Source organism: Terrabacter sp. R4-6 (genome assembly GCF_057529065.1).
Genome location: NZ_CP197224.1, coordinates 1249438 through 1306359, shown reverse-complemented (window position 1 = coordinate 1306359; position 56922 = coordinate 1249438). Strand labels below are relative to the sequence as shown.

Here is a 56922-nt window from a genome sequence, read left to right as displayed (position 1 = left end):
GGCCCGTCGGGGTCGGGCAAGACGACCCTGCTGCGGCTCATCGCCGGCTTCGAGCGCGCCGACGCGGGCTCGGTCACCCTGAGCGGGCGCGTCCTCGCGAGCGATGACGCCTGGGTGCCCGCCCACCACCGCGACGTCGGCTACGTCGCCCAGGACGGCGCCCTCTTCCCGCACCTGACGGTCGGCCAGAACATCTCCTTCGGCATCGACGCCTCGGAGCTGACCGGCGGCCGCAAGGCGGTGCGGGCTCGCGTCGCCGAGCTGCTCGAGATGGTCTCGCTCGACAGCGCGCTCGCGGCGCGGCGACCGCACGAGATCTCGGGCGGGCAGCAGCAGCGGGTGGCGCTCGCGCGGGCCCTCGCCCGCGAGCCCGAGCTCATGCTCCTCGACGAGTCCTTCTCGGCCCTCGATGCGGGGCTGCGGGTCGCGACCCGGCGCACGGTGGCCAAGGTGCTCCACGACGCCGGCATCACGACGGTCCTCGTCACCCACGACCAGGCCGAGGCGCTGAGCTTCGCCGACCAGGTCGCCGTGATGCGCGACGGTCTGCTCGCGCAGGTCGATCGTCCGCTCGAGGTCTACACGCGACCGGTCGACCGCGCCACGGCCGAGTTCCTCGGTGACGCGGTCATGCTCGAGGCGTGGGTGGACGGCGACACCGCCACCTGCTCCCTCGGCGCCGTCCCGCTCGCGCCGACGTCGCTGCGCGGTCGGGTCCAGCTCATGCTGCGGCCGGAGCAGATCCGCGTCGACGAGCACGGCCCGATCCGTGGCGTCGTCGTCGACACCGACTACTTCGGTCCCGAGAGCACCGTTCGTCTCGAGCTGACCTCGGGCCGCGAACCGGGTTGCGAGACCTCGGCGCTCGCGCGCGAGGGCGAGATCATCAGCATCCGCCACTCCAACGCGTTCATCGCCGCCAAGGGCACCGAGCTGCGCCTGCGCATCGAGGGAGAGGCCATCGCCTTCCCCCCGGACGCCTGAGCCCGGGACGGCCCCGGAGGTCCGAGCCGTCAGGGCATCGGCACTGGGACGTCGGTGCCGCCCTGCGGGGTGATGCGTCCACGGACCTGCACCACGCTCGGCATCGGCACGAACCCGCCCGCCAGCAGCGCCTCGCCCTGCCGGAAGCGGGCTGCCTGGGCGAGCAGGCCGCGGGGCACGAAGCCGAAGACCGAGGCGAGCTGGTCGAGGTCGTCCCGCGAGTTCATCCGCATCAGCGTCAGGTTGTCGCACTGCGACACGATGCCGGGGTGCACCTTCGAGGGGCGCTGGGTCGACAGGAGCAGCCAGAGGCCGTACTTGCGGCCCTCCGCCGCGATCTGGATGAGCCGGTCGCGCACCGCCACGCCGAGCGGCGTCTCCGGGTCGGGCGGGCAGAGGTTGTGCGCCTCGTCGACGACGATGAGCAGCGGGCGCCGCTCGGCCCGGCGCGCCCACAGGTCGTCGAGCACGGCCAGCGCGACGGTGAGCTGCTCCTCGTGCCGGTCGTAGCCGCCGAGGTCGACCACCGTCGCGGCCGGTCGCCGGGCGATGACCTCGGTGACGGCCGTCGCGCCGAACGCCCAGGTCCGCGTCCACTCGGTGAGGCCGAGGTTCTCCAGGCGCTGGGCCAGCGCCTCGGCGTCCGGATCCCCGAGAGAACGCATGTAGGGGACGATCTGCCCCGCGTCCACGGTCTGGAAGTCGCCGCCGAAGAGGCGCAGCAGCGCGTTGTACTCGGCTCGGTCGATGACCGGGTCGAGGCGCAGGACGGCGGCCTTGGCCCGCGACGTCAGCTCGGTGAAGCGCACCCGCAGCGGGTTCTCCTCGTCGTCGGGCCGCAGCACGACGACCTCGCGGTCCCGGAGCGCCTGCGCCTGCTCGGCATCCGCGGCGTCGGCCTGGACGGCCCGTTCGTGCAGGCGCACGAAGTCGCTGTTGGGGTCGAAGACGACCATGGGGAGACGGGTCGTCAGTAGGATGCGCTCGAGCAGGACGCCGAGGGCGTACGTCTTGCCCGACCCGCTCTGCCCGCACCAGAACGTGTGCCGGTTGAGGCGGTTGGGCACGAGCGCGACGCCCACCGAGTCCTGGCCGGCGAGGTGTCCGAGGTGCAGGACGGGATCCGCGCCCGAGAGCAGCCGCTGCACGGTGTCGGGTCGGGTCGGCCGGACCGGGACGTCGTGCCAGGGGGAGTCGGTTGCTCGCCCCGAGCCGCCCGAGCCGCCCGAGCCGCCCCCGACGTGGACCAGGGTCCCCGTGGCGGCGAAGCCGGAGCCCGACGCCTCGCCGGCGACCTCCTCGACGAAGGCGAGGATGCCGTCCTCGCCCTCGAGCTCGAGGTAGTCACCCGGCAGCGGGCGTTCGCCCGCGGGCCCGCGCGCGACGAAGGACCGGCCGTCCGCGGACTCGAGATGGGTCAGCGCCGACGACGGCGCGGAGGTCGGAGCGGTGGGCGGGTCGACCTCGACGTTCGCAGTCATGGATCCATGATGCTCACGCCTGACGCCCGGTGGGCACCCTTGCGGGCCGACGGCCTCGCGCTGCGCCCGAAGATCACCCTGGAGGGGTGAGCGCACGGCGTCCCGAGGTGACCATGCTCGAAGGTGGGGCGGGTGTGACGTCGGGTCCACCCCCAGCCGGTCCAGCGCCGGGGAGGGCTCATGGAGCAGTCGGACTTCGTCCACACCGGGCAGAAGGTCGGCCTCGTCATGGCCTCCTTCGTCACACCGTCGACGCTCGCGCCGTCGTTGTCGAAACGCTCCTGGCAGGACCAGGGGATCATCACCGGACTGTCGGCGGGAGCCCACTACCTCATCGCCATCTCCTCGCAGGACGTCATCGACGTCGTGGCGAACGCCGCAGCGACGTGGCCCGTCTTCCCGGACGGCTGGTCCGACGAGCGCCGCCGGTCGGCGGCCGCCCTGGGGTGCGAGCTCGTCATGGCGCCGCTGGGGCTGGGTCTCGCCGCCTACCTCGACCGGCGTGGCGTCGCGACGGCGAAGGACGGGGTCCTGCGCCAGGGAGCGTGGCGGATGGGCGCCACGGGCCTGTCCGGGTCGGTGCTCATCGGGGCGACGGCCGGGGTGCGCCGGCTCGACCGCGCGGTCGGTGCGGACGGACGTCTCGCCGCCCTGCCGCTGTCGATCCCCGTGGGTCTGGCCACGTCGGCGCTCATCGAGCGGGCCCGGCGCGAGTCCGGCTCGGAGGCAGGGCTCGACACCGTCGACGACGTGCCCACCCTCCGTGGGCTCGCCGCCGGTGGCGCGGTCCTCGCCGTGCTCTACGGCGCCGGCTGGGCCGAGCGATGGACCGCCGAGCAGGTGCGCCGGCTCGCTCCTGGACAGGCGCCCGGCTCCGGGCTCGCCTGGCAGCTGGCCTCGCACGCGGCCTTCATGGCCGGCGCGGGCTTCGCCGTCAACGCGCTCTGGACCCGGGTCATGCAGCGCATCGAGGCCGTGACGACGACCGTGGACCCGTGGATGCGGGCTGCACCCGGCGTGTGGACCGACCCGATGACGAGCGGCGACCCCGCCAGCCTCGTCTCCTGGGACTCCCTCGGACGGGAGGGCCGGCGGCACGCCGTCACCTACGTGCGCCCGGCACCCGTCCCGAACCCCCTACCGCTGCCCGACGGCAGGACCCCGCCGGACCTGTCGATCGCGACGGTCATGGGCGAGCCCGCCCGCGCCCACCCCGTGCAGGTCTTCGTCGGCCTCGACAGTGCACCGAGCCCCACCGAGCGCGTCGAGCTCGCGATCGCCGAGATGGACCGCACCGACGCGTGGTCGCGCTCGCTGCTCATGCTCGTGTCGCCCACCGGGACGGGCTACGTCAACTACGTCGCGATCGCCGCCGCGCAGTACCTCACCCGCGGCGACGTCGCGAGCGTCACGATGCAGTACTCCAAGCGCCCGTCGCCGCTGTCGCTCGGCAAGGTCCGCGACGCCCGCGAGCAGAACCGGCTGCTGTGGCTGCGCATCCTCCAGCGGGTGCGTGCCATGGCGCCGGACGAGCGGCCCGAGGTCGTGCTCTTCGGGGAGTCGCTCGGGGCGCACACGAGCCAGGACGTGCTGCTCGGCTGGGGAACCCTCGGCCCGCAGGCGCTCGGCATCGACCGGGCCCTGTGGATCGGAACCCCCGGCGGCAGCAAGTGGATGCACGAGGTGACCGGCGCGCCGCGTCCCGACGTCGACGCGAGCCTCGTCACGGTCGTCAACGACCACGAGCAGCTCGTCGCCCTGGGCCAGGACGTCCGGGACCGGCTGCGCTACGTGCTGCTCAGCCACGACAACGACGGCGTGACGAAGTTCGGCCTCGACCTGCTCAACCGCAGGCCCGCCTGGCTGGGACCCGACCGGCCACGCCGCGAGGACGTGCCGCTGCGGTCACCACGCGGCATACCCGCGGGGATGCGGTGGCGACCCGTCACGACGTTCTTCCAGACGCTCATCGACATGAAGAACGCGCAGCTGCCGGGCGAGTTCAGGGCCTGGGCCCACGACTACCGCGCCGACCTGCCCGAGTTCATCCGCGACGTCTACGACCTGACGTGCACCGACGAGCAGATGCACGCCATCCAGGACGCGGTGCGGGTGCGCGAGGAGTTCCGCGAGGGGGTCTTCGCCTGAGCGACCAGCAGCACCAGCACCATCCGATCCATCCCTGACAGCCAGAACCACCTGAACGGAGGCCGCCATGGCCGGAGCCAGCCCCACCGCCCCCACCCACCGCGCACGCACGCTCTGGGCCGCCGGGGCGAGCACGTTCGCCGCGACGATCATGCTCGTCGTCGGCGTGTTCCAGTTCGTCGAGGGACTCATCGCCGTCGTCAACGGCCCCGAGTTCTACGTCACCACGCCGAGCTACGTCTTCACCTTCAACGCGACCGCCTGGGGGTGGTTCCACATGGTCATCGGCCTGGCGGCGGCGGTCGCGGGCGGCTTCATCTTCACCGGCAACCTGCTGGCCCGGTCGGTCGGTGTCGCCCTCGCCGTGCTGTCGGCGCTCGCGAACTTCCTGTGGCTGCCGTACTACCCGCTCTGGGGGATCATCATCATCGCCCTCGACGTGCTCGTCATCTGGGGCCTGACCTCGGTCGACCTCAGCGACCTCTGACCCGCTCTCTGACGCGACCTCAGTCGCGCGGGAGCATCGCGGGTCCGAGCCGGAGCAGCTCGGCGCGCAGCGTCTCGTCGTCGACGTCGGCGAGCATCGGGTCGATGCCGGCCTGGGCGACGCCAGCGCCGACGACGGAGACGGCGATGCGCCGGCGCAGGTCCGGCGCGGGGCCGAGGAGCAGCGCGGTCAGCCGGCCGATGAGCGAGTTGAGGTCGTCGTGGCCGGCCATGATGCGCTCGACCGCGGGGTCGCGCATGAGGGCGGCGACGACCTGGCGGTGACCGATCACGAGGTCGACGAGTCCCCGGAGCGCGGCCGTCGCGGCTGCGTCGGGGGTCGCCTCCGCCTCCGCGGCCGTCACGAAGGCCGTCATGTCGACGAGGGCCTCCTCGAGGACGGCGAGGACGATGTCCTCCTTGGCGTGGAACTGGTAGTAGACGGCCGCCTTGGTGACCCCGAGGTGGTCGGCGATCATCTGCAGCGACGTCCCGGTGACGCCGTGCTCGGCGAAGAGCTCGACGGCGGCGTCGATGACGCGTCGGCGGCCGTGGCCCCGCGGGGCCTGGGGTCGTGCCACGGTCGCCTCCTCGTCGGTCGTCCACGCGGTGTCCGTATGCCGTGTGCCGCGGTTCGCGGGTCGACGTCCCGTCGGCGGGTGGCGTGGTGGCCGTCACCCTAGCGGAGTTAGCCGATCGGCTTGTCTTCGACTTAGCCGCTCGGTTAACTTGAGAGGCGCTGGTCAGCGACGCCCGGCCCACCGAACCCTTGCCTCGAGCCCCCTGGAGTCACCTGATGGCCACTCTGCTCTACCGGATCGGACGCTTCGCGTTCGGTCGCCGCGGCGTCGTCACGTCCGCCTGGTTCGTCCTGCTCGCCGTGCTCGCTGGCGTGCTGCTGACCCTGGGCAGCGCCCCGACCTCGAGCGTCACGATCCCCGGCACGGAGTCCCAGAGGGCCCTCGAGGCGCTGGCCAAGGAGTTCCCGCAGGCGAGCGGGGCGTCGGGCACCGTCGTCGTCCGCGCCCCGCAGGGCCAGACCGTCGTCGCCCCGGCCGGCAAGGCCGTCGTCGACGACGTCGTCGCGCGGGCCGCGAAGGTCCCGGGTGTCGTCGGCGCGCTCAGCCCCTTCGACACCAAGGCCCTGAGCCCGGACGGCCGCTACGGCCTCGTCACCGTGCAGTTCGACCGCACGGCCGACGAGCTGACCGCCGACCAGCGCTCTGCCTACGAGGCGCTCGGCGACGATGCCCCCAGCGGGTGGGCCGTGGCCGCGGGTGGCGAGCCCCTGCTCGCGACCCCGGAGATCGGCTCGACCGAGGGCCTCGGCGTGCTCGTCGCGCTCGTCGTCCTCGTCATCACGTTCGGCTCGCTCGTCGCGGCCGGCATGACGATGGTCAACGCGCTCATCGGCGTCGGCGTCGGCATGATCGGCCTGCTCATCGTCGGGCACGCCGTCGAGCTCTCCAGCGTGACACCGGTCCTCGCGCTCATGCTGGGCCTGGCCGTCGGCATCGACTACTCGCTCTTCATCACCTCGCGCTACCGGCACAACCTCGCCCTCGGCCTCGACCACCAGGAGGCCGCCGGGCGGGCCGTGGGCACGGCGGGCACCGCCGTCGTCTTCGCCGGCCTGACGGTGATCATCGCCCTCGCTGGCCTGTCGGTCGTCGGCATCCCGTTCCTGACGGCGATGGGTCTCGCCGCCGCCGGGACCGTCCTCGTCGCCGTCCTCGTGGCGGTGACGCTGCTCCCGGCCCTGCTCGGCTTCGCCGGCGACCGGGTCCTCTCGCGCCGCCAGCGTCAGGCCGACGGGACCGGCACCGACCTCGACGAGCAGGCCGGCAACCGCGGGTTCGCCTGGGGGCGCTTCACGGTCCGCCACCGGGTGCCGGTGCTCCTCACCGGCATCGTCGTCCTCGGCGCGGTCGCCCTGCCCGCCGCCGACATGCGTCTCGCCCTGCCGGACGACGGCACCGCGCCGGCCACGAGCAGCAAGCGCATCGCGTACGACCTCATCTCGGAGGGCTTCGGCGAGGGGTTCAACGGCCGGCTCGTCATGGTCGTCCACGGCGACACCGAGCAGCAGGCGCAGCAGGCGACCGCCGGTGCCGCGAAGGCGGCCACCGGTCTGTCCGACGTGCTCGCCGTCGCACCCGGGCAGACGAGCGCCGACGGGCGCACGACGATCCTCGCCGTCATCCCGAAGTCGGGACCGACGGACGAGGCCACCTTCGACCTCGTCCGCGACCTGCGCTCGGCGCTCGCGGCGACGTCCGGTGCGACCGGGGCGGAGATCTCGGTCACCGGTGTCACGGCCGTCGGAGTCGACGTGTCCGACAAGCTCTCCGCGGCACTGCCCGTCTACCTGCTCGTCGTCGTCGGGCTCGGATTCGTGCTGCTCATGCTGATGTTCCGGTCGCTGCTCGTGCCCCTCACGGCGACGCTCGGCTTCCTCCTGACGATCGGCGCCGCGTTCGGGGCGACCGTCGCGATCTTCCAGTGGGGCTGGCTGTCCTCGCTCGTCGGGCTCGACACCGCCGGGCCGCTCGTCAGCTTCCTGCCGATCCTGCTCATCGGCATCCTCTTCGGCCTGGCCATGGACTACGAGGTCTTCCTCGTCTCCCGGATGCGCGAGGACTTCGTCCACGGCGAGACCGCGCGCGAGGCGGTCGTCGCGGGTGTCGGCCACGGCGCGCGGGTCGTCGTCGCCGCGGCGCTCATCATGATGTCGGTCTTCGCCGGCTTCGTCCTCGTCGAGGACCCGATCATCAAGTCGATGGGCTTCGCCCTCGCATTCGGTGTCGCGGTCGACGCCTTCGTCGTACGCCTGTCGCTCGTCCCGGCCGTCATGTCGTTCCTCGGCGACAGGGCGTGGTGGCTGCCCCGGTGGCTCGACCGCGCGATGCCCAACGTCGACATCGAGGGTGAGAAGCTCCGTCCCACAGGCGGATCCGGTGACCGCGAGGTCGCCGGGCGGCCGGCGGTCCAGACCGCTCCCTGACGTCGCCGACCCCGTATGTCGTGTGTCGGAGGGGACACTGCATGCGGGGTCGTCGCCGTCAGCGGCTCGCGATGACGACGACGAGGACGAGGGCCACGACCGCGAGGACCCCGGCGGCCAGTGCCGTCCTCGCGAGCGCGGACGCGGCCACCGCACGACCGTCGAGGTCGTCACGGGTGCGCACGAGGTGGCTCGCGTCGCGGTAGCGGCGTCGCGCCGTCAGTGCGAGGTCGAGGCTCCAGAGCAGGCCGAGCACGGCGAGGGCATACCCGAGTGGTCCGAGCTGCGGGGGGAGCACCCGCAGCGCGATGAGCGAGCCGACCGCCACCGAGAGTGCCGTGCGGCGCCAGGCGAGCGAGGTGCGCTCGGCCTGCAGCCCGGGGTCGGCCGGCGGGTTCACAGCAGCAGGCCGACCACGACGGCGAGGGCGACGAGCCCGAGCAGCAGCGCGATGGGCAGCTTGAGACCAGACGACGGCAGCGGGGCGAGGCGCCGCATGGCGCGCTCGGTGCGCACCCACGAGAGCCAGGCCTGCGCCGTGGCGGCGATCCCGGCGAGGACGAGCAGGAGCGAGATCGTCACGCGGAGCCACTCGGTCAGCGGCACCTGGAGGGCCTCGACGGCGAGCCCAGCCGCGACGAAGGCCAGTCCGGTCCGGATCCAGGCGAGGAACGTGCGCTCGTTGGCGAGACTGAAGCGGGGGTCCGGGTCCTCGCCGTGGTCGAAGACGGAGCGTGGGAAGCGTCCGCGGTCCTGCGCCATGGGTGGGTCGCCCTCCTCGTCGTCGACGTCCCCGCGCGGTCACCGGGGTCGCTCCCGATCATCCCCCAGAGGCGACCGGCCCGCGTCCGGGGCGCGCACGAACCCGCTCGCGGGGCGGCTGAGCGGGCCGGACCCGACCGGCTCGACCCTCGGCCGGCTCTCGCACCCGGCCCGCCGAGTGCCTAGGTTGGGACCCATGACCCAGGTTCCGACACGCACCCTCGGCGACGGCACGACGCTCCCCGCCATCGGCTTCGGCACGTACCCCCTCACGGGAGAGGACGGCATACGCGCCATCGTGTCGGCGCTCGAGGCCGGCTACCGGCTGCTCGACACGGCAGTGAACTACGGCAACGAGGCGGAGGTCGGCGAGGCGATCCGCCGGTCCGGTGTGTCCCGCGACGAGATCGTCGTCCAGACGAAGGTGCCGGGCCGCGACCACGCCCACGACCGTGCCATCGCCTCGGTCGAGGGCTCGCTCGAGCGCCTCGGTCTCGATCAGGTGGACGTCGCCGTCATCCACTGGCCCAACCCGAGCGTGGGGCTCTACGTCGAGGCCTACCGGGCGCTCGTCGAGTGCCGCGAGCGCGGGCTCGTGCGGTCCGTCGGCGTCAGCAACTTCACCGAGCAGCACCTCGCCGACGTCATCGAGGCGACGGGCGTCGCGCCGGTGCTCAACCAGGTCGAGCTGCACCCGCTCTTCCCGCAGGAGCGTCTGCGCGCGGTCCACGAGCGGCTCGGGATCGTCACCGAGGCGTGGAGCCCGCTCGGCAAGCGCAACGCCCCCTTCGGCGCCGACCCGGTGGCCGCCGCCGCGGAGGCGCACGGCGTCACGCCGGCCCAGGCGATCCTGCGCTGGCACGTGCAGCTCGGGGTCGTGCCGCTGCCGAAGTCGTCGGACCCCGAGCGGCAGCGCGCCAACCTCGACGTCTTCGGTTTCGACCTGAGCCCGGACGAGGTCAGTGCGATCTCGGCGCTGGCGCGCCACGACGGGCGGCTCTTCGGCGGTGACCCCGACACACACGAGGAGATGTGAGGGGCGGTCGGCCGCGCTAGTCGAGGAAGCCGCGCACGGCGGCGAGCTGCTCGTCGTCGAGCCGGAACCAGGCCCAGCTGCCCCGCCGCTCGCGGGTGAGGATGCCCGCGTCGACGAGGGTCTTGAGGTGGTGGCTCACGGTCGGCTGAGACACCTGCACGGCCTCGGTCATGTCGCACACGCACGCCTCGCGGCCGGGAGAGGCGCCGATGATGCTGAGCAGCTGGAGGCGCACGGGGTCGGCGAGGGCCTTGAGCAGGGCGGCCCGGCGGTCGGCCTCCGCGCGGTCGAGGACGTCGACGGGGGCGGTGCCGCACGCGGACACCTGCTGCGGGGTCGTGCCCAGCGTGGTCACGCTCACGGGTTCACCCTCCGTTCACCGGCATCGACAGTGATCCATATTGACACATGCTGATGTGACTGCCAACGTTGGAATATCGACCACTGTCGATGCAGCTGAGCTGCGACCGCCCCAGCGTTCGAAGGACACCGGTGACCAACCGAACCAGCCCCTCCGTCACGGAGACTCCGTCACGCCACGACCCGGTGGCGGCGAAGCTCTCGACGCTCGACCGCTTCCTGCCGGTGTGGATCGGTCTCGCGATGCTGGCCGGCCTGCTCCTCGGGCGCCTCGTCCCCGGGCTCGGCGACGGGCTCGCGCGGGTCGAGGTCGACGGGGTCTCGCTCCCGATCGCGCTCGGCCTGCTCGTCATGATGTACCCCGTCCTCGCCAAGGTCCGCTACGACCGGCTCGACTCGGTGACCGGTGACAAGCGGCTCCTGCTGAGCTCCCTGTTCCTCAACTGGGTCCTCGGGCCGGCCCTGATGTTCGCCCTGGCCTGGATCTTCCTGCCGGACCTGCCGGCCTACCGCACCGGCCTCATCGTCGTCGGTCTCGCGCGCTGCATCGCGATGGTCATCATCTGGAACGACCTCGCGTGCGGTGACCGTGAGGCCGCCGCGGTGCTCGTCGCGCTCAACTCCGTCTTCCAGGTCGTCGCCTTCGCCGGCCTCGGCTGGTTCTACCTCTCGGTCCTGCCCGGGTGGCTCGGCCTCGAGCAGACCGGCATCGACGCGTCGACGTGGGACATCGCCCGCTCGGTGCTCATCTTCCTCGGCGTGCCGCTCCTGGCCGGCTACCTGTCACGGCGCATCGGCGAGAAGCGCCGCGGACGTGTCTGGTACGAGACGACGTTCATCCCACGGGTTGCTCCCTTGGCGCTCTACGGGCTGCTCTTCACCATCGTCATCCTCTTCGCCCTGCAGGGTGAGGCGATCACCTCGCGGCCGCTCGACGTCGCGCGCATCGCGCTTCCGCTGCTCGTGTACTTCACCGTCATGTGGGGCGGCGGGTTCGGGCTCGGAGCGAGCCTCGGGCTCGGGTACGAGCGCACCGCGACCCTGGCCTTCACCGCGGCGGGCAACAACTTCGAGCTCGCGATCGCCGTCGCGATCGCGACCTTCGGCGCCACCTCGGGGCAGGCCCTCGCCGGCGTCGTCGGCCCGCTCATCGAGGTGCCGGCGCTCGTCGCGCTCGTCTACCTCAGCCTGGCGCTGCGGCGCCGCTTCACCCATCACGACGACGGGCCTGCCGTCGCCACGCCGACCCGAGAGGTCCTGCCATGACCGAGCGTCCCAGCGTCCTGTTCGTCTGCGTCCACAACGCGGGTCGCTCCCAGATGGCGGCGGCCTACCTCGCCCACCTCGCTGGTGGAGCGGTCGAGGTGCGCTCGGCCGGCTCGGCCCCGGCCGACAGCGTCAACCCGTCGGCCGTCTCCGCCATGGCAGAGGCGGGCATCGACATCACCGCCGAGACCCCCAAGATCCTCACGACCGACGCGGTCCGGGAGTCCGACGTCGTCATCACCATGGGGTGTGGCGACACGTGCCCGATCTTCCCCGGCAAGCGTTACGAGGACTGGGACCTGGACGACCCCGCGGGGCAGGGTCTCGAGTCGGTGCGGCCGATCCGCGACGAGATCCGCCGCCGCGTCGTCGACCTGCTGCGGTCGCTCGATGTCGAGCCCATCGGCGCCTGACCAGCGGTCACCGAGCGAGCAGGTCGCGTCGGTCGAGCAGGCCGACGATCTCGCGCACCGCGTCCCTGGCCGTGCGCCCGACGCCGATGAGGGTGGCCGACGCAAGCCCGGTCCAGTCGCCGTAGCCCACGAGGTGGAGCCGGGGATCACCGACGGCCCGCGTGCCCGAGACCGACGGATGCCGGCCCTCCCTCGGGAGGCGCAGCGGCGAGAGGTGCGCCAGGTCGGGGCGGAAGCCGGTGCACCACAGCACGACGTCGGCCTCGCTGCTGCTGCCGTCCGGCCACTCGACCCCCGTGCGGGTGAAGCGCCGGAACATCGGCCGGGCCACGAGGTCGCCGCGGTCACGGGCCGCGCGGACGGACTCGACCATGACGACGTCGCCGAGGCCGGCGACGCCGCCCGGGTCTGTGAGGCCGTCGTCGAGCGCCTCTCGACGAGCCGTCGCGACCCTAAAGAGCACCCGGCCGTCCACATCGTCGGGCAGGAAGCGCGGCGGTCGGAGGGTGACCCACGTGGTGTCGGCCACGAGCGAGACCTCGGCGAGCAGCTGGGCCCCCGTGTTGCCGCCCCCCACGACGACGACCCGCCTGCCGGCATACGGCTCGGCAGTGCGGAACTCCGCGCTGTGCAGCTGTTTGCCGCCGAAGAGGTCGGCGCCCGGGTAGTGCGGCACGAACGGGCGACCCCAGGTGCCCGTGGCGCTGACGACGACCCGGGCCCGCCACGTCTGCATGCTTTCGTCTCCAGCCGGACGGCTCGTGACGACGAGTCGCCCTGTGGCGCAGTCGTCCTCGCGCTCGACCGAGATGACGCTCGTGCCGTGGTGGACGGGGAGGCCATAGCGCCTCTCGTAGCGCTCGAGGTAGTCGACGACGTGCGCGGCGGGCGGGTAGTCCTCGGCTGCGGGGGGGCATGAGCCAGCCGGGGAGGGAGGAGAACCCAGGTGGTGAGAAGAGCCTGAGCGAAGGCCAGACGTGCTGCCAGGCCCCGCCCGGCGACTCGCCTGCATCGAGGACCACGTAGTCGGTCTCCGCCACGAGTCCGGCGCGGCGCAGGTGGAAGCCCGTGGCGAGTCCGGCCTGCCCCCCACCGACGACGACGACCTCGACGTCCCGGGGGCTCGTCACGCCTTCGTGGCCAGCATCTGAGCCATGGCCGTCAGCACACCGGGAGCGACGCGGTAGTAGACCCAGCTCCCGCGCCGGTCGGACTCGAGCAGACCGGCCTCGCGCAGCTTCTTGAGGTGGTGCGACACGGTCGGCTGCGAGACCCCCACGTCCTGGATGTCGCAGACGCAGGCCTCGCCGCCCGCGGACGAGGCGACGTTGGAGAAGAGGCGGAGGCGTACGGGGTCGCCGAGGGCCTTGAACATGCCGGCCATGACCTCGGCGTCGGACTGGCTGAGGGCGGCGCGGGTGACCGGCGGGCAGCACGGCACCGCCAGCAGGGGGAGTGGCGCGGGTGCGGTCTGCTGATTCGACATGTGTCTATCTTGACATTGGTCGAACCCGCGGGCAAGGATGCGATATCGACAATGATCGAATCAATGCTCGAGACCGCGGAGGTCCCCATGAACCACGACGCCCCACAGCCACCCACCGTCGTCATCGGCGCCGGCCCGATCGGTCTGGCCGCCGCGGCGCACCTTCTCGAGCGGGGGCTCGAGCCGATGGTGCTCGAGCGCGGCGACCACGCGGGCGCCTCCGTGGCTTCATGGGGCCACGTGCGGCTCTTCTCCCGTTGGTCCGAGCTCGTCGACCCGGCCGCCCGGCGGCTGCTCTCCGGCCAGGGCTGGGTCGAGCCCGACGCGAGTCACTACCCGACCGGCGCCGAGTGGGTGGATGAGTACCTCCGACCACTGGCCGACGCTCTCGGCGAACACGTCCACTACGGGGCCACCGTCACCGGGGTCGCCCGGCAGGGGCGAGACCGCGTCGTCGACTCCGGTCGGGAGGACCAGCCGTTCACCGTCCACGTGAGGGACGCCGACGGTCGCGCCCGCCGCATCACGGCCGGTGCCGTCGTGGACGCCTCCGGCACGTGGACGCTCCCGAACCCGCTCGGCAGCGACGGCTATGCGGCAGACGGCGAGCGCGAGCCCGACGTGGCAGCCCACGTCGCCTACCGCGTCCCCGACGTCAGCACCGCCGACGACGTGGCCCGTTTCGGCGGCAAGCGGACAGCCGTCGTCGGCTCGGGCCACTCCGCCTTGACGGCCCTGGTCGCCTTGGCCTCGCTCGCCGAGAAGGTGCCGGGCACGAAGGCCGTCTGGGTCCTGCGCCGGGGTGCGGTCGGCAACGCCTTCGGCGGCGGCGGCGCGGACCAGCTCCCGGCCCGCGGCGCTCTCGGCCTGCGCGCCCGCGACGCCGTCACGGCGGGACACATCGAGGTGGTCACCGGGTTCCGGACGCAGGCTGTCGAGTGCACGGGCAGTGGCACGTTGGCGCTGGTGGGCGAGGACGGGCGTCGTGTCGACGGGCTGGACGAGGTCGTCGGCCTCACGGGGTTCCGTCCGGACCACACGATCATGTCGGAGCTGCGCCTACGCCTCGACGACCGGCTCGAGGCGCCCATCGGGCTCGCGCCGCTCATCGATCCCAACGTCCACTCGTGCGGCACCGTCTACCCGCACGGCGCCGGCGAGCTCGCACATGACGAGCAGGGCGTCTACGTCGTCGGGATGAAGGCCTACGGCCGCGCGCCGACCTTCCTGGCGCTCACCGGTTACGAGCAGGTCCGCTCCGTGGCGGCCGCGCTGGCCGGTGACCACGAGTCCGCCTCTCGGGTCGAGCTCACGCTTCCCGAGACCGGGGTCTGTGGCGGGGCGGGCCTGTTCGACGACCCGGACTCCACCACGAGGGGCGCCGACGGCGAGGCAGTCGGCGGGTGTTGCGTACCCGCCGTACCGCAGCTCGTCCAGATCGGTGCCCCGTCCAGCAGCGGGGGAGCGTGCGGACCCACCGGGTGCTGACCCCACGCGCCGGCGACGTCGGCCCGGTGAGCCCGGTGACCACGGAGACGTCGGGGTCCAGTGCTGGCGTCGGCGTCGCCGTGCGGTCCGGCGTCCCCCACCGTCCCACCTGGGCACTCCCCGCCCTGTGCGTCACCCAGGTCGTCGGCTGGGGCGTGCTCTACTACGCCTTCCCCGTCATGCTGCCCGCCCTCACCCGGGACACCGGATGGTCCGCGACGACCACCACCGCGGCCTTCTCCGCCGCACTCGTGGTCTCCGCGCTCGTCGGCCTCCCGGTCGGACGGCTGGTCGACACGTCAGGACCACGTCGGGTCATGACGGCAGGCTCGCTGATCGGTGCGGCAGCGTTGGTGATCATCGCCACCGCCGCCGACGTCGCCGTCTTCACGGTCGGCTGGGTACTGGCCGGTGCCGCCATGGCAGCGACCTTCTACCAGCCCGCCTTCGCCGCACTCACGCGCTGGTACGGCCGTGACCGGGTCCGCGCTCTGACCGTCCTCACCCTTGCCGGCGGCCTCGCCAGCACCGTTTTCGCCCCGATCACGGCGACCCTCACCGAGCACCTCGGCTGGCGTGAGGCCACTCTGGTGCTCGCGTGCATCGTCCTGCTCACGGCTGTACCCCTGCACGCCGTGGGTCTCCGGGGCCCCTGGCCACCGCACGACCCCGACGCGGCGGCGGGGCCGGTCGACGCCGTGCCTGACGCTCACGCGATCACCAGGAGCAGGCCCTTCCTCCAGCTCGCGGTCGCCCTCGCGCTGTCCGGGTTCGCCATGTACGCCGTCGTGTTCGGGCTGATTCCGCTGCTCACCGAACGCGGAGCCTCCACCGCCCAGGCTGCGTGGGCGCTCGGGCTCGGGGGTCTGGGCCAGACCCTGGGCCGCATGCTCTACAGGTCTCTGGCGGCGCGCACCACAGTCCGTGCGCGGACCGCCGTGCTCATCCTCGCCGGGGCCGTGACGACGGCGCTCCTCGCGTCGCTGGCCGGTCCGCTCTGGCTCGTCACCCTCGTGGCCGTGGGCGCCGGAACGGTCCGTGGCAACCTCACCCTGCTGCAGGCGACCGCCGTCACGGACCGCTGGGGCACCTCCGCCTACGGACGACTGACCGCGATCCTGGCCGCCCCCGTCACCATCGCCGGAGCGCTGGCGCCGTGGGTCGGAGCCGCCCTCGCGGGACCGCTCGGAGGCCACGCGGCCCTCTTCTGGCTGGTCGCTGCGGTCTCGGCCGTGGCGGCGGGGATTGCCGTGACGGCCTGAGGGACGCCTCGCCAGGGACCGGGGCGGGTCAGTCGCGTGGCTCGTCGTCGTCGTCCCAGTGGCACGCGCACGAACACGTGTGGTCCACCCTCCCGTTCGCCGGGCACCTCTTGTGCCAGCCGTTCTCGCACTCCGCGCTCATGGACATCGGCTCACCCCCTGATGAGGTCTTTACTCTCGCACCACCCGGCCGTCCGCGGGCGGTTGCGGTGTCCGAGGACGTGCGTCCCGGCTGCTCGGCCCGGCAAACCGGTCCTCACCCTCTGGGTACTCCCACGAGGAAACGCCTGAATCCTGAACGGCGGCTGTGGGCAGGGGTACGGTGAGACCGGGCCGAGAGGCCGGTCACCGCGGTGGCCGGCGATCGAGCGGTCGGCCCGGATGTGTCGCCGGCGTACCCCTCACGAAAGTGCACCGTGATGCCCCTCCCAGCACGGACCTCCTTCCACGGACAGACCACCGACCCCGCGGATCCCCCGGATCCCCCGGATTCCCCGGTCCCGTCCGGGCGGCCGGACACGTCCTCCGGCGAGAGCTGACGCCGTGCACTCGGGGACGGCGCGGACGACCGACGACCACAGCACGGGTCGCGGTTCCGCCGCCCCCCGCTCGCCCAAACACCGACCGCCGGGCCTCACGGTCCGGACCGTGAGGCGTGCCGGGATCCCGGCTCCCGTGCCGCTGGCCTCGGCGACCGAGCGAGCGTGCGGCACGACCGTGCTCGTCGCGGGCTCCGTCGGCACGGGCAAGACCACGCTGCTGGCGGACTGGTCGGAGGCGCTCGAGCAGCGCGGCGACCTCGTCGGCTGGGCCTCTCTCGACCGTGAGGACAACGACCCCCAGGTCATGGGGGAGACCCTGCTCGGCGCCGTCCGGGCGGCGATCGGGGCGCAGGTCCCCGCGATCGTCGCGGAGAAGGTCCCGAGCCGGGTCGGGCACGCGTTCGTGTCCCGTCTCGTCGAGCTCGCCGGCGAGGCGCCGGCGGACACGTGGCTCGTCCTCGACGACCTGCACCTCGTTCGCGACCCACGGTGCGTCGAGCTCGTCGAGCTGATCGTGCGCTGGGCTCCGGCGCACCTGCACGTCGTCGTCGGCACGCGTGCCGACCCGGGTCTGCACCTGGCACGCCTGCGTCTCGAGGAGCGACTCGTCGAGGTGCGCGAGCACCAGCTCCGCTTCTCCATCGACGACACTCGCGAGCTGTTGTCCCGGCACGACCTCGCCCTCGACGACGGGCAGGTGCGCCACCTGCAGGAGCTCACGGAGGGGTGGGCGGCCGGGGTCGCGCTCGCGGCCGTCTCGCTGTCGCGGGGTCGCGACGCCGACGCCTTCCTGCGCGAGTTCGCGCAGAGCCACCGGGCGATGTCGGGCTACCTCGTCGAGGAGGTGCTCGCGAGCCTCGACGAGGAGGTGCGCGACTTCCTCGTCTCCACCTCGGTCCTCGAGGATCTCACGCCCGACCTCGCGGCCGCCGTGACCGGCCGCGACGACGCGGGTGCGCTGCTCGAGGCACTCTCGGCGGACAACGCCATGGTCACCGTCGACCGGGAGGGCCCACCGACCTACCGCTACCACGTGCTCCTGCGCAGCTACCTCGGCGCGATGCTCGAGTCCCGCAGCCTCCGTGGTGCGCGTGAGGTCCACGCGCGCGCTGCGCAGTGGTATGCCGCCCACGACGTCCCCGGCCAGGCGCTGCGTCACGCCGAGGCGGCGGGCGACCTCGACCTCATGAGCGATGTCATCCACCACCACGCGCTCCACCTGCTGCTCGACGGACGGGCCGCGGACATCGACGCCGCGGTCCGCACGGTCCCGTTCGGCGATCCCGTCATGACGGCGGTCGCCGCGCTCGCGAGCCTCGACCTGTCGGACCCGGAGGCCGCACGTGTGCAGCTGGCCTCCCTCGCGTCGCAGCCGGGCCCGTGGCTCGGGGCCGAGGCGGACGGAGGCCGCGCGGACGGCGACCCCGCGGACGGAGACGCGGGCGGGCTGCCTCTCGAGCGGCTGCTGGCAGTCGGCCTGCGCTGGCTCTCGTTCGTCGGGGACGACGTCGGGCGGCGATCGGTCGGGGAACCGACCGTGCGCGCCGACGGTGAGCCGAGCGGCGACGCGTGGGTGACCGACGGGCTGACGGCGGAGCTCTCCTCGACGTTCCGGACCTGGTCGGGCAGCCAGCCCGCGCGCCGGGCCGACGTGTCGCCCGCCGACGTCCCCACGAGCTCCGTTGCGGCAGTGAGGCTCTCGGGGTCGAGCCGGCCGGTCGGCCGGGTGCCCCACGCCCAGGCAGATCTCGACCTCCTCGACGAGCTGACGAGTGGTGGCGTCCTCTTCGGGGCCGGACGGTTCGAGGACGCCCGGACGGCATACGGCGCGGCCCTCGGGACCGCGCGCCGCGCCGGGCACGTGCTGTCCGCCCTGCAGGCCATGGTCGGGCTCACGTCGGTGGCGGCCGCCCAGGAGGACCTCGTCGAGATGACGGCGTGGTCCGAGCGGGTGCTCTCCGAGTCCCAGGGCACGCCCTGGGCGCTCTCGCCCCGCCTCCTCCCCTCGTACGTCTTCGCCGCGTGGGGTGCCCACCAAGGCCTCGACGTCACCACCGCCCGGGACCTCAACCGGACAGCCCTCGCCTTGCTCGCCGAGGTCGCGGCGATGGCACCGGCGCTCCTGGCGCCCGAGGACGAGGCCGGGGACGACGCCTCGACGACGGCCGCGCGCGGCCTCGAGCAGCTGGGTCGGCTCGCGCGGATGCTCGAGGCCGACCTCGACCTCGAGGAGGCAGCGGACGAGCCCGGCGCCCGGCAGGACGTCGTGACGCGGGTCATGACCGGCGCCAGGGACGTGGGACGCCTCTCGATGACTCCGGCGCTCGCCGTGGGAGAGCTGTCCCGGGCGCACCGGATCGTGCTGCTCGCAGGCTTCCCGCGGCTCGCGGTCGAGATCGAGCAGCTGTGCGCCGGGCTGCAGGGGTGCGAGGTCGAGGTCGCCGTCATGTCGGGCGTCCGTCACCTGCGGACCGGCGAGGACGCTGCTGCCAGGCTGGCCGTGGCCCCGCTGCTCTCCGCCGACCCGGGATCGCTGCCCCTGCGCGCCGCCGTCACCGCTCACCTGGTCAAGGCGGTGGTCGCCCACCGCAACGCCCAGCCCACCGTGGCCCACGAGGGGCTCGTCGTCGCCCTGACGCGTGCCGCGCCGCAGCGCGCCCTGCGGATGGTTCTCGAGGTCGCGCCGGACGTCGCCGATGTCCTGGCCGTCGGCGCCGGACGCTTCGGTGAGCTCGAGGCCTTCACCCTCGAGCTGCGCGAGCACGTGCGACGGGCCGCCGCCCCGCGGGCCGAGCCGCTGCTCGACGTCGCCCTCAGCGCCCGCGAGCTGAGCCTGCTGCGCGAGCTGCCGTCACTGCTGACCGTCGCCGAGATCGCCGACGCACGGGCCGTGAGCCGCAACACCGTCAAGACGCAGCTGCGCTCGCTCTTCCAGAAGCTCGGTGTCGGCTCACGCCGTGACGCCGTGGCAGCGGCGCGTCGACTCGGCCTCCTCTAGGTCGACAAGGACGAGGTCACCCGCCGGGTCGACAGGGACGAGGTCACCCGCCGGGTCGACAAGGACGAGGTCACCCGCCGGGTCGACAGGGACGAGGTCACCCGCCCGGGGTGAGGCCGCGCCCCATCCGGAGCGGCACGATCGGACCAGGAGCATTCGGCATCCGGATCGACCCATGAAGGGGGCGGCGTGCGCTACGAGTTCATCCTGGCCGAGCAGATCCCCGAGGTCGCCCGGGCGGCCTTCCCCGAGCTCGACGAGTCGACCGTGGAGGTCGGTACCAAGGGCTCGGTCATGTACGGGGACGTCCAGGACGCCCCGCACCTGCACGGCATCCTCGACCGCTTCCAGGACCTCGGCTTCACGCTCCTCGAGCTGCGGCGTCTCCCGGACTAGCTCCGGTGACACGGGAGTCCGCTGGGGACCCTGCGGCCGGCACCCCTCGGCAGCGGCGGGCCGACGCGCCGCCGCCGCCGTCACGACCGTCGGTTCCGTCGACGCCGTCGGCGCGACCGGCGGAGCCGCGACGGGCGAGCCGACGACGGGCTCTGCTCGTCGGCACCCTGAAGATCGGGCTCACGGTCCTCGCGCTGTGGTGGTTCAGCCGCGTCGTCCGGCGGGTCAACTGGCCGGCCGTCTGGGACGCCGTCACCGGTCTCGCCCCGCTCCAGGTCCTGGTCCTGCTCGTCGTCGTCGCGCTGCGACAGTGCCTCAACGCCGGGCCGCTCGCGGTCATCGTCCCGTCCCTCGGCCTGCGCCGCGCGGTGTCCAACGACCTGTCGGCCAACCTCGTCGCGACTGTCGCGCCGCCACCGGGCGACGTCGTGCTGCGCATCGCGATGCTCCGCTCGTGGGGGATCCCGCCCGCCGAGGGCATCGCCGGCATCTCGCTCAACACCCTGACCTACTACGTGGCGCGCTTCGGTGCACCCGTCCTCGGGCTGGGACTCGCCGCGGTCGCCGGTCAGGCCGAGCCGGCCTACGTCTGGACCGCGCTGTCGAGCGGCGCGGTCAGCCTCGCGGTCGTCGTCGGACTCGTCATCGCATCGCGGGGTGAACGGTCCGCAGCGCGCGCCGCCGCGTGGGTCGGGGGCCGGCTGCGCAGGATCACCTCACGGGTCGACTCCGTCGCGTGGTCGGAGCGCGCCGCCGCGTTCGTCCGGCAGGCCGGCGACGTGCTGCGCCGCGGCTGGGGCAGGGCCATGGCCTGCCAGGTCGGGCTGGTGCTCAGCGAGGCGCTGCTGCTCGTGCTGTCGCTGCGCTTCGCCGGCGTGCCTGCGGTCGTCGCGCCCACCGTGACCATCGTCGTGGCCCTGCTCATCAGCTATCCGCTCACGGCCCTGCCGTTCGGTGGCGTCGGGGTGCTCGATGCCGCCGTCATCGCCGTGCTGGGTCTGGAGCAAGGGCTGTTCGAGGCGGAGGCCGTGGCCGGCCTCGTCGTCTTCCGTGTCTGCTGGATGCTCGTGCCACTCGCCCTCGGGGCTGTGACGGTGACGAGGTGGCGTCGCGGGCACGTCGCCGAGGCCGCGGCCCTCAGAAACGCCACACGAGGGGGATGACGGCGACGGAGACGACCAGCCACAGGAGCAGGACCGGCAGCCCGAGTCGCCAGTAGTCGCCGAAGCGGTAGCCGCCCGGGCCCATGATCATCATGTTGGCGGGCGTCGCGATCGGGGTGAGCAGGGACGCGGCGCCGGCGACCGCGACGAGCATGAGCACCGGCAGCACCGAGACCCCGGTCTCCTGGGCCGCGGCGACCGCGATCGGTACGACGATGAGCACCGTCGCGGTGTTGCTGACGACCTGCCCGAGGATCGCCGTGAGGGCGAAGAGCGCGACGAGCAGCACGTAGGGCCGGCCCTCGCCCACGACGTCGATGAGCCCCCTCGCCACGAGGTCGGCCGCCCCGCTCGTCTCGATCGCGGTCGACAGCGGGATGAGGCCGCCGATGAGCACGACGGTCTGCCACGAGACGGCGCGGTAGGCCTGATTGACGCTGATGACCCTGGTGAGCACCATCGCGGCTGCGGCGGCGAGGCCCGCGATGGCCGGCGGCACGACCCCCAGCGCGAGCAGGACGACCATGACGAGGAGGACGGCGATGGCCCGTCCCGACCGCGGTCCGAGCGGAACCGCCTGTCGCCGAACGAGATCCGGGGAGTCGACGAGGAGCACGTCGCGGTCGTGGACGAGCTCCTCGATCGACGTCCACGTGCCGTGCAGCAGGAGGCTGTCGCCGGCCGTCAGCTCCAGGGGGGTGGCGCCGACGTCCTTGCCGAGCCGACGGATGCCGAGCACGACGAGGTCGCTCCCGCGCATCTGGCCGGGGAAGGACGTCTCGCCGACGAGCGGGGAGCGCGGGGGCACGACGACCTCGGCGACGCCGACCTCGCGGTTCATGATGCCGGCCGACCCGACCGTGATCGGTCGCATCGCGACGGCGAGACGCAGCTCGGGCACGAGGCGGCTCACCGCGTCGCTCGCCCCGCTGACGACGACGACGTCGTCGTCGCCGACCGGGGTCGCCCCCGTCACGGCGTGCCCGCCGGCGCTCTGCACGCCGATGAGCGTCACCCCCGGGTATGCCGCGAGGTCGAGTCGCGCGGCCGGCACCCCGACGACGGGCGACCCGGGGCGCACCCGGAGCCGGTAGAAGCCGTCGTGCAGCTCGTAGTAGGCCGCGAGCCGGCTCGCGTGCCGACCGAGGTCACGGACGGGCTGCGACGAGGACCGGCGGGGGAGCACCCGTGGTCCGAGGAGGACCCCGAGCGTCACGGTGCCGATGACGAGCGGCAGGCCGACGACGGCGAAGTCGAAGAAGCGGAAGGGGTCGGCACCGGCGTCGACGGCTGCGTTCGCGACGATGACGTTGACCGGGCTTCCCGTCAGGGCGAGGAGGGACCCGGCGCTCCCGGCGAAGGCCATCGGCATGAGCATGAGCGACGGCGACCGCTGGATGCGGGTGGCAAGGACGAGCACCATGGGCAGCAGCGCCGCGACCGAGCCGTTGAGGGTGATGACGGCGGTCAGCACCGCGCACAGGCCGAGCACCGCGACCATGAGCCGGACGGCTCCGTCGCCGACCACGTCGATGAGCCGCTGGCCGGCCCACGTCGTCACGCCGGCCGAGTCGATCGCCTCGCTGACGACGAAGAGGGAGGCGATGAACACGACCACGGGGTCGCCGAACCCCGACAGCGCCGTGTCCGCGTCGACGAGGCCCGTCGCGTAGAGCGTGAGACAGGTGAGGACGGCCACCCCGCCCACGGGGAGGCGGTTCCAGATGAAGAGGACGACGGTCGCCCCGAGGACCACCAGGCTCGTCGTCGCGGGGCTCATGGCCCCATCGTCGGTGCAGGGGCCGTGCGGTGCGGTCACCCACGACGGGTGAATCGGGTGCGCCGGCGGGGCGACCATGCTCGGAAGGACCAAGACCACCCCACCGGAAGGAGTCGGCGTGAGCACCCCCGCCATGCGCACTCTGGATCCCATCCCGTCCACCCGGACGTCCACCACCGTCGACGTCGTCACCCAGCTGCCCGGCGCCGACGAGGTCGGGGCTGTCGCGGTGCCCGTGGCCGAGGGCGCCGAACCGCCGGCCGACCTCGGCCAGGACGCCGCGGCCCTCGCCGCCGTGGGCTTCACCGGCAAGCGCGGGCAGACGATCGTGCTCCCCGGGGGGAGACGGGCCCTCGTCGCGGTCGGGATCGGGTCGGTCGACGACGTCGACGTGGCCGCCGTCCGCGACCTCGCCGCGACGTTCGCCCGGGCCGTGCCCCAGCACTCCCGGCTCGCCGTCGAGCTGCCCGACCGGGAGATCGGGCTGGCACCGGCAGACTTCGCCCGCGCCGTCACCGAGGGAGTCCTCCTCGCACGCTGGAGCTTCCGCATCAGCGACACGGACGACGACCAGGCGCTCGAACGCCTCATCCTCGTCGCGCCGGCACAGCACACGGAGTCCGCGATCGAGGGCGTCCGCCGGGGTGAGGCGCTCGCCCGTGCCGCCGCCCTCGGCCGCGACCTCGCCAACTGCCCGGCGGCGGCGCTGACCGCGACGCGGATGGGTGAGGTGGCCCAGGAGGTCGGGCCGGCCGCCGGTCTCGAGGTCGACGTCGTCGGCAAGGACGAGCTCGTCGAGATGGGGTGCGGGGGGCTGCTCGGGGTCAACCTCGGCAGCGTCGAGGAGCCGCGCATGGTGCGCCTCCACTACGTGCCCGAGGGCACGTCGCGGGGACACCTCGCCCTCGTCGGCAAGGGCATCATGTACGACTCCGGCGGCATCAGCATCAAGCCGAGCGACGAGTCGCACGCCCAGATGAAGAACGACATGACCGGCGCCGCCACCGTGCTCGCGGCGATGACGGCGCTGCGCGACCTCGGGTGCGAGACCGAGGTGACCGGCTACCTCATGTGCACCGACAACATGCCCTCGGGCTCGGCGCTCAAGCTCGGCGACGTGCTCCAGATGCGCAACGGCAAGACCGTCGAGGTGAAGAACACCGACGCGGAGGGGCGTCTCGTCATGGCCGACGCGCTGGCCCTCGCCGTCGAGCTCGACGTCGACGCGATCGTCGACATCGCCACCCTGACCGGCGCGTGCCTACGGGCCCTCGGGGTCGACATCGCCGGGGTCATGGGCAACTCGGAGGCGCTCGTCGACCAGGTCCGCGCAGCCGGCGACGCCGTCGACGAGCCGGTCTGGCCGTTGCCGCTGCACCGCGCCTACCGCAAGCAGCTCGACTCGCCGATCGCCGACATGACCAACCTGGGCGGCCCCGACGCGGGCCAGATCACGGCGGCCCTCTTCCTCGAGGAGTTCGTCGGCGGCAAACCGTGGGCCCACATCGACATCGCCGGCACGGCTCAGCTGCCCGAGGCCAGGGGCTGGCGCAACAAGGGGGCTACCGGCTTCGGCAGCCGGCTCCTCATCGAGCTCGCCTGTGCCTTCGAGAGGCCGGTCGAGGGCGGCGCGTGAGCCCACGCGCTCGCGTCCGTCACGACACCGTCGGCAGCCGGTGACGTGACGTCGACGTGAGGGGCGGCGGGACCGGGGGCACCCCCGGTCCCGCCGGCGACCCCCCGTCGGTGGCGTCGGACGGACCCGTCGCCCCCGTGTCACGGGCCGCCCGCCCGACGACACGACGTCCGGGAGCTGCTGCAGGCGGCATACGACCGACACCCGTCAAATGGCTCGCGCCGCAGCCGCCACCGCGGCGACAATCGTCCGGTGGACATCGAGGTCGCGGTCACGGGTGGCGTCGTCCGTGGCGCGACCGACGGGGATCTCGCCGTCTTCCGGGGGATCCCGTACGCGGCGCCCCCGGTGCCCTTCGCCGCGCCCGAACCGGTGCGGCCCTGGCACGGCACCCGACCGGCCCTGGCGTTCGGCCCGCCCCCGCCGCAGTCGGCGGCGTTCGGCATGGACGCCCTGACCGACGAGGGCGACGAGTGGCTGACCGTCAACGTCTGGTCGACCGACCTCGGCGGTCGGTCACCCGTCATGGTCTGGATCCAGGGAGGGGCCTACCTCTTCGGCACGTCCGGGCTGCCGGAGTACGACGGCAGCACCCTGGCGCACGACGGGGTCGTCGTCGTGACCTTCAACTACCGGGTCGGCCTGGACGGCTTCGGCTGGGTCCCGGGCACACCGGCGAACCGTGGCCTGCTCGACCAGGTCGCTGCCCTCCAGTGGGTCCGCGACAACATCGGCGCCTTCGGCGGCGACCCGGGGCGTGTCACGGTCTTCGGCCAGTCCGCGGGCGGAGGCTCGGTGGCGGCGCTGCTCGCCATGCCGCGCGCCGTCGGGCTCTTCCACCGGGCCATCGCGCAGAGCGTGCCCGGCACGTTCTTCACCCCTCGGCTGGCCGCCGACATCACCCGGGCGTGCGCGGCCGAGCTGGGTCTCGACCCCTCCGAGCTGCCGGCCGCCGACCCTCGCGCGTTGCCGGCCGCCGCTGACGCCGTCGCGGCGACGATGGAGGTCCACGCGGACCGCTGGGGGCGCGCGGCCCACGCGAACGTCCCGCTCGCGCCGGTCGTCGACGGCGACGTGCTCCCGACGACACCGTGGCTGGGCCTGTCGGGCCGGGTCGAGCTGCTGGTCGGTCACACGCGCCACGAGCAGCGGCTGCTCACGGCGCTCGCCGGCCTGCTGGGCGAGGTCACCGCCGACCAGGCCGGCGAGGCCGCCGAGATCTTCGGCCCGGACCCGCACCTCTACCGCGAGAGCTTCCGTGACCCGGAGGAGCTCTACGACGTCGTGCGCTCGGACTGGCTCTTCCGTATGCCGTCCCTCCACCTCGCCGAGGCACAGCTGGCCGCGGGCGGCCGGGCCCACCTCTACGAGCTGACGTGGCCGGCACCGGGCATGGGTGGTGTCCTCGGGGCCTGTCACGGCCTGGACGTGCCCCTCGTCTTCGGCAACCTCACCGTGGGCCAGCCCGCCCTGCTCATCGGTCACCCCTCGGTGGAGGCCGAGTCGGTGTCGGCGCAGATGAGGAGCGCGTGGACGGCGTTCACGACGACCGGCGACCCCGGCTGGCCCGCGTACGACACGGGTGCGACGCGCCTCTTCGACGTGGAGCCGGAGGTCACGGGCTACCCCGAGCAGGTCTCGCGCCGGATCTGGCGCGAGCCCCCGAGTGTGCTCGACCTCGTCGAGCCGTCCTGACCGGTGACGCTCAGCTCGTGGCCGGCGCCACGGGGGAGACGGGGGAGACGGTCGGCAGGCCGAAGCCGTCGACGAAGACGTTGACCGTGACGCTCCCCGCCTTCTCGAAGCGGAAGGTCACGGGCAGGAGCCGACCGGCCCGCACGTCGAGCTGGAGGTCGACCATCTCGAGGTGGAGGCCGCCGGGGTACTGCAGCGACACCACGCCGCTCGCCGGGACGTCGACACCGACCGGAGCCTCGGGTCCGTCGGTGCCCTGACGCATGATGACCTGCGTGGCGTAGGCGGTGCTCACGGCCACGAGCCGGTCCGCTGTCGCCCCGTCGTTGGCGAGTGTCGTGAAGAGGCCCGTGTTCGACCCGCTGAGCAGCTTGCGGTCCTCGGGAGCGTCGATGCGGGTCGCGAGGAGCCGGAGGTCACCGACCTCGGCGTTGACGCTCGTGCCGCGCGCGGGGTTGGTGATGCGCGCCTGCACGGGGTCCGGCTGCGAGGTGCAGGCAGCGAGCGGAACGACGCTGACCGACAGGAGGGCGGCGACGACGATCGGGCTGGTCCTCATGGCCGTCAACGCTAGGAGGCGCGCGCGGCGCCCGACTCCCCCGTCGAGGGTGATCGGGCGGCGCAACGCCGGCCGGGAGCGGACGCCGGCGGCAGGTCGGACCCGGGTCTCAGCACTGCGCGTACGGCGTCGTCGTCGGACTCGGTGTCGCGGGCGTGCGCGGCGTCCGGGTCGTGCCCGTGCCGTCGGTGGAGCCGGGCGGTGTCGACGTCGACGTCGACGTCGGCGTCGGTGTCGGTGACGGGATCGGTGTCCTGGCCGGCTTCGGCGCGGCGATCCCCTTCCTGACGAGCGTCCGGATCCTCGCGTAGTCGGGGTTCCACGGCTTGATGCCGTCACCGAGGGTCAGCGTCACGCTGTTGACCTTGGCCTTCTGCGCCCGCTCGACGAGGTCGACGAAGGCGGGCAGGCTCTGGGCCGGGATGTCGGTGTAGATGTTGTCGCGGGCGATGCGGGCCAGCTCGGGATACTGCCCCACCATCTCGGCCGGGTCGACCTGCTCGACGATCGCCTGGACGACGCATCGCTGCCGAGCCTGCCGGAACGTGTCGTTGTCGGCGGCGCGCGAGCGGGCGTACCAGAGCGAGTGCCAGCCGTCGAGGTGCTGGCGGCCCGGCTCGAAGTACGCCGTGACGTCGACGATGCGCTGGTCCGCCGTCACGTGGCCGCCGATCGGCAGGGGACCTCCGGTGCCGGCGTTCTTGACGTTGATGTCGAGCCCGCCCATGGCGTCGATGAGCAGGGAGAAGCCCTTGAGGTCGATGACGACGACGTGGTCGATGGTCAGCCCGACGATCTGCTCGACGGCGCCGCGGATCTCCTCCCGGCCCGGCACGACGCCCTTGGGGTACGCGCCCGGGTGGTCGACGGCATACGCCTCCGCCTCGTAGTAGAGGTTGGTGAGCATGCACTGGCCGGTCACGCCGGGCTCGTTCTGGGCGCACGACCGCTCGGGGTCGCCGAAGCGACCGGACGGGTAGCGCGCGAGGAGCGGGCTGTCGGCGGCGAGCGGCGCCTTGAGCAGGTTGCGCGGCATCGAGACGAGGGTCGTGCGCCCCGACCGCGTGTCGATGCTCGCGAGGATCATCGAGTCGGTGCGGCTGCCGATCCGGTCGGAGCCCGCGTCGGAGCCGAGCAGCAGGAGGTTGACCCGGGCCTGCTGGGCCCACGGGTCGTCTCCCTCGACGACCGAGGCACCGACGCCGGGTCGCGCGGGTGGCGCCGAGAAGACGACCTCGACGGTGTCCTGGGTGATGAGGGCGTAGTCCGCCGCGGTCCACGCCCCGCCACCCACCACCAGCACCATGAGCGTCGTGAACCCGGCGAGCAGGCGGGTGCGGCCCCGGTCGAGGGCGCGCGGCCGGGCTCGGACGGCGGTGAGGACGATCGACGCGCACCAGACGAGCCCCCACACCACGATGACGACGACGGCCATGCGAAGCAGGTCCGGCCGCGACACGACCGTGAGCGCGGCGCTCGTGACGCCCTGGGTCAGCACCGCGTAGGCCCCGCAGGCGGCAGCGGCCAGGGTGACGCCGAGGATGCACCAGCCGACCCAGCGGCTGCGGGTCTGGGTCAGGCCGGCACCCGGCAGGACGGTGCCGAGGGCGGTGAGACCGAGCGCGCGGCGGAAGCCCGAGTCCAGCTCGCGTCGCACCTGGTTGCGGCGCGGCTCGTCGGATCGGGCCGTGGCCGGGGCTGGGTCTGGGGCCGGCCCGGACTGCGGTCGCGACTCGTCCGCGATGGCGCCGTCCGGCTGCATCGTGCTCCTCCCGGCCTGGTCCCGTGCGCAGGTCACCGAGCGCCATCATGCCGTCCCGGGGCGCCGAGCAGAAGCACCGCGGCGGACGGACCGATCGTGGGGAGTGGCCGGCGATCGGTGAGCGGGTCAGGACCGGCCGAGGAGCCCCGTCTCGACGACCTCGAGAGCCAGCACGTGCAGCTTGACGTTGCGCGCCATGCTGGCCTGCCGCAGCTCGTCGAACGCCTGCTCCCGGGTCACCCGGCGGAGCGCCATGAGGATGCCGATGGCGGCGCCGATGTCGCGGCTGTGGGCGAGGGCGGCCTCGAGCTGGAGGGCTCGCGACTCTGCGGCGTCGAGGCGCTCGAGGGCCTCAAGGAGGTAGGTCTCGACGGGGGTCAGCTGCTCGTCGGCGTCGCCGGACGCTCCGAAGACCGTGTCGACCCCGTCTCTGGGCGAGGTGCCCGCCACGACGTGTGGCTCCATGCGAAAACTCCTACTGGTACCCCGCCGGCAGCCTTTGCTCGACCGCGATTGGCGCTCGTCAAGCCTAGGGGAACGGTGCGACACGTGGTGCCGAGCGGGGGGGGGTGCACGTCGTCCGGGTCGACCGAGGGGACGCGGGACGTCGGCCGACGACTGAGGCGCGCGGCGACGGGTACTCGTCAGGTGGCGGCATCGTCGCTCTTCAACCAGCCAGGGGCGGCGGTGACGTCGCCGCCGGGCGCAGGCGCCGGACAGGAAGCGAGACGGCACCCGCTCGGGGGATCGGGTGCCGCCTCACCCACACCATCGCGGCCCGCTTGCTTCCGTTACAGCCGGCGGCCTCGCGTATGCCGTCACGGGCCCTCGTGACGCTCCGCGGGGTCAGCGCCGTGCTGGGCCCCGTAGACGGCGGCCTGGGTCCGGCGCTCGAAGCCGAGCTTGGCGAGCAGGCCGGACACGTAGTTCTTGACGGTCTTCTCGGCGAGGTGCAGGCGCTCACCGATCTGGCGGTTGGTCAGCCCCTCGGCGATGAGGGTGAGGATCTCCTGCTCGCGGTCGGTCAGGGACTGCGAGTGCGAGCCCGGGCGACCCGGGCCGGTCCGCCCCGGCACGCGGGATCCCGCGCCGTGCTCCGGGTGGGTGCCCTGGGGCCGGCGGATCCGTTCGAGCAGGCGCTCGACGAGGGCCGGGTCGATGAGGGAGTGTCCGGCGGCGACGTGCGCGACGGCCTCCGTGAGGGACGTCCCGCGGATCTGCTTGAGCAGGTAGCCCGATGCGCCGGCCATGACCGCGGCGAAGAGGGCGTCGTCGTCGTCGAAGGAGGTGAGGATGAGACAGCGCGTCGTGGGGCTGCTCACCTGGATGTCACGGCAGACGTCGATGCCGCTGCCGTCGGGGAGCCGCGCGTCGAGCAGCGCCACCTGCGGGGCGAGCGTCGGGATGCGCCGCAGGGCCTCGGCGGCCGTGCCCGCCTCCCCGACGACCCGGAACCCGTCGTGCGACTCGAGCAGGTCGATGAGGCCGCGTCGGACGATCTCGTGGTCATCGAGCAGGAACACCGTGATCGGCGTCGTCATGGGGTCAGCAACGCGGTCCATCTCAGCACCGTCTCCTTCCCGTCGGTCGTGAGCGTGCAGTCCCCTCCGTGGTCGCGGGCCCGTCTCGTGAGGTTGGCAAGGCCCCGGTGCCGGCGCTCGGGCGGGTGCGCGGACCTGTCAGTTACGCCCAGGTCGCCCAGGGCGTCCGGGTCGTCGGGACCGCTCCAGCTCGTCGTGCCGCCGGGGTGCGCACCCCGCACGGCGGGCCCGTCGTCAGCCACCTCGACCGTGACGGCGTCGGCCGTGACGACGACGCGGACGGCGACGGCCGAGCACCGCGCGTGCTTGGCGACGTTCGCCAGGGCCTCGCGGAGCACTGCCGTGACCTCGTGGAGCAGGTCGGGATCGATGACCGTCGCGACCGGCCCCTCGAGCCGGAGGGTCGGCTCGAGGCCGAGACCCGCCGTGGCGGTGGCGACCACCTCGAGGAGGACGGCGCGGGCGTCGAGTGACGAGGGAGGCTCCTGCAGCTCGAAGATCGAGGCCCGGATCTGCCGGATCGTCTCGTCGAGGTCCTCGACGGCGCGGCGCAGCGTCGTGCGGACCGCGGTCTCGGCTGCTCGTTCGGTGACGGCCTCGAGCGACAGGGCGGTCGCGAAGATGCGCTGGATGACGAGGTCGTGGAGGTCGCGGGCGATCCGGTGGCGGTCCTCGAGCACGGCGACGCGCTCCTCGTCGGCTCGGCCGTCAGCGAGCTCGAGCGCGAGGGCGGCGTGGGTCGCGAGCTGCTCGGCCATCTCGACGTCGGTGGCGGTGAAGGGACGGCTCCCACGGCGTCGTGCGACGACGACGGCGCCACGCACCCCGGCCTCGCCGACGAGGGGGCACGCCATGGCAGGTCCGCCCGAGCCGTCCTCGGCGACCCACGCGAGCGTCGGGTCGGCTGCCCCGGACGTCTCTGCGAGGACGGCCCGCCGCTCGCGCATCGCCGTCCCGGCGAGCGACGGGCCCGAGCGGTAGGCCGTCCCCACGAGCCGGTCGGCACCGTCCCCGCGCGCGACCTCGACGACGAGGGGGGCGGCCCGTGCGAGTGGTTCGTCGGCGGGCGCGGCGCCAGTCCGGTCGGGGAAGTCGAGCGTGACGACGTCGGCGTCGGCGAGGCGCAGGACCGCGTCGGCGATGCGGACGAGCACCTGTTCGCCGAGGCCCGGGCGAAGCAGGTCGCGGGTGATCTCGGCAGAGGCCCGCAGCCACTCCTGGCGGCGCCGCGACTCCTCGTAGAGCCGGGCGTTCTCGATGGCCACGCCGGCGCTCGCGGCGAGAGCGACGACGAGGTCCTCGTCGTCGGAGGTGAAGTCCGAGCCGTCGAGGCGCTCGGCGAGGTAGAGGTTGCCGAAGACCTCGCCGCGCGACCGCACGGGCACTCCGAGGAAGCCGTGCATCGGCGGGTGCCCCGCGGGGAATCCGACAGAGCGTCGGTCATCGGAGATGGCGTGCAGACGGATCGGCTGGGGCTCTTCGATGAGCGCACCCAGCACTCCGCGACCCGTGGGCAGGTGGCCGATCCGCTCGACCACCTCGGCAGCCATGCCTGAGTGGATGAACTGCTCCAGCCCGCCGTCGATCCCGATGACCCCCAGTGCGGCGTACCGGGCGCCCGCGACCTCGCGGGCGGCCTCGACGATGCGCCTCAGCACGGCCGGGAGCGCGAGCTCCGAGACGACCGAGCGGTTCGCGGCGAGCAGCCCACGGAGGCGGTCCTCCGCGGAGCCCGCCGAGACGCGCGACCCCGGGGCGCCCGTGACGCGGGACGACGGGACGCGCTCGGCCATCAGCGTGCCGTCGGCGAGGGTCGCGGGGGCGTCATCACCCAAGGCTAGGCCCGCGCGGCTGCGCCGGTGGCTCGTTGCGTCAGGTCCCGTGGGGCCGTCAGCGTGCACGACGTCGAGCCGCAGAGGGCACGCGCTGCGACCCGAAGGAGCGGCCCGTGATCTTCTCGACGCTGATGCCGATGAAGACGTTGCGCACGCCGCCGGCCCACGGCTCTGCGCCGTCGACGGTCCACAGGTGGGTGAGCAGCGCGGGTGACGCGACGGCCTGGGCGCGACCCCGGGCGATGACGCTCCACCCCGTGTGTGCGACGTCGTCCAGGTCGTCCACCTCGAAGACGACCTGGGTCGGACGCACGAGCTCCGAGAGGACGCCGAAGGGCGAGGTGCGGAAGACGATGAGGTCGGCCGCGCAGGCGTAGCTGACGGGGAAGATCTGGGGACCGTGGCCGGCGTTCCACCCGATGCGTCCGACCTCGCGCGACTCGAGCAGGGTCTGGCACTCGGCCGTCGTCAGGTCGGCATAGTTGATCCGCCGGCTCGAGCGCTGCCCGTGGCTGCCCGTGGCGCCGTCGCCGGCCTGCTGCCCTTGGCTCGTCATCTCAGGACCTCTGCGTCGGCCCGGCCGAGGCCAGGCGCTGGGGGTGGCGGGCGCGGGCGGAGTCGTGTCCGACGGGGCGTCCGAGCTCGACGGCGCTGACCGGCCTCGGCTCGGGCGTCACGGCTGACAGCATCGCCCGGCACCGGTCGAGCTCGGCACGGACGCGGGCCAGCTCGGTGCGCACCTCGAGGAAGTGCACGAGGTGGTCGCCGACGCTGCGCGCCCACGCGTCGACGGCACGCCAGTCGGCGCACCACGTCATCGGGATCGTCGCCCGGCCGTCCTCCGGTCCGGCGTCGGAACCGCCGTCCGTCGGCTCGGTGGGCCGGACGCGGACCGAGGGCCGCCCGCTCCAGTGGCTCACGTGCAGGTGGTCGACGGCGACGACGAGGTCGAAGCCCTCCCTCGACGTGATGGCGACGCACGGGCGGCAGGTGACGCGGTGCCCGGCGTGGGAGAGCTCGTCCGCGATCGACGCCGCGATGGCCTCGTCGATGCCGGCGGTCGTCGCGGCGTACGCGGAGGAAGCGGGGCCGGCCGAGGTGACGGGTGTCCCGGTGGGGACGACGCGGGTGTCGTGCGACTCGGTCGCGGCATCCGGTGGGGGCGGTGGGGTGGAGTACGTGATGAGAACGGTGCACATGGTGCTCTCCCTGATCGGCGGCGCCGGGCGCGGCGCTGTCTCGATGGTGCGCGGGGCGGGGCGCACCATGACACGGCCGAAGGTCGCGGGCTGGCGGGACCAAGGTCCCGGATCGGACAGGACCGATGGATCTGTCGCGTGGCCGGGCCGCGGCGGAGGCTGAGCACAGAGGTGAGCACCATGGACGAGACGGCACGGCCCGGGCAAGGCCCGACGCGCTCCGACGCGACGCGGCAGACGGGCAGGATCGTGGTGGGCGTGGACGGCTCGAAGCAGAGCCGGACCGCGCTGCGGTGGGCCTGTGCCGATGCGCGCGCCAAGGGCTCCGTGGTCGTCGCGGCCGCGGTGTGGCACCTCTATCCGCTGGGGCCGCCCGAGCGTGTCGGTACGTCCCCGTGGTGGTTCACGGCCGACCCCGAGGAGGCCACCCGGGCCTTCCTGGGGGAGGTCGTGGACGAGGTGGCGGATGACTTCCCGGACGTCGTCATCGAGCAGCAGGTGCTCTCGGGACATGCTGCCGAGCAGCTGATCAGCCTGTCCGCGGTGGCCGACCTCGTCGTCCTCGGGGCAACCGGGAGCGGCGGGTTCGCCGGCATGTCGCTCGGCTCGACGAGTCGGGCCGTCGTCGAGCACGCGCTCAGCACCGTGGTGCTGGCCCGCTGAGGCTCAGACCGGCGCGTCCCCGCCGACGTGCCACGTGCCGTCGGGCGCGCGCCGGGCGAGCCCCTGCGCCGCGAAGGCGTCGAGCCAGCCCTCCATCGGCCACCAGCCCCACCGCCGGGCGAAGCGGTTGGCGTTGGCGACCACGTCGTGCACGTGCTGGACGGGGGGCGAGGCCGTCGGGTGGTGCTGGTGGTGCGCCGCGGCCCCGCCGACCCAAAGCAGGCGCCCACCTGAGGCGCCGAGACGCTGGCCGAAGTCGGTGTCCTCGCCGCCGTAGCCGACGTAGGCCTCGTCGAAGCCTCCGACGGTCTCCCAGGAGCCCACGGTCAGTGCGAAGGAGAGCGACCAGAAGAGGCGCAGGTCGTCGGCGGGGCGGACCTCGTCGGCGCCCAGGACCGGCCGGGCGGGGTGCGGGGCGGCCAGGGCCGGGAGGTCGAGGTCGCGGTAGTCGCGTCCCGCCGGGGCCGGCGGCAGGTAGGCCACCTCGCCCGAGAGCACGAGGGGGCCGCCCGGGCCGCCCGGTCCGAGAGCCTGTCGGCCCGCGTCGTCGAGCACGGCGGCATACCGCTCGACGAGGCCCGGGGAGGGGATGCAGTCGACGTCGAGGAGCACGACCTGCTCGGCGCCGGCTCCGGCGGCGACGGCGACCCCGAGGTTGCGCGCCGCGGCCAGCGGCAGCCGACCCCCTCGTCGCGGCAGGCTCGCGACGTCCACGTCCCAGGGCCCGGCGTGCGACCGGGCGAGCGCCTCGACCGCCGGGTCGTCCATCGCGACGACCACGTGAGCGTCCGGCGGACGGGTTTGGCGGCGCAAGCCCCACAGCTGGCGTTCGAGGTGCGTGTGGCGCCCGTGCACGATCGTCACGACCGTCACCCGGTGCCTCCCCGCTGCCGAGGGTGCGGGCGGTCCAGATGGCGCGGGGATCACGAGGCGCTCCGTACGCCGGTGCCCGCGCCGCCCTGACGGTCGGCGAGCTCGTCGAGCCCGGCTGCGGCGCAGATCGCCCCCTGCCCCGTCGACCACCGTCGCCAGCCCTCGCCGCCGCGGTCCAGGGCTCGCTCGAGCAGTCCCGGCCAGGCCGGTGCCGGTGGCCACGCGGCGACGCCGACGGCGGCACCGAGCCGGTCGACGGCGGCCGCCGTCGCGACCTGCTCGTCGAAGGGGCGCGGCTGGGCCACGACGACGGCGGGACGGCGGGCGGCGGCGACCTCGGCGACGGCGTTCTGCCCCCCGTGCGTGACGACGACGTCGGCCGACTCGAGGTCGGCCCACAGGTCGGGTGAGGGTGAGCCCGGTCCTCGCTCGATCCACTCCCAGCCCGGCGTCGCGGCCCGGGCGGCGGCCACGTCGTCGTCGGACGTGGACCGCCCGCCCCCGCCCCAGAGGACGAGGACGCGTCGCGGCGCGGGCTCCCCCGGGTCCGGGCCGGCGGTGCCAGGCGTGTCGGCGAGCGCCTCGATGCCGCCGGCGGACGATCCGAGCGACGTGCGTCGACGGGCCGGGACCCGGCCGTCGAAACGCGAGATGCCGCCGACCGCCCACAGCTTGTCGCGCCACGCCTCGGGCCAGTCGGCCGCGTGGGCCGCCTCGGGCCACGGGGCGAGGAGGGCGTCGGCGAGGTCGTACGCGAGGCAGTGGGCTCGGTCGGTCCGCTCTCCGGGCATGGCGAGCACGACGACGGGCACGCCGCACAGCCGGACCAGCGTCGCGACCTCCACGGACACGTCGACGACGACGAGCGAGGGCCGCGCCCGGGTGATCCACGCGGTCAGCGCAGCGGCGCGTCGGGCCAGCCCGGCGTCGTGCCGGGGCACCCAGTGCAGCACGCCGCCCGCGGACGGGTCGGCGTGAGCGACCTCGGTCGCCGGCATCCGGTCGTCACGGTCGAGGTGCAGCCACTCCGACGACCAGCCGTCGGGTGCCGGCAGGGAGCTGATCCCCGTGACGGGCGACTCGAGGTGCTCGGCGACGGCCTGGAGGCGGGTCAGGTGGCCCAGCCCCTGGTGGTGGACGTACCAGCCGATCATGCGGCACCGGACATCGCGGTGAGGGACTCGTAGATCTCGAGGTAGCTCTCGACCATGCGGTCCACCGAACAGGCGGCGACGGCGTGCGCCCGACAGGCCCCGCGGTCGAGCTCGACCGCTGCGGCCACGGCCGCGCCGGCGGCAGCGTCGTCGCAGTCGCGGGGGAGCAGCACGCCGACTCCGGGGACGACGAACTCGCGCAGGCCGCCGCGGTCCAGGGCCACGACCGGCGTGCCGCAGGCGAGGGACTCCGCGGCGACGAGGCCGTACGGCTCGTCCCACTCCGGCGTCACGAGCATGGCCGCGCTCGCCCCGACGAGGCCGACGAGGCCGTCGGTGCCGAGGTGGCCGACGTACTCGACGTCGTCCCCGAGCTCGCCCGCGACGTGGCGGGTGAAGTAGGCCGCGTCACCCACCGGTCCGGCGATGCGCAGCCGGCGGCCCGCGGCCCGAGCCATGGCGATGGCGCGGTGCGGGGCCTTCTCCGGGACGAGACGTCCGACCCACACGAGGTCGCCGCCGCCGGGTCCCTCCACCCACCGCTCGACGTCGACGCCGTTGTGCACGACGTGCGCCGGGGTGACGTGCGCCCACGACCTCGCGGTGTGCTCGCTCACGGCGACGAAGTGGCTGTGCTGCAAAGGATTCCGTGACCGGGAGCTGATCTCGATGGCCGGCTCGAGCCACGGGGTCGGTGGGGTGTGCAGCGTCGTGAGGACGGGTGCCGGCAGCGAGTCGGCCATCGCGACGGGAAGGTGGTGGAGGCTGTTGTTGTGCACGACCGCGACGTCGGGGCGCCGCTGGAGCGCCAGCATGACCTGCAGGTACGCGTGGTGCTCGCGCAGCCAGGCCTCGGGCACCATCGACACGTCGGCCCTGGCCGTGTCGCTGAGGCGCAGGGGCTCGACGTCGAGTGCGGTCGCGCCCAGCTGCGGGTCGCTACCGGGTCCGGCGAAGAACGACACGTCGACACCGCGGCGGCGCAGGCCACGCACGAGGTGCCACGTCAGCGACTCCAGGCCACCGGCGAACGGCTCGGCGATCGGGTGCCTCGCGGCCGCGAGGATCACGATGCGCACGCGACACCCCGCTCGGCAGCGGCGGCCAGCACGGCGGCATACACCTGCTCGTGGGCGCGGGACACCTCATGGCGCTCGCGCCGTCGGTCCTCCGGATCGGCCCGCCACGAGGGTCGCTCGCGGTACGCGCGGAGCAGCGCGTCGCGCAGCGGCGGGGCGCCGCCGTCCGACAGCGAGCCAGGCGCGCCGTAGAGCAGGCACGGGCGCTGGTCGGCGTAGTGGCCGCAGTCGGGTGCGACGACTGTGGTCCCGAGGTCGTGGCACGCCTCGAGCCAGCCGGAGTGCGTGCCGAAGCGGTAGGGCAGCACCGAGACGTCGAGGGACTGGAGGTAGTCCCACAGCTCGTCGTCGCCGAAGTAGTCGTGCACGTGCAGGTCGACGCGGTCGCCGGCAGCGAGCTCGCGGAGCCGGGGCTCGAGGTCGGTCGCGTGCCGGGGCCCGCCGGGGGTCATGACGTCGGTGTGGGCGTCGACGCGCAGCCGGGCGCCGGGCATCTCGGGCAGGGTGGCGACGATCTCCTCGATGACGGGCAGCGGGTCCATGCCAGCGCGCAGGCTCTTGGCATGGACGCCGAAGACGTAGCCGCGGTGTGGGATCCGGGGCCGCGAGAGGCGCGGCTCCTCGACGACGTGCGGGTGGGGCACGACGAGGGCCTCGCGGCCCCAGCGCTCGGCGATCTCCGCCGCCGCGCCGGGGGTCAGGGTCAGCACGGCGTCAGCGGCCTCGACGAGGACCCCGAGCTGCGCGTCGTGCAGCTCGCGCTCGTGGTGGTGCGGGTTGCGCAGGTCGTGCACGGTCAGCACGAGGGGGCGGCCGTGCCGCCGCAGGCTCGAGGCGACCCGTGAGAGGTCGTCCGGCGACACGGCGTCGAAGCCGAAGTGCACGTGCATGACGTCGAACTCGTCGGCGTGCGCGTCGACCCAGCCGGGCTCGAGCATCCGCGGGGGCCACCACTGGGCGTCGGGCACGTCGGCTCGGGGTCGGGGGTCGGCCAGCCTCGTCACCGTCGTGTCGCCGTCGGGAGGGGCGAGGTGGCGGACGTAGACGTGGCCTGCGGGGACGGACGCGATGACGGGGCTCAACCGGTTACCTCTCGGTGCACGCCGCCCGACGCACCGATGGAGGGGGCGCCGGCGCGGACTCGGGGGGCCGCTGGGCTGGAGCCTCCAGTGAGCCCATACCCGGGTCGGGCCACCACCACACCGATCCGACGGAACGCGCGCGGTGTGCGAGGTATGCGAGGTATGTGCCGGTTGTCGGGACCCGGGGCGTTTGCCGTCAGGCCGGCTCGGCGGCCCCGGCGGCCCCGGCGCGCCCGGCGCGCTCGCGCCGGCGCTCGAGGTAGCGCATGACGGGGGTGGCGAGCGTGCCGTGCACCATGACCGACAGCAGGATGGTGAAGGCGACCGTCGACCACAGCCAGCGCTCGTCGGCGAAGGCGTGCTCGCCCGCCGCGAAGGCGAGGTAGTAGAGCGACCCGATGCCGCGCACCCCGAAGAACGCGGTCGCCAGGGTCTCGCGACGGCCCAGGCCCCCCGGGAGGTCGGCGGGGCGAGCGCGCACTCGCAGGCTCGCCCACCCGGACAGCGGACGCACGACGAAGACGAGCGCGAGGGCGATGACGACCCCGCGCCAGTCGAGCTCACCGAGCACGCCCTTGGTCATCGCCATGCCCAGCATGAGCAGGATGATGAGGGTCAGCAGGCGCTCGAGGCGCTGGACGACCTCGTGCATGGAGCGGTGGTAGCGGTGGTTGCGCTCGGCCGCACGCAGCGTCATGCCGCACGCGAAGACCGAGAGGAAGCCGTAGCCACCCACGAGCTGGCTGAGGCCGTAGGTCATGACGAGGGCCGCGAGGGCGAGGAGGGGCTCGCCCTGCTCGGCGAGCCGCAGCGAGCGGCGCGGTGACCGGAACGCGACCTTGGCCAGACCCCACCCGACGGCGACGCCGACGAGGACGCCGACGACGACCTTGCCGACGAGGTCCCAGGCCAGCCAGTGCAGGCCCCACGTCGAGAAGCTGCCGGCGGACGCGAGCAGGACGGCGGCCGTGACGAAGGGGAAGGCGAGCCCGTCGTTGAGGCCTGCCTCGGAGGTGAGTGCGAAGCGCACGTCGTCCTGCTCGTCGACGGGCTCCCCGAGGGCCTCGCCGTCGCCGTCGTCGCCGCCGCCGTCGTCGTCGTCACCGGACTCGCCCGGGCCCGAGCCGTCGACGCGCGGGCCCTCCACCTGGACGTCGCTGGCCAGCACCGGGTCGGTCGGTGCGAGCGCGGCCCCGAGCAGCAGGGCCGCTGCGGGCGCGACGCCGAGGCCCCACCCGAGCAGCGCCACCGACGCGATCGTCAGGGGCATTGCGACAGCGAGCAGGCGCCAGGTGGGGGACCACGAGGCCCAGGCCGAGCGGCTGCGCCAGTCGAAGGAGCGGTCGATGGCGAGCCCGACGCCCATGAGCGCGACGAGGATCGTGAACTCGGTGACCCGTTCGACCTGCGGTCGGATCACGACGGGGTCGAGACGCATGCCCTCGGGCAGCGGCAGCAGGCCGATGACCATGCCGAGGAGGAGGAGGACCATCGCGGCGGACACGGCATACCGGTCGAGGACGGCCGGGAGCACGGCCGCGAGGAACATCGCCAGACCGGCGATGAGGTAGATCAGGTTGATCGACATGACGACATGCGGGGTTGCTCCTCGGGGTGGGCCTCATGAGGACCTACCCGCGAGGGTGCTGCGACGATCGGTGGGTCCGGAGAAACGGGAGCACGTCGGGCGCAGAGCACCGGTGGGAGAGCGCGATCGTCCACCTGCCTCCTTGCCCATGCGGCCTGCCGGCTCCTTGTTTGGCCGGCAGACCTGCGCAGCAGACGCCCCGGGACGCATGGCACGCTGTGTCCATTGCACCCCTGTCCGTGCACTCGTGCAACCAGGGCGGGCCGGCTCGTGGACCCCTCGCCACACAGCGCGTCGAGGTCTACGGTCGACGAAGAAGGATGGTGAGCCGTGGGCGTGGACGAGCTGGCACCCGGTGACGACGCGCTCCGCGACGTCGCGGAGACGTTCGCGAAGCTCGGGGCCGACCTCGGGTCGATGGGACCGGACGACACCCTCGACGCGCTGGCGCGAGCCGCTGTCGAGCGAGTCCCGGGAGCCCGGTGGGCGAGCGTCACGAGCTACGAGCATGACCGCTTCAGCACCGTCACGGCGACCGACGAGATCGCACGGCGGGCCGACGCCATCCAGTACGCCGTCGGGTCGGGACCGTGCATCGACGCCATCGTCGACGACACCCTCTACCGGCCCCGGGACCTCCGGCACGACGAACGGTGGCCCGAGTTCGGCCGGCGCGTCTCGGAGGAGGTCGGCATGCGCAGCATGCTGTCCTACCGCATGGGACACGAGATCGGCGACCGCGTCGACGGTCTCAACATCTACTCCGACGAGGTCGGCGCCTTCGACGAGCGGTCCGAGCTCGTCGGGCTGATGCTGGCGACGCACGGCGCGCTGGCCGTGGCGCTGACGGCGAACCAGGAGCGGGTCGACAACCTCCAGAAGGCGCTGCTGTCGAACCGCGAGATCGGGGTGGCCATGGGAGTCCTCATGGCGCGTCACCGCATCACGCGAGAGCAGGCGTTCGGCCTGCTCCGCATGGCGAGCCAGAACTCCAACCGCAAGCTGCACGACGTGGCGCTCCAGGTGGCCGACACCGGTGTGCTGCCGCCGATCGCCGGTGACCGTCCGCGGCGGGGGCTCACCGACGACTGAGGAGGCCGGGCTGGCCGGGCTCGCCTCTCACGAGGCGGTGCTCATCTCCTCGGACACGTTCGCCGGCGGCTCGTCCGAGTCGGGATCGTGCTCGGCGAGCTGCTCGTGCAGTCGTACCGTGATGCGTCGCAGGATCCGTGAGACCTGCATCTGGCTCACACCACGCGCCTCGCCGATCTCGCGCTGGGTCATGCCCTCGACGTAGCGCATGAGCAGCAGCTCGCGCTCGTCGTCGTCGAGCTCGGTCAACGCCTCGGCGAGGCACACCCGGTCGTCCGCTCCGGCGAGCGCTCCGTCGTCGGTGGCGAGGAAGTCGGCGAGGCCGGGGCGCTCGTCGTCGGAGGGGCTGCAGTCGAGCGACAGCGGGCGGAAGCCGGTGGCAGCGGCGGCCACCTCGCGCACCTCCTCGACCGTCGCCCCCACCGCCTCGGCCAGCTCCGCGTCGGTGGGAGTGGCGCCGAGCTCCTGCTCCAGGCGACTCCGGACGGACTGCAGGTCGGCGCGCAGCTCCTGGAGGCGGCGCGGGGGCCGCACGACCCAGCCACGGTCACGGAACCATCGCTTGAGCTCGCCGGAGATGGTGGGCACGGCATAGGCCGCGAACGACGGGGCGTGCCCGGGCTCGTAGCGTCGGACGGCCTTGACGAGGGCCAGGCGGGCGACCTGAACGAGGTCGTCGTGCTCGACGCCTCGACCGTCGTAGCGTCCGGCCATGGAGGCGCAGAGGTCGAGGTAGAGGTGCACGATCTGCTCGACGACGTGCTCCGACTCCTCGGCCGTGCGAGTGGCGGCGAGACGGCGGAAGAGCTCGGACGTCTCGGCGTCCCGCTCGGCGAAGGACAGTCGGGGATGCTGAGGGTGCTGCGACATGACTCATCTCCGGGGGTGCGGTGACGGAGTCGGCGCTGTGATTGGACCGCTCAGACGACTCGACAGTGCCACGCGGCGCCCCCTTCGCGCAACGGTTCCGTGCCGGTGACGTCCGGTCCGGGCCCGCTGTGGTCCGCGCGACACGCCGCCTCGGGACGTCCGGGACCGCGTCATCGAGCGGGGGGATGGGTAGGTGGAGGGCACACCTCCCCGACTGGAAGGACCGACCGTGTCCGAGATCGCCGACCGCGCCGAGAGCATGGTGCGCCACGACGACCAGGGTGGCTTTCCCGCCCAGCAGCAGGACCCACCCGGGCTGACGAGCGAGATGCGCCCGGTGCCCGACCACGGGGAGGAGACGTACGTCGGGCACGGACGGCTCGAGGGCAAGCGGGCCCTCATCACCGGCGGGGACTCAGGGATCGGACGAGCCATCGCGATCGCGTACGCCCGCGAGGGCGCCGACGTCGCCATCAGCTACCTGCCGGCCGAGCAGTCCGACGCCGAGGACACCCTCGGCTGGATCGAGAAGGCCGGCCGCACGGGCGTCCTCGTGCCCGGGGACCTCGTCGAGCGCCAGGCCTGCATGCGCGCCGTCGCCGACGCCGTGCGCGGGCTCGGCGGCCTCGACATCCTCGTCAACAACGCCGGCTACCACTGGGACCGTGGGCCGGAGGGGCTCGAGGGCCTCCAGCCGGAGCACGTGGATCGCGTCATGCGCACCAACCTCCACGCGGTGATCTGGCTCTGCCAGGCGGCGCTGCCGCACCTGCAGCCCGGGTCGTCGATCATCAACACGACCTCCATCCAGGCCTACGACCCGTCGCCCGCGCTGCTCGACTACGCAGCGACCAAGGCCGCGCTCAACAACCTCACCGTCAACCTCGCGGCTTCGTTGGGCCCCAAGGGGATTCGCGTCAACGCCGTGGCGCCCGGTCCGATCTGGACGCCCCTGCAACCGGCGACCCGTGACAGCCGGAAGATCGAGACGTTCGGTGCCGACACCCCGCTGGGACGGGCCGGCCAGCCGGGGGAGGTCGCTCCGGCATACGTCTTCCTGGCGTCCCCGACGGAGGCCAGCTACGTGTCGGGCACCGTGCTCGGGGTCACCGGCGGTGGCGCGGTCTTCTGAGCCCCGCGCGGGTGTCAGCCGTCGCGCTCCCAGGGAGCGTCCTCGCCCATCTTCGCGTAGTACTTCGCGAGGTGGCTGCAGACGCGGTCGCGGTCCTTCTCGGGCAGGTCGACCCCGCCGCGTGAGCCCTGCATGACGGCGGCGGCCGCCATCACGGCCCGCGGGACGGCCTTGAGACGTCCGTCCACGACGTCGGCGACGAGGAGCTTGTATGCCGTGAAGTTCTGCTTGCTCTCGGCGTCGTACCAGACGTGCGCGTCGCGGTACCTCGCGTTGGGCTCGTCCTCGGCGCCCGCCCACGCCCGCACCCGCTTCTCGGCGGCGTCGCCGTCCCACTCCCGGTCGCGGTCGGCGAGGGGAAGGTCCTGGAAGCTCGTCACGCTCATCGTGGCTCTCCTTGTCCGGGTCGAGGCATCGGCTGGTGGCAGGTCAGGGCTGCAGGACGACCTTGAGGCACTCGTCCTGCTTCTCCTGGAAGATGCGGTAGAGGTCGGGGGCGTCGGCCAGGCTCCCGTGGTGGGTGGCGAGGCCCTCGAGTCCGAGCACGTCGTCGTCGGTGCGCACGATGTCGAGCAGCTCGTCGCTCCAGCGACGGACGTGGCACTGGCCCATCCGGATCGTCAGGCCCTTGTCGAAGAGCTCCATCATCGGCATGGGGTCGGCCATGCCGCCGTAGACGCCGCTGATCGACAGCGTGCCCCCTCGCCGGACCGCCGCAACCGCGGTGTGCAGTGCGGCGAGGCGGTCGATGCCGAAGCGCTCGACGGCTTCTCGTGCGACAGGCTTGGGCATGCGGCTCGTCGCGGCAATGACCTTCTCGGACAGAGGGTTACCGTGTGCCTCCATGCCGACGGCGTCGATCACGGCGTCCGGGCCTCGACCGTCCGTCATCTCGATGAGGGTCTGCGCGACGTCGCTGCTGCTGGCGTCGACGACCTCGGCGCCCCGGGCGCGGGCCTTCTCGAGCCGATCCGGCACGAGGTCGACCCCGATGACCCGGCCGACGCCTCGGTAGAGCGCCGATCGCACGGCCAGCTGCCCGACCGGACCCAGCCCGAGGACGGCCAGGGTGTCGTTGCCGTTGACGTCGGCGTGCTCCACCGCCTGCCACGCAGTCGGCAGGATGTCGGAGAGGTAGAGGAATCGCTCGTCGGGCATCTCGTCGGGGATGACGATGGGGCCGAAGTCGGCGTGGGGCACGCGGACGTACTCGGCCTGGCCGCCGGGCACGGAGCCGTAGAGGCTCGTGTAGCCGAAGAGGCTCGCGCCCTTGCCCGCCTCGGTGTTCTGCGTGGTCTCGCACTGCGCGAAGAGACCCCGCTGGCACATCCAGCACCGGCCGCACGAGATGTTGAACGGCACGACGACACGGTCGCCGACCGCCAGGGTGGCCACATCCGGACCGACCTCCTCGACGATGCCCATGAACTCGTGACCGAGCACGTCTCCCGGCTGCAGGTACGGGGCGAGCACCCGGTAGAGGTGCAGGTCGGAGCCGCAGATGGCCGTCGACGTGACACGCACGACGGCGTCGGTGGTGTGAGCGATGACGGGGTCGGGTACGTCGGTCACACGGACGTCCTCGATGCCGTGCCAGGTCAGTGCCTTCATGACGCGGTCCTACCCATGCGCACCCGTGGGAAAACCCGGGGGTGGAACGGTGTCGGGGTCCAGAGACGAGGAGCGAGCATGTGCCCGAGCGAAGAGAGCATCTCCGACCGCCCCGTGGCCGTCGTTCTCGGCGCATCCCGCGGCCTCGGCTTCCTCGTGGCAGGGGAGCTGCTGAGGCGTGGGCACCGGGTCGTCGTCGCGGCCCGGGACCTCGCGGAGGTCGAGGCTGCGGTGCGGGAGTTGGAGCCCCTGGGGCCGGTCACCGCCGAGAGCTGCGACGTCCGTGACCGGCACGAGGTGGGTGAGCTCGTCGGTCGCGTCGAGCACTCCGTCGGCCCGATCGAGGTGCTCGTGACGGTGGCCGGGATCATCCAGGCGGCTCCCGCCGAGTCGCTGGTCCTGCACGAGTTCGAGGACGCCATCGACACGATGGCGTGGGGACCCATCCACGCGGCCCTGACGGTGCTGCCGCACATGCGTCGGCGCGGGCACGGCCGGATCGGGACGGTGACGTCGGTCGGCGGCATGGTCTCCCCACCGCACCTGCTGCCGTACGCGACCGCCAAGTTCGCCGCGGTCGGCTTCTCGGACGGCCTGGCCGCGGCCCTGAGCGGGAGCGGCGTGACGGCCACGACGATCGTCCCCGGCCTGATGCGGACCGGCGGCCACGTGCACGCGCGGTTCGGTGGAGATCCTGCCGCCGAGTACGCATGGTTCGCCCCCGCGGCCTCGCTTCCGCTGCTCTCGATCGATGCCGACCGTGCCGCCCGGCGCATCGTGGACGCGGTGCTGGCCGGTCGTCCGATGGTCGTCCTGACGCCGCTGGCGTGGGTGGGGATCCGGGTGCGAGGTCTGGCGCCGGCCACGACGACGCGCGTCATGGGACTCCTGGGCCGGCTCCTGCTGACCGCGCCGGCCCGCGGCGGGGCGCGCACCGTCGACGGCGCCGAGGCGCGGCGGCGGCTCGGCTCGCCCTTCGTCGAGCGGCTGACGACGCTCGGCGACCGAGCCGCCAGACGCAACAGGGGCGCAGTCCGCGGGCGTGTCGAGGAGGGGCCGGCGACGACGCGGACATGACGAGGGACCAGCTCATGAAGCGCGCTCGGGAGGTGGGCATCGACGGGCGGTCGGGCATGAACACGTCCCAGCTCATCTCAGCGCTGCGTCACCTCCGAGGGGCTGCGGGACCCCCTCAGAGGAAGGGGTCCTCCCCGTCGCGCACGACGAGCAGCCACCGGTAGCCGTACGGCTCGAGGTCGATGTCGACCCGCCCGGATGCCGTGACGTCGAGGTCGGGCCGGCCACCGAGCACGTCGACGAGCCGTGCATCCCTCGGTAGCCGCGGCACGGTGAGCGGCACGACGGCTCCGTCCTCGCCGAGGTTGTGCACGGCGAGCATGGCCCAGTCCTCGCAGCGGCTGACGTGGGCGAGGACGGACGGCACGGGGTGGTCGAGCACCTCGACCGTCGCCCATCCGCTCTCGGGCAGCTGTCGGTAGCGACGCGCCAGGCTGCGCACGAACCACCACAGCGAGCCGGGGTCCCGCCGCTGGTCGGCGACGTTGACGTGCTCCGGTGCCCAGACCCCCTCCGGCATGGGTCGGGTGAGGCGGCGCGGGGTGGCGGTCGAGAAGCCGCCGCTCGGTGCGGACGTCCACTGCATGGGGGTGCGCACCGCGAGCCGGCCCGGCACGTCCAGGTTCTCGCCCATGCCGATCTCCTCGCCGTAGAAGAGCACCGGGGTGCCGGGCAGGGAGAACATCAGGGAGTACGCGAGCCGCACCCTCCGCTCGTCACCGCTGACCATGGGCGGGAGGCGGCGTCGCAGACCCCGGTCGTAGAGCTGCATGTCGGGGTCGGGCCCGAAGGCGTCGAAGACCTCGCGCCGCTCCTTCGTGGTGAGCTTGTCGAGGGTCAGCTCGTCGTGGTTGCGTACGAAGCTGGCCCACTGGCTCGTGACGTCGAGCGATGGCCTCTCGCGCAGCGCGGCGGCGAGCGGGCCGGCGTCGCCGCGAGCCAGCGAGAGGTAGAAGCGCTGCATCCCGATGAAGTCGAACTGCATGTTGAGCCCGTCCCCGTCGTCACCGCCGAAGAACCGGCGCTGCTCCGGGTAGGGCAGGTTGACCTCGCCGAGGAGCACGGCGTCGCCCACCCGCCGGGTCACGAAGGACCGGACGTCACCGAGGTAGCGGTCGGGGTTGAAGGCATCGGCGTCGTCCACGCCGGGCACCCCGTCGCGGGCGAAGAGGAACGGCACGGCGTCGACCCGGAATCCGGACACGCCGAGCTCGAGCCAGAAGCCGAGCGTCCGTGAGATCTCCTCCTGGACAGCGGGGTTCGCGACGTTGAGGTCAGGCTGGTGCTTGTAGAAGTGGTGAAGGTAGTAGTCACCCGTCTTCTCGTCCCGCTCCCAGATGCTGTCCTCCTCGTCCGGGAAGACGACGTCCTTCGCGCTGGACCGCGGCTTGGTTCGGCTCCACACGTAGTAGTCGCGGTACGGGTCCTCGCGGCTGCGTCGCGCGGACCTGAACCAGGGGTGCTGGTCGGAGGTGTGGTTCATGACGAAGTCGACGATGACCCGGATGCCGTGGGCGCGTGCGGTGCGCACGAGCTCGACGAAGTCGCCGAGCGTGCCGAGACGTGGGTCGACGCCGAAGAAGTCGGTGATGTCGTAGCCGTCGTCCTTGCGGGCGGTCGGGTAGAAGGGCATGAGCCACAGGCACGTCACGCCGAGGTCGGCGAGGTACTCCACGCGGTCGGTCATGCCACGCAGGTCCCCGACGCCGTCCCCGTCGGAGTCCTGGAACGTCTCGACGTCGGCGCAGTAGAGGACGGCGTTCTTCCACCAGACGTCGCCCGTGTCGCTCATCCTCATCGGGCCACCTCGCGGGACGCCGTAGCCGAGTCGCTCTGCGGCACAAGGGTGCTCGGCGACAGCTGCGGCAGCACGGACGTGCCGAACGCCTCGATGAACGGCGCCTGGTGCTGGCCGACGAAGTGCACGTAGATCTCGTCCCATCCCATGTCGACGTAGTCCCGGAGCCACTGGGCGTGCCGGCCGAGGTCCGCCGAGACGAGCACGGCGTCCCGGACCTGCTCGGGTGTCACGGACTCGCCGATGAGGTCGAAGGCCTCGACGGTCTCGGTGTCCCAGGCGACGGGCGGCCCGAGCACGTTGCTGCGCCACTGGTCGTGGGCGACGTGGAGGGCCTCGTCCTCGGTGGGGGCCCAGCTCACGTGCACCTGCAGGCGAGCGGGACCTCGTCCGCCGGCGTCGCGGTAGGCCGCGAGGACCCGACGCAGGGTCTCGGGCGGCTGGTTGACGGTGATGAGACCGTCGGCCCATCCGGCATGGCTCGCAGCCGTCGCGGGCGTCACCGCCGGCCCGACGAGGTCGGGGACGGGGTCGGCGAGGGTCCAGAGCCGCGCCCGGTTCACCGACACGAGCCCGTCATAGCTGACCTCCTCACCGGAGAGCAGCCGCCGGATGACGTCGACGCACTCGAGCAGCCGGGCGTCCCGGACCTCCTTGCGCGGCCACACCTCACCGGTCACCCGCTCGTTCGAGGCCTCGCCCGACCCCAGGGCCGCCCAGAAGCGTCCGGGGAACATCTGTCCGAGCGTCGCGATGGCCTGCGCCGTGACGGCGGGGTGGTAGCGCTGTCCGGGGGCGGTCACGACACCGAAGGGCAGCGACGTCGTCGCCAGGGCCGCACCGAGCCAGCTCCACGCGTACCCCGACTCGCCCTGACGGCTGCTCCACGGTGAGATGTGGTCGGACGACATCGCCGCCGTGAAGCCGGCGTCCTGTGCGGCGCGGACGTCCCGGAGGAGCTGGGCGGGGTCGATCTGCTCGTGCGAGCAGTGGAAGCCGATGACGGTCATGCCTCCCCACGCAACCGCACGAGAGGGTGTGCCGTCAACGGCTGGCGGCCCGGCATCCTTGGGGTTGTTGGGATCCCGCTCGAACGGGTATGACCCGCAGATCCTGTCCGTCCCGTTCGTGCCCGTCGACCGTCCGGAGGTGCCCCGTGGCCCTGACCGCCCTCGCACTCAACTGCACGCTCAGCCCGTCCCCGGCCGCATCGAGCACCGAGCTGCTCGCGCAGCAGGTCCTCGACGCCCTCGCCGAGCACGACGTCACGGGCTCGATGGTCCGCGTCGTGGACCACGACGTGCGTCCCGGCGTCGAGCTCGACATGGGCGACGGCGACGCGTGGCCGGCCATCCGTGAGCAGGTCGTCGCGAGCGACATCCTCGTCCTGGCCACCCCGACCTGGATGGGGCAGCACAGCAGTGTGTGCCAGCGCGTGCTCGAGCGCCTCGACGCCGAGCTGTCCGAGAAGGACGACGAGGGGCGGCTGCTCACCTACGGCAAGGTCGCCGTCGTGGTCGTCGTGGGCAACGAGGACGGAGCCCACCACATCAGTGCGATCGCCTTCCAGTCGCTCAACGACGTCGGGTTCACCATCCCGGCCGGTGGCGTCACCTACTGGAACGGCGAAGCCATGCACGGCACCGACTACAAGGACCTCGAGTCGACGCCCGACACGGTCGCGAGCACGACGCGCACCCTCGCAGCGAACGCAGCCCACCTGGCCCGGCTGCTCGCCGCCGACGGCTACCCGTCATCCGACGAGACCTGACACCGGTCGGCGCGCCTCTCCGGCCTTCCCGCGACGGTCACGGGGCCGAGCGCCAGGACGCGACCGCGCCCGTCGTGGCCACCTCGTCCACGACGGCGGTGGACAGGAGCGTGTGCCCGCTCGCGTTCGGGTGGTCGCCGTCGTCGAGCAGGTCACCGGTCGGGTCCCGGGTGCCCGACGTGCCCTTGAGTGGGCTGTACGCGTCGACGTAGACGGTGCCCGTCGACGCGGCCACCTGCCGGACCGTGTCGTTGACGAGCCGGGTCAGCTCGTCGCTGCCGAGCACGAAGTCCTCGCCCAGAGCCCGGCCGACCGAGCCGTCGACCGTGACGTTCCAGTAGCCGAGGAGGGCGATGCGCAGGTCGGGACGGTGGTCGACGCGGCGGATCGCCGCGATGATCCGGGTCAGGCCGTCGCGCATCCCGGCGACGGTGGCCGACCAGCAGTCCGACCCGGCAGCCGGGAAGCAGCCCTGGTCGTCGACGCGGTCGAGGTCGAAGTCGTTGGCGCCCACCTCGACGAGGACGAGGTCGGCGTGCGCGAGGTGGTCTCGGGTCGGCGAGGAGCCGAGGTCGTCCTCGACGTCCGCCGTGGTCCAGCCGCCGTTCGCGTCGTTGTGCACCACCCAGCTGCGGTCGGTCAGGGCGCCGAGCCGCTGCCCGACCTGCTCGACGTAGCCCGTGCAGCCACACGTCTCGGCCGACGGCACCGAGTCCCCGAGCCCCACGAGCGTCAGTGGTCCGGACGGCGTCGTGCTGGAGGCCGCCGGGGCGCCACCGGGAGACGGGCTCACCGTCGTGACAGGCGTTCTCGGCGCCGCGCCGGAGTCACGGAGACGGCTGGAGGGTCCGAGACCGGGCACGACGCCGCTCAGGCCCAGCGCGGCGAGGACGGACAGGCCGAGCAGCGCCGCGGCGAGGTGTCGGGGTCGGGCGCGGGCGGCGTGCCGTGGGTGCTGTCGGTGCTGTCGGTGCCGACGGTGCCCGCTCCGGTCCGGGGGCGCGTCCGCGGCCCGGCCCCACGGCATACGTCCTCGGGGTTCAGGCACGGAAGCCCGGCATGGTCTGCGCCAGCCACGCGAGGGCGGCCGGGACGTAGGGGGTGAACACCGAGTCGCGGTGACCACCGTGGGCCAGGACCGTGCCCGTGACGTCGAGCGGGCTCCGGGCGACGCTGAGAAACTTCGACGTCGTGGGATACGACAGCGGGTCCTCGCGGGAGGTGAGCACCCACATCGCCACGGGCGGCGGCGCCGTGTGCGCCATCGTGACGAGGTCGTAGCCGCGCTGGGTCGCCGTCGTCAGGGGATCGTACGCCGCGCTGAAGTCCGGACGGAAGTAGCCGAGGAGCACGACCGCGGCGCCGAAGACGTCGGGGTGACGCATCGACAGCGACGCCGCACACCACCCGCCGTAGGAGTAGCCGAGCGTGGCCCACGAGGTGCGCGTCAGCGTGACGCGGAAGTGGTGCGCGGCCCACGCGGGGATGTCGCGGGCGAGCCACGTGTCCGTCTGCGGCTGGCCGGGCCCGCCGTTGACGCACTCGGTGTCGAGGCTCGCCGGGGTGTCGATGCGCGGGACGACGACGATCGAGGGCGCGAGCCGGTGCTCGGCGGTGAGGGCGTCCACGGAGCTGAGGAAGTCGAGCTTGAGGAAGCCCTTCGGCCCGCTCGGGAAGCCGTGCAGGCCGAGGATGACGGGGTAGGTGCGGGACGATCTCGGGTCGTAGCCGACCGGCAGGTGGACGTAGACCTGGCCCTCGGCGTTCGACCGCCTGTCGACGACCGTGTACGTCTGCAGCCGCGAGCCGGGCTGGGGGAGGGGCGGCAGGACAGCCGGCGTCGTGACGCCCCGGAGCCCGGGGCCGGACACGGCGGCGGTGACGACCTCCGGGCTCGTCCCTCCGTGGTGCACCTGCACGGACGTCGAGCGCGAGCCGAAGAGGTCACCCCAGCTGGAGTAGAAGAGGTACTGGTCGTTGAGCGCGGCGCCGGCGAGCGCGAGGACGAGGACGTTGAGCAGCACGACCTGGACGCCCCGGAGGACGGCGCGCGTGGCCCGGGAGCCCCAGCGCGGCAGCCCGGCGACGACGAGCGCGAAGACGACGAGCGCGAGCACGGAGAGCAGGACGACGGGGCCCGGATCGGTCAGCTCCATGCCGGGCTCGTCTCACGGTCGCCGCGCCGCGCGGTCATCGGACGCACGAACGGGAAGGTCAGCACCGAGCGGATCGAGCTGTGGGTCAGCAGCATGACGAGCCGGTCGACGCCGATCCCGAGGCCGCCGCTGGGTGGCATCCCCAGCTCGAGCGCGTGGAGGAAGTCCTCGTCGACCTCCATCGCCTCCGGGTCGCCGGCAGCCGCCTTGAGCGACTGCTCGGTGAGCCGGGCCCGCTGGTCGACGGGGTCGGTCAGCTCGCTGTATGCCGTGCCGACCTCCATCCCCGCCACGACGAGGTCCCAGCGCTCGACGAGCCCCGCCTCCGTCCGGTGCGGCCGCGTCAGGGGCGAGGTCTCGACGGGGAAGTCGGTGTAGAAGGTGGGCAGCACCGTCGCCGGCTCGACGAGCTCGGCGTAGAGCTCCTCGATGACGGCCCCGGCCCCCATCTCGGGGCGCACCGTGATGTCGTGGTCCTCGGCGAGCCCCAGCAGCACGTCGATGTCGGTGTCGACCGTGACCCGACGGCCGACCGCGTCCGAGACGGCGTCGAGCACGGTGACGACCGGCCATTCGCCGCTGATGTCGACGAGGTCGACGTCGTGGTCGAGTCCGTCGTGCCCGTGGGGTCTGGCGCCGGGAACGGGCAGCGGGAGGACCTCGCGGCCGTGGACGGAGCGTGCCGCCTCGCGGACGAGCCGCTCGGTGAGGTGGCGCATCGTCGTGTAGTCGGCGTGTGGCTGGTAGACCTCGAGCGAGGTGAACTCCGGGTTGTGCGTGGCGTCCGCCCCCTCGTTGCGGAAGTTGCGACCGAGCTCGAAGACGGGACCGAGCCCGGCGACGAGGAGCCGTTTGAGGTGCAGCTCGGGGGCGATGCGCAGGGACAGGTCGACGCCGTACGCGTTGATGAACGTCCGGAACGGCCGCGCGCTCGCGCCACCGTGGGTCGTGTGCAGCATCGGGGTCTCCACCTCCAGGAAGCCGGCGTCGCCGAGGGTCCTCCGGATCGACCCGACGACGGCCGACCGGTGCCGGAGCAGCTCGACGTCGCGAGGGTGGACGAGCAGGTCGGTCGAGCGCCGGCGCGCTCGGGTGGCCGGGTCGTCGAAGGCGCGGAAGGGGACGGGATGGAGGCACTTGGCCTCCATCCGCCACGTGTCGGCGAGCAGGCTCGGGGTCCCGGTGCGGGACCGGCCCGTCGTGCCGTCGACGCGCACGAGGTCGCCGACGTCGACGAACGACGTGAGCTGGTCGACGCATTCCCGACCCAGACGGGCCGCGTCGAAGAGCACCTGCAGCCGTGCCTCGCCGTCGACGAGGTCCGCGAAGGTGACGCCGCCGTGGTCGCGGAGCTCTCGCACCCGTCCCACGACCGACACGGTGCGCGGGACCCGCCACGCGTCGGGGCCGAGGGCGGCGATGGGGGTCGTCGTGACCGACGCCGCGCCGACGGGGTAGGCGTCGACCCCGGCCTCGCGCATCCGGTCGAGGGCCGCCGCCCGGTGGCGGAACTGGTCGGACCGGCGCGGACCGAGAGCCTCGACGTCGACGGCCGGCACGCTGACCGAGGCCGCCTGCGCGAGGTGCTCGGGGTCGAGCTCGGTGCGGACGGCACGGGCGGCGCGGAGCGACGGGTGGCGCACGAAGCCCTCGGCCGTCCCCACGGCGAGGGCCACCTGCGGCAGGGACACGGCGTCGTCGTAGCAGACGAAGCGTGGCTGCCAGCTCGGCTCGTACTTCTCGTTGGCGCGGTAGAGGCGCTCGAGCTGCCAGACGCGGTCGAAGAAGCCGAGGACCGACGCGCCCACGCGCGTCAGCGAGCGGGAGCCGAGGCGTTCGGCGTCCTCGAAGACCGAGCGGAACATGCAGAAGTTGAGCGAGACCCGGGAGATGCCGAGCTCGCGGGACCGGGCGAGCAGCTCGCTCACCATGAGCTCGGTGACGCCGTTGGGGGCGTCCGGCGAGCGCCGCATGACGTCGAGGGAGACTCCCGTGCGGCCCCACGGCACGAGCGAGAGCACCCCGACGAGCGACCCGTCGAGGGCGTGGGCGGTCACGTGGAGGACGTCGCCGTCGGCGAGGTCACCGCCGCGCCCGAGGGCCATCGAGAAGCCGCGGTCGGTCTCACCGCCGCGCCAGGCCTCGGCACGCTCCGAGATCTCGGCGACCTCGTCGGTCCGCAGGTCACGCTGGCGGCGCAGGCGGACCTCGAGTCCGGCGCGAGCCGCCCTGGCCGCGGCGTGCCGGACCGGTGAGAGGGACGTTCGCCGCAGGTCGAAGCGCGCGGGGTCGAGGATGGCCTCGTCGCCGAGGAGCAGCACGCGCATGCCCCCGACGGCGGCGTACGCGCGGGCGCCACGCTCGCTCGCGCCGACCACGGCGGGCACCCAGCCGAACTCGCGCGCCTCGGCCCGCCAGGCCTCGATGGCGGGCCGCCAGCTGTCCGGGTGGCCGACCGGGTCGGCGCTCGCGAGGGAGACCCCGGCGACGACCCGGTAGGTGACGGCGGCCCGACCGTCGGGGGAGAAGACGGAGGCCTTGTCGCGGCGGGTGGCGAAGTAGCCGAGGGAGTCCTCGGACCCGTGGTGGGCGAGCAGGCCACGCAGGGCCACCTCGCGGTCCGGCGACCAGCGGCTGCGGGGCCGTGCGGAGGCGAGGAAGAGGGTGACGGCCGCGAGGATCGTCAGGCCCGCGCAGACCGCGACGACGTCGACGACCCAGGGCGGGACGAGCGCGAGGGTGCGCCGGCTCACACCGCCGAAGACGGCGAGCACGGTGTCGACGAGGGGGTCGACCTGCGAGCGCGGAGCGCCGACCGTGCCGAGGAGGGTCCAGGCCACCGCCAGGGTCACGACCGAACCGGCGGCGAGGGCGGCGAGCGCGAGCCCCCAGGAGCCGCGCTGGAGCCGTCCGGTGAACTCGTGCCGGATCCGCCAGAGCCACCAGAGCGCGAGGGCGGCCACGAGGGTCGAGAGGATGTCGAGCCCGCGTCCGAGCTCGCCGCGGCTCGCCCACATCTCGGTGCGGGGCAGCCGGGCGGCCGGCACGAGCGCCACGAACCCCACGTAGATGCCGAGGACCTGGAAGACGGCGACGAACCACAGGCCGATCCGCTTGCGGCCCAGGAGCGCCCGGGTGGCGAGAGCGAGAGCGACCACGGACACGAAGGTCGGGGCCACGGGCACGTTGAGGAGGCCGAAGAGCCCCTCGGCGGGGAGCGGGTGGGGTCGGCGCCGTGCCAGCAGGGTCAGCAGGAGCGCGACGAGGGTGGCGAGCGCGTAGAGGCCGGTGAGCAGTCGTGCGGGACGGTGCGAGGCCGGCGCCCGCGAGGTTCGGGTGCCCATGGCGCAGACGATCCACCCAGCCGCTGGGCAGTCGCTGGGCGTTGCCTGCACGTCTCCCCACAGCGCACGTCCAGCGAGCGTCCAGCCGCGAGAGGGCTGGCCCGCCTGGTGGGGTGCGGCTGGCGCTCGCGGTGGCTGGCCGGGAGGTGACGCTCAGCCGGCGTCGACGACGCGGCGGACGAGGTCGTTCCACGTGTCGAGGATGCGCTCGCGCGTCACCCCGGCCTCGAGCTGGGGCAGGACGAAGGCCACGTCGAGCGGCGCGAGCAGGGAGAAGGCGAGGACGGGCAGGTCGCCCGTCACGTCGAGCTCGGCGAGCAGGTGGCGCACGTGGGCGACGAGGAAGGCGACGGCGGGCAGCGAACGGCCGTGGCGGCCCGCGGCCGCGATCATGAGGTCGCTGCCCACGACGGTGCGCTCGAGGCGGGACTCACCGAACGCGAGGAGCCGGTCCAGGGGAGGCGCGCCCGGTCCGAGAGGGGGCGGCCCGGAGATGACGAGGCCCTGCCACCGGGCCTCGCCGTGGTCGAGCAGGGCCGTCATGAGGCCGGCACGGCTGCCGAAGCGACGGAACACCGTGCCCTTGCCGACGCCGGCCTCGGCCGCTACGGCATCCATCGTCACGCCGTCGACGCCGTCACGGTCGACGAGCCGGTGCGCTGCGTCGAGGAGCAGCTCGCGGTTGCGCGCCGCGTCACGCCGCTCGGGGCGCGTGCGCAGGTCGAAGAACGGCTCGGTGGACACGGTCGCGATCCTAGGTCGGACGACGGCCGCCAGAGCAGCGCGAGGACCCGCCGCCGCCCGGGAATAGAAGCGGACCGCGGTCCGTTTCTGCCTCCATGACCACTGCTGCCACCCCCCGCACGCGCGTCGCCGTCCTCGTCGGAAGCCTGCGCAACGAGTCCGTCAACCGCCGCATCGCCGAGTCGCTGCGCGACCAGGCGCCCGAGGGTGTCGAGATCGACATCATCGACGGCCTCGGCGCCCTGCCGTTCTACAACGAGGACATCGACGGCGACGACGTGCCCGCCACGGCCGCCCAGCTGCGCGCGAGCGTCGCCGGCGCCGACCGCGTGCTCGCCGTGACGCCGGAGTACAACGGCACCATGCCGGCCGTGCTCAACAACGCCATCGACTGGCTGTCACGCCCCTACGGCCAGGGCGCCATCACCGGCAAGCCTTTCGCCGTCGTCGGCGCGACCCCGACTCCCTACGGCGGCAAGTGGGCCCACGACGACACCCGCCGTTCGGCGGGGATCGCCGGCGCCGTCGTGCTCGACGACGTCATCGTGTCGCAGACGACGATCGACACCGACGTGCTCGGCGACCCCGAGGTCTTCGGGCGCCTCAAGGACGCGCTCGGCGCCCTCGTCGACCACCGACCCGCTGCCTGACGACCCGACCTTCCGGCCCGCGACGAGCCGACGACCTGCTGGGCCCGGACCGATGTCCGGGCCCAGCGGCATACCCGGGCCGTCGTCGTGTCCCCGGCGGCTGCTCAGTCGGTCGCCGTCGTCGCGGCGATGACCCGGGTGAGCGTGGCGTGCAGCGCCTGGAGGTCCTCGACCCGCATGCCGAGGCGCTCGACGATCTGTGGCGGGACCTGCAGTGCCTCCTCACGCAGCCGCCGCCCACGTGGTGTCAGGGTGATCGCGAGGGCGCGCTCGTCGTCGGGGTGGCGCTCGCGCGACACCAGACCTGCGGCCTCGAGTCGCTTGAGCAGGGGTGAGAGCGTCGCCGGCTCGAGGCTGAGGAGACGCCCGATCTCGCGGACGGTGAGGGGGGACCTCTCCCAGAGGGCGAGCATGACGAGGTACTGCGGGTGGGTGAGCCCGAGGGGCTCGAGCACGGGGCGGTAGAGCCCGATGACGTTGCGGGCCGCCACGGCGAGGGCGAAGCAGACCTGCTGGTCGAGCTTGAGCAGGTCGTCGGGGGACGCGGTGGCCTCGTCCGGACGGGCGACCGCACGAGTGACCGCACGGGGGACCGCACGGGGGATCGAACGGGGCGTGGGTCGGGGGGTGGCGCTGCGGGTCATCGGGCCTCGTCCTCGGGGTGGCGGGATCTGTGTACACTAACAGTTAGTGCACTAATCAATTTGGAGGCAGCATCGTGTCGAGCTCGAAGCCCCGTGACGGACTCTCGATCGCCTACCGCATCGGCTACCGGCTGCGGCTGATCGCCCTGACCGTCTTCGGTCCGGCCCAGCTCGGCGAGGGCAACGACCCCACCGCCCGGCTCGCGCGTGAGCGTGCGGCCAAGGTCGCCGAGGCCCGGGCCGCCCGCGACGCGCACTGACACACGTTGGCCGCCGCAGGCCGCGCCGCAGGTGCGACCCGTGCGGCATCCG

The 56922-nt window shown here is 73.2% G+C and carries 51 protein-coding genes (1 of these 51 only partly in view); 21 read left to right on the top strand and 30 right to left on the bottom strand.

Translation table 11 applies throughout. The features are described from left to right. Positions 1–984, top strand: the 3' portion of a protein-coding gene (locus ACSSS0_RS06130; RefSeq protein ID WP_487230420.1) for an ABC transporter ATP-binding protein. It extends 168 nt beyond the left edge of the window; 984 of the gene's 1152 nt are visible here — the last part of the coding sequence; the start codon falls outside the window, past its left edge; the stop codon is at positions 982–984. A 29-nt stretch (positions 985–1013) separates the two neighbouring features. Here ACSSS0_RS06130 and ACSSS0_RS06125 read toward each other — a convergent pair whose 3' ends face one another. Then, positions 1014–2465: an ATP-binding protein gene (locus ACSSS0_RS06125; RefSeq protein WP_487230419.1), complete on the bottom strand. Its 1452-nt coding sequence runs from the start codon at positions 2463–2465 to the stop codon at positions 1014–1016. A 180-nt stretch (positions 2466–2645) separates the two neighbouring features. Here ACSSS0_RS06125 and ACSSS0_RS06120 point away from each other — a divergent pair, with 180 nt between their 5' ends. Both ACSSS0_RS06120 and ACSSS0_RS06115 read left to right on the top strand, forming a co-directional pair. After that, entirely contained in the window at positions 2646–4613 is a 1968-nt protein-coding gene (locus tag ACSSS0_RS06120; protein ID WP_487230418.1) for an alpha/beta-hydrolase family protein, read from the top strand. A 67-nt stretch (positions 4614–4680) separates the two neighbouring features. Next, positions 4681–5100 (top strand): DUF7144 family membrane protein, encoded by a 420-nt coding sequence (locus tag ACSSS0_RS06115; RefSeq protein ID WP_487230417.1) that lies wholly within the window; start codon positions 4681–4683, stop codon positions 5098–5100. 19 nt (positions 5101–5119) lie between these two features. On the opposite strand, the gene ACSSS0_RS06110 is transcribed toward ACSSS0_RS06115, so the two are convergent. After that, on the bottom strand, positions 5120–5680 hold the full coding sequence (locus ACSSS0_RS06110) for a TetR family transcriptional regulator (RefSeq protein WP_487230416.1): 561 nt from the start codon (positions 5678–5680) through the stop codon (positions 5120–5122). Positions 5681–5895: 215 nt separating this feature from the next. Here ACSSS0_RS06110 and ACSSS0_RS06105 point away from each other — a divergent pair, with 215 nt between their 5' ends. Beyond that, on the top strand, positions 5896–8103 hold the full coding sequence (locus ACSSS0_RS06105) for an MMPL family transporter (RefSeq protein WP_487230415.1): 2208 nt from the start codon (positions 5896–5898) through the stop codon (positions 8101–8103). Between the two features lie 58 nt (positions 8104–8161). On the opposite strand, the gene ACSSS0_RS06100 is transcribed toward ACSSS0_RS06105, so the two are convergent. Next, positions 8162–8503: a DUF202 domain-containing protein gene (locus ACSSS0_RS06100; protein ID WP_487230414.1), complete on the bottom strand. Its 342-nt coding sequence runs from the start codon at positions 8501–8503 to the stop codon at positions 8162–8164. Further along, positions 8500–8865 carry a YidH family protein gene (locus ACSSS0_RS06095; protein WP_435984852.1) on the bottom strand — a complete coding sequence of 122 codons (366 nt, stop codon included), beginning with the start codon at positions 8863–8865 and terminating at the stop codon, positions 8500–8502. The genes ACSSS0_RS06100 and ACSSS0_RS06095 overlap by 4 nt, the downstream gene beginning before the upstream one ends. 196 nt (positions 8866–9061) lie before the next feature. Here ACSSS0_RS06095 and ACSSS0_RS06090 point away from each other — a divergent pair, with 196 nt between their 5' ends. Continuing rightward, positions 9062–9901 carry an aldo/keto reductase gene (locus ACSSS0_RS06090; protein WP_487230413.1) on the top strand — a complete coding sequence of 280 codons (840 nt, stop codon included), beginning with the start codon at positions 9062–9064 and terminating at the stop codon, positions 9899–9901. A 16-nt stretch (positions 9902–9917) separates the two neighbouring features. On the opposite strand, the gene ACSSS0_RS06085 is transcribed toward ACSSS0_RS06090, so the two are convergent. Beyond that, positions 9918–10262: an ArsR/SmtB family transcription factor gene (locus tag ACSSS0_RS06085; RefSeq protein WP_487230412.1), complete on the bottom strand. Its 345-nt coding sequence runs from the start codon at positions 10260–10262 to the stop codon at positions 9918–9920. Positions 10263–10447: 185 nt separating this feature from the next. Between ACSSS0_RS06085 and arsB the strand changes: the two genes are divergently transcribed. Together arsB and ACSSS0_RS06075 are read left to right on the top strand one after the other, a co-directional pair. Beyond that, entirely contained in the window at positions 10448–11527 is a 1080-nt protein-coding gene (gene arsB / locus ACSSS0_RS06080) for an ACR3 family arsenite efflux transporter (RefSeq protein WP_487231194.1), read from the top strand. Next, positions 11524–11940, top strand: coding sequence for an arsenate reductase ArsC (locus tag ACSSS0_RS06075; protein WP_487230411.1), 417 nt, complete (start codon positions 11524–11526; stop codon positions 11938–11940). The genes arsB and ACSSS0_RS06075 overlap by 4 nt, the downstream gene beginning before the upstream one ends. 7 nt (positions 11941–11947) lie before the next feature. Here ACSSS0_RS06075 and ACSSS0_RS06070 read toward each other — a convergent pair whose 3' ends face one another. Both ACSSS0_RS06070 and ACSSS0_RS06065 read right to left on the bottom strand, forming a co-directional pair. Next, entirely contained in the window at positions 11948–12952 is a 1005-nt protein-coding gene (locus tag ACSSS0_RS06070; RefSeq protein WP_487230410.1) for an NAD(P)-binding domain-containing protein, read from the bottom strand. Between the two features lie 114 nt (positions 12953–13066). Continuing rightward, the gene (locus ACSSS0_RS06065; protein ID WP_487230409.1) at positions 13067–13426 is read right to left on the bottom strand and encodes an ArsR/SmtB family transcription factor; all 360 of its coding nucleotides are present in this window, start codon (positions 13424–13426) and stop codon (positions 13067–13069) included. Between the two features lie 63 nt (positions 13427–13489). On the opposite strand from ACSSS0_RS06065, the gene ACSSS0_RS06060 reads away from it, so the two are divergent. The 5 genes from ACSSS0_RS06060 to ACSSS0_RS06040 all read left to right on the top strand — a co-directional run bounded on the left by ACSSS0_RS06060 (position 13490) and on the right by ACSSS0_RS06040 (position 21275). Continuing rightward, the gene (locus tag ACSSS0_RS06060) at positions 13490–14914 is read left to right on the top strand and encodes an FAD-dependent oxidoreductase (protein WP_487230408.1); all 1425 of its coding nucleotides are present in this window, start codon (positions 13490–13492) and stop codon (positions 14912–14914) included. A 35-nt stretch (positions 14915–14949) separates the two neighbouring features. Beyond that, positions 14950–16176, top strand: coding sequence for an MFS transporter (locus ACSSS0_RS06055; protein ID WP_487230407.1), 1227 nt, complete (start codon positions 14950–14952; stop codon positions 16174–16176). Positions 16177–16824: 648 nt separating this feature from the next. Then, on the top strand, positions 16825–19716 hold the full coding sequence (locus ACSSS0_RS06050; protein WP_487230406.1) for a winged helix-turn-helix domain-containing protein: 2892 nt from the start codon (positions 16825–16827) through the stop codon (positions 19714–19716). A gap of 189 nt (positions 19717–19905) precedes the next feature. After that, on the top strand, positions 19906–20112 hold the full coding sequence (locus tag ACSSS0_RS06045) for a hypothetical protein (RefSeq protein WP_435984862.1): 207 nt from the start codon (positions 19906–19908) through the stop codon (positions 20110–20112). 5 nt (positions 20113–20117) lie between these two features. Continuing rightward, complete coding sequence (locus ACSSS0_RS06040; protein WP_487230405.1) at positions 20118–21275, top strand: lysylphosphatidylglycerol synthase domain-containing protein; 1158 nt, start codon at positions 20118–20120, stop codon at positions 21273–21275. Here the strand turns inward: ACSSS0_RS06040 and ACSSS0_RS06035 are convergent. Further along, the gene (locus ACSSS0_RS06035) at positions 21250–23055 is read right to left on the bottom strand and encodes an SLC13 family permease (RefSeq protein ID WP_487230404.1); all 1806 of its coding nucleotides are present in this window, start codon (positions 23053–23055) and stop codon (positions 21250–21252) included. The two genes, ACSSS0_RS06040 and ACSSS0_RS06035, sit on opposite strands and share 26 nt — an antisense overlap. A 118-nt stretch (positions 23056–23173) precedes the next feature. Here ACSSS0_RS06035 and ACSSS0_RS06030 point away from each other — a divergent pair, with 118 nt between their 5' ends. Together ACSSS0_RS06030 and ACSSS0_RS06025 are read left to right on the top strand one after the other, a co-directional pair. Then, positions 23174–24691, top strand: a complete 1518-nt coding sequence (locus ACSSS0_RS06030) for a leucyl aminopeptidase family protein (protein WP_487230403.1) — start codon at positions 23174–23176, stop codon at positions 24689–24691. A gap of 252 nt (positions 24692–24943) precedes the next feature. After that, positions 24944–26386: a carboxylesterase/lipase family protein gene (locus ACSSS0_RS06025; RefSeq protein WP_487230402.1), complete on the top strand. Its 1443-nt coding sequence runs from the start codon at positions 24944–24946 to the stop codon at positions 26384–26386. Positions 26387–26396: 10 nt separating this feature from the next. Here ACSSS0_RS06025 and ACSSS0_RS06020 read toward each other — a convergent pair whose 3' ends face one another. The 7 genes from ACSSS0_RS06020 to ACSSS0_RS05990 form a co-directional block, all read right to left on the bottom strand. Further along, on the bottom strand, positions 26397–26945 hold the full coding sequence (locus tag ACSSS0_RS06020) for a copper chaperone PCu(A)C (protein ID WP_487230401.1): 549 nt from the start codon (positions 26943–26945) through the stop codon (positions 26397–26399). 109 nt (positions 26946–27054) lie between these two features. Continuing rightward, positions 27055–28707: an LCP family protein gene (locus ACSSS0_RS06015; protein WP_487230400.1), complete on the bottom strand. Its 1653-nt coding sequence runs from the start codon at positions 28705–28707 to the stop codon at positions 27055–27057. Between the two features lie 126 nt (positions 28708–28833). Further along, entirely contained in the window at positions 28834–29172 is a 339-nt protein-coding gene (locus tag ACSSS0_RS06010; protein ID WP_487230399.1) for an ANTAR domain-containing protein, read from the bottom strand. Between the two features lie 353 nt (positions 29173–29525). Next, on the bottom strand, positions 29526–30269 hold the full coding sequence (locus ACSSS0_RS06005; RefSeq protein ID WP_487230398.1) for a response regulator: 744 nt from the start codon (positions 30267–30269) through the stop codon (positions 29526–29528). Then, positions 30245–32083, bottom strand: coding sequence for a sensor histidine kinase (locus ACSSS0_RS06000; protein ID WP_487230397.1), 1839 nt, complete (start codon positions 32081–32083; stop codon positions 30245–30247). Before ACSSS0_RS06000 ends, ACSSS0_RS06005 begins: the two co-directional genes overlap by 25 nt. Before the next feature lie 55 nt (positions 32084–32138). Next, a complete protein-coding gene (locus ACSSS0_RS05995; RefSeq protein WP_487230396.1) occupies positions 32139–32639 on the bottom strand; it encodes a pyridoxamine 5'-phosphate oxidase family protein in 501 nt (166 codons plus the stop codon). A 1-nt stretch (position 32640) separates the two neighbouring features. Continuing rightward, on the bottom strand, positions 32641–33282 hold the full coding sequence (locus tag ACSSS0_RS05990) for a hypothetical protein (protein ID WP_487230395.1): 642 nt from the start codon (positions 33280–33282) through the stop codon (positions 32641–32643). Positions 33283–33462: 180 nt separating this feature from the next. Between ACSSS0_RS05990 and ACSSS0_RS05985 the strand changes: the two genes are divergently transcribed. After that, positions 33463–33945 carry a universal stress protein gene (locus tag ACSSS0_RS05985; protein WP_487230394.1) on the top strand — a complete coding sequence of 161 codons (483 nt, stop codon included), beginning with the start codon at positions 33463–33465 and terminating at the stop codon, positions 33943–33945. A gap of 3 nt (positions 33946–33948) precedes the next feature. On the opposite strand, the gene ACSSS0_RS05980 is transcribed toward ACSSS0_RS05985, so the two are convergent. The 5 genes from ACSSS0_RS05980 to ACSSS0_RS05960 all read right to left on the bottom strand — a co-directional run bounded on the left by ACSSS0_RS05980 (position 33949) and on the right by ACSSS0_RS05960 (position 39721). After that, positions 33949–34809, bottom strand: a complete 861-nt coding sequence (locus tag ACSSS0_RS05980) for a glycosyltransferase family 2 protein (protein WP_487231193.1) — start codon at positions 34807–34809, stop codon at positions 33949–33951. A gap of 59 nt (positions 34810–34868) precedes the next feature. Next, complete coding sequence (locus tag ACSSS0_RS05975) at positions 34869–35972, bottom strand: glycosyltransferase (RefSeq protein WP_487230393.1); 1104 nt, start codon at positions 35970–35972, stop codon at positions 34869–34871. Next, positions 35969–37051 carry a glycosyltransferase gene (locus tag ACSSS0_RS05970; protein ID WP_487230392.1) on the bottom strand — a complete coding sequence of 361 codons (1083 nt, stop codon included), beginning with the start codon at positions 37049–37051 and terminating at the stop codon, positions 35969–35971. Before ACSSS0_RS05970 ends, ACSSS0_RS05975 begins: the two co-directional genes overlap by 4 nt. After that, complete coding sequence (locus ACSSS0_RS05965) at positions 37039–38133, bottom strand: glycosyltransferase family protein (RefSeq protein WP_487230391.1); 1095 nt, start codon at positions 38131–38133, stop codon at positions 37039–37041. Before ACSSS0_RS05965 ends, ACSSS0_RS05970 begins: the two co-directional genes overlap by 13 nt. A gap of 196 nt (positions 38134–38329) precedes the next feature. Further along, positions 38330–39721 carry a cation:proton antiporter domain-containing protein gene (locus tag ACSSS0_RS05960; RefSeq protein ID WP_487230390.1) on the bottom strand — a complete coding sequence of 464 codons (1392 nt, stop codon included), beginning with the start codon at positions 39719–39721 and terminating at the stop codon, positions 38330–38332. A gap of 330 nt (positions 39722–40051) precedes the next feature. Between ACSSS0_RS05960 and ACSSS0_RS05955 the strand changes: the two genes are divergently transcribed. Further along, entirely contained in the window at positions 40052–40813 is a 762-nt protein-coding gene (locus tag ACSSS0_RS05955) for an ANTAR domain-containing protein (RefSeq protein ID WP_487230389.1), read from the top strand. Positions 40814–40840: 27 nt separating this feature from the next. Here ACSSS0_RS05955 and ACSSS0_RS05950 read toward each other — a convergent pair whose 3' ends face one another. After that, a complete protein-coding gene (locus ACSSS0_RS05950; RefSeq protein ID WP_435984881.1) occupies positions 40841–41683 on the bottom strand; it encodes a sigma-70 family RNA polymerase sigma factor in 843 nt (280 codons plus the stop codon). Positions 41684–41942: 259 nt separating this feature from the next. Between ACSSS0_RS05950 and ACSSS0_RS05945 the strand changes: the two genes are divergently transcribed. Further along, positions 41943–42815, top strand: coding sequence for an SDR family oxidoreductase (locus ACSSS0_RS05945; protein ID WP_487231192.1), 873 nt, complete (start codon positions 41943–41945; stop codon positions 42813–42815). Between the two features lie 14 nt (positions 42816–42829). On the opposite strand, the gene ACSSS0_RS05940 is transcribed toward ACSSS0_RS05945, so the two are convergent. Next, a complete protein-coding gene (locus ACSSS0_RS05940; RefSeq protein WP_487230388.1) occupies positions 42830–43201 on the bottom strand; it encodes a hypothetical protein in 372 nt (123 codons plus the stop codon). 43 nt (positions 43202–43244) lie between these two features. Continuing rightward, on the bottom strand, positions 43245–44426 hold the full coding sequence (locus tag ACSSS0_RS05935) for a zinc-dependent alcohol dehydrogenase (protein ID WP_487230387.1): 1182 nt from the start codon (positions 44424–44426) through the stop codon (positions 43245–43247). Positions 44427–44504: 78 nt separating this feature from the next. On the opposite strand from ACSSS0_RS05935, the gene ACSSS0_RS05930 reads away from it, so the two are divergent. Continuing rightward, complete coding sequence (locus ACSSS0_RS05930; protein WP_487230386.1) at positions 44505–45503, top strand: SDR family NAD(P)-dependent oxidoreductase; 999 nt, start codon at positions 44505–44507, stop codon at positions 45501–45503. 115 nt (positions 45504–45618) lie between these two features. On the opposite strand, the gene ACSSS0_RS05925 is transcribed toward ACSSS0_RS05930, so the two are convergent. Next, positions 45619–47301, bottom strand: coding sequence for an alpha-amylase family protein (locus ACSSS0_RS05925; protein WP_487230385.1), 1683 nt, complete (start codon positions 47299–47301; stop codon positions 45619–45621). Continuing rightward, entirely contained in the window at positions 47298–48311 is a 1014-nt protein-coding gene (locus ACSSS0_RS05920) for a TIGR03885 family FMN-dependent LLM class oxidoreductase (RefSeq protein ID WP_487230384.1), read from the bottom strand. The genes ACSSS0_RS05925 and ACSSS0_RS05920 overlap by 4 nt, the downstream gene beginning before the upstream one ends. Before the next feature lie 146 nt (positions 48312–48457). Here ACSSS0_RS05920 and ACSSS0_RS05915 point away from each other — a divergent pair, with 146 nt between their 5' ends. Next, complete coding sequence (locus ACSSS0_RS05915) at positions 48458–49072, top strand: flavodoxin family protein (protein WP_487230383.1); 615 nt, start codon at positions 48458–48460, stop codon at positions 49070–49072. A gap of 37 nt (positions 49073–49109) precedes the next feature. On the opposite strand, the gene ACSSS0_RS05910 is transcribed toward ACSSS0_RS05915, so the two are convergent. The 4 genes from ACSSS0_RS05910 to ACSSS0_RS05895 all read right to left on the bottom strand — a co-directional run bounded on the left by ACSSS0_RS05910 (position 49110) and on the right by ACSSS0_RS05895 (position 55316). After that, positions 49110–49865, bottom strand: a complete 756-nt coding sequence (locus tag ACSSS0_RS05910) for an SGNH/GDSL hydrolase family protein (protein WP_487230382.1) — start codon at positions 49863–49865, stop codon at positions 49110–49112. Positions 49866–50112: 247 nt separating this feature from the next. Continuing rightward, on the bottom strand, positions 50113–51228 hold the full coding sequence (locus ACSSS0_RS05905) for an alpha/beta hydrolase (protein ID WP_487230381.1): 1116 nt from the start codon (positions 51226–51228) through the stop codon (positions 50113–50115). After that, positions 51219–54572, bottom strand: coding sequence for a bifunctional lysylphosphatidylglycerol synthetase/lysine--tRNA ligase LysX (lysX, locus tag ACSSS0_RS05900; protein WP_487230380.1), 3354 nt, complete (start codon positions 54570–54572; stop codon positions 51219–51221). The genes ACSSS0_RS05905 and lysX overlap by 10 nt, the downstream gene beginning before the upstream one ends. Positions 54573–54725: 153 nt before the next feature. Continuing rightward, positions 54726–55316, bottom strand: a complete 591-nt coding sequence (locus ACSSS0_RS05895) for a TetR/AcrR family transcriptional regulator (protein ID WP_487230379.1) — start codon at positions 55314–55316, stop codon at positions 54726–54728. Between the two features lie 95 nt (positions 55317–55411). On the opposite strand from ACSSS0_RS05895, the gene ACSSS0_RS05890 reads away from it, so the two are divergent. Further along, complete coding sequence (locus ACSSS0_RS05890) at positions 55412–55966, top strand: NADPH-dependent FMN reductase (protein WP_435984892.1); 555 nt, start codon at positions 55412–55414, stop codon at positions 55964–55966. 104 nt (positions 55967–56070) lie between these two features. Here ACSSS0_RS05890 and ACSSS0_RS05885 read toward each other — a convergent pair whose 3' ends face one another. Beyond that, positions 56071–56610 (bottom strand): MarR family winged helix-turn-helix transcriptional regulator, encoded by a 540-nt coding sequence (locus tag ACSSS0_RS05885; RefSeq protein WP_487230378.1) that lies wholly within the window; start codon positions 56608–56610, stop codon positions 56071–56073. Between the two features lie 74 nt (positions 56611–56684). Between ACSSS0_RS05885 and ACSSS0_RS05880 the strand changes: the two genes are divergently transcribed. Further along, positions 56685–56870: a hypothetical protein gene (locus ACSSS0_RS05880; protein WP_487230377.1), complete on the top strand. Its 186-nt coding sequence runs from the start codon at positions 56685–56687 to the stop codon at positions 56868–56870. The last annotated feature ends 52 nt before the right edge of the window (positions 56871–56922 follow it).

Bases quoted from the DNA above. Each gene is read 5' to 3' on its own strand.
- ACSSS0_RS06070 (WP_487230410.1), bottom strand. From the start codon at position 12,952: ATGCAGGCGAGTCGCCGGGCGGGGCCTGGCAGCACGTCTGGCCTTCGC.
- ACSSS0_RS06015 (WP_487230400.1), bottom strand. From the start codon at position 28,707: ATGCAGCCGGACGGCGCCATCGCGGACGAGTCGCGACCGCAGTCCGGG.
- ACSSS0_RS06060 (WP_487230408.1), top strand. From the start codon at position 13,490: ATGCTCGAGACCGCGGAGGTCCCCATGAACCACGACGCCCCACAGCCA.
- ACSSS0_RS06065 (WP_487230409.1), bottom strand. From the start codon at position 13,426: ATGTCGAATCAGCAGACCGCACCCGCGCCACTCCCCCTGCTGGCGGTG.
- ACSSS0_RS06125 (WP_487230419.1), bottom strand. From the start codon at position 2,465: ATGACTGCGAACGTCGAGGTCGACCCGCCCACCGCTCCGACCTCCGCG.
- ACSSS0_RS06120 (WP_487230418.1), top strand. From the start codon at position 2,646: ATGGAGCAGTCGGACTTCGTCCACACCGGGCAGAAGGTCGGCCTCGTC.
- ACSSS0_RS05960 (WP_487230390.1), bottom strand. From the start codon at position 39,721: ATGTCGATCAACCTGATCTACCTCATCGCCGGTCTGGCGATGTTCCTC.
- ACSSS0_RS05975 (WP_487230393.1), bottom strand. From the start codon at position 35,972: ATGATCGGCTGGTACGTCCACCACCAGGGGCTGGGCCACCTGACCCGC.
- ACSSS0_RS05985 (WP_487230394.1), top strand. From the start codon at position 33,463: ATGGACGAGACGGCACGGCCCGGGCAAGGCCCGACGCGCTCCGACGCG.
- ACSSS0_RS05935 (WP_487230387.1), bottom strand. From the start codon at position 44,426: ATGAAGGCACTGACCTGGCACGGCATCGAGGACGTCCGTGTGACCGAC.
- ACSSS0_RS06090 (WP_487230413.1), top strand. From the start codon at position 9,062: ATGACCCAGGTTCCGACACGCACCCTCGGCGACGGCACGACGCTCCCC.
- ACSSS0_RS05945 (WP_487231192.1), top strand. From the start codon at position 41,943: ATGGTGCGCCACGACGACCAGGGTGGCTTTCCCGCCCAGCAGCAGGAC.
- ACSSS0_RS06020 (WP_487230401.1), bottom strand. From the start codon at position 26,945: ATGAGGACCAGCCCGATCGTCGTCGCCGCCCTCCTGTCGGTCAGCGTC.
- ACSSS0_RS05930 (WP_487230386.1), top strand. From the start codon at position 44,505: ATGTGCCCGAGCGAAGAGAGCATCTCCGACCGCCCCGTGGCCGTCGTT.
- ACSSS0_RS06010 (WP_487230399.1), bottom strand. From the start codon at position 29,172: ATGGAGCCACACGTCGTGGCGGGCACCTCGCCCAGAGACGGGGTCGAC.
- ACSSS0_RS05925 (WP_487230385.1), bottom strand. From the start codon at position 47,301: ATGAGGATGAGCGACACGGGCGACGTCTGGTGGAAGAACGCCGTCCTC.
- ACSSS0_RS06005 (WP_487230398.1), bottom strand. From the start codon at position 30,269: ATGGACCGCGTTGCTGACCCCATGACGACGCCGATCACGGTGTTCCTG.
- ACSSS0_RS06095 (WP_435984852.1), bottom strand. From the start codon at position 8,865: ATGGCGCAGGACCGCGGACGCTTCCCACGCTCCGTCTTCGACCACGGC.
- ACSSS0_RS05950 (WP_435984881.1), bottom strand. From the start codon at position 41,683: ATGTCGCAGCACCCTCAGCATCCCCGACTGTCCTTCGCCGAGCGGGAC.
- ACSSS0_RS05920 (WP_487230384.1), bottom strand. From the start codon at position 48,311: ATGACCGTCATCGGCTTCCACTGCTCGCACGAGCAGATCGACCCCGCC.
- ACSSS0_RS05990 (WP_487230395.1), bottom strand. From the start codon at position 33,282: ATGTGCACCGTTCTCATCACGTACTCCACCCCACCGCCCCCACCGGAT.
- ACSSS0_RS06105 (WP_487230415.1), top strand. From the start codon at position 5,896: ATGGCCACTCTGCTCTACCGGATCGGACGCTTCGCGTTCGGTCGCCGC.
- ACSSS0_RS05905 (WP_487230381.1), bottom strand. From the start codon at position 51,228: ATGGAGCTGACCGATCCGGGCCCCGTCGTCCTGCTCTCCGTGCTCGCG.
- ACSSS0_RS05885 (WP_487230378.1), bottom strand. From the start codon at position 56,610: ATGACCCGCAGCGCCACCCCCCGACCCACGCCCCGTTCGATCCCCCGT.
- ACSSS0_RS06075 (WP_487230411.1), top strand. From the start codon at position 11,524: ATGACCGAGCGTCCCAGCGTCCTGTTCGTCTGCGTCCACAACGCGGGT.
- ACSSS0_RS06115 (WP_487230417.1), top strand. From the start codon at position 4,681: ATGGCCGGAGCCAGCCCCACCGCCCCCACCCACCGCGCACGCACGCTC.
- ACSSS0_RS06035 (WP_487230404.1), bottom strand. From the start codon at position 23,055: ATGAGCCCCGCGACGACGAGCCTGGTGGTCCTCGGGGCGACCGTCGTC.
- ACSSS0_RS05890 (WP_435984892.1), top strand. From the start codon at position 55,412: ATGACCACTGCTGCCACCCCCCGCACGCGCGTCGCCGTCCTCGTCGGA.
- ACSSS0_RS05940 (WP_487230388.1), bottom strand. From the start codon at position 43,201: ATGAGCGTGACGAGCTTCCAGGACCTTCCCCTCGCCGACCGCGACCGG.
- lysX (WP_487230380.1), bottom strand. From the start codon at position 54,572: ATGGGCACCCGAACCTCGCGGGCGCCGGCCTCGCACCGTCCCGCACGA.
- ACSSS0_RS05995 (WP_487230396.1), bottom strand. From the start codon at position 32,639: ATGACGAGCCAAGGGCAGCAGGCCGGCGACGGCGCCACGGGCAGCCAC.